56 protein-coding genes, 1 rRNA gene, 1 pseudogene and 1 riboswitch (1 of these 59 running past the window's edge) are annotated in these 57671 nt (G+C 36.9%); of the genes and pseudogenes, 18 read left to right on the plus strand and 40 right to left on the minus strand.

Features of this window, described 5'->3' with window-relative positions:
• Window positions 1-79, minus strand: a 16S ribosomal RNA gene (locus tag N7Z68_RS21335); the annotation flags it as partial.
• Between the two features lie 747 nt (window positions 80-826).
• On the opposite strand from N7Z68_RS21335, the gene gnd reads away from it, so the two are divergent.
• Window positions 827-2239 (plus strand): NADP-dependent phosphogluconate dehydrogenase, encoded by a 1413-nt coding sequence (gene gnd / locus N7Z68_RS21340; RefSeq protein ID WP_275120496.1) that lies wholly within the window; start codon window positions 827-829, stop codon window positions 2237-2239.
• 115 nt (window positions 2240-2354) lie between these two features.
• Here the strand turns inward: gnd and N7Z68_RS21345 are convergent, their stop codons facing one another.
• From N7Z68_RS21345 to N7Z68_RS21355, 3 genes are all read right to left on the minus strand, one after another.
• A complete protein-coding gene (locus tag N7Z68_RS21345) occupies window positions 2355-2975 on the minus strand; it encodes a cyclase family protein (RefSeq protein WP_275120497.1) in 621 nt (206 codons plus the stop codon).
• A 16-nt stretch (window positions 2976-2991) separates the two neighbouring features.
• Window positions 2992-4479, minus strand: a complete 1488-nt coding sequence (zwf, locus tag N7Z68_RS21350; protein ID WP_275120546.1) for a glucose-6-phosphate dehydrogenase — start codon at window positions 4477-4479, stop codon at window positions 2992-2994.
• 103 nt (window positions 4480-4582) lie between these two features.
• A complete protein-coding gene (locus N7Z68_RS21355; RefSeq protein WP_275120498.1) occupies window positions 4583-4714 on the minus strand; it encodes a hypothetical protein in 132 nt (43 codons plus the stop codon).
• 254 nt (window positions 4715-4968) lie between these two features.
• Between N7Z68_RS21355 and N7Z68_RS21360 the strand changes: the two genes are divergently transcribed.
• Window positions 4969-6585, plus strand: a complete 1617-nt coding sequence (locus N7Z68_RS21360) for an acyl-CoA dehydrogenase family protein (RefSeq protein WP_275120499.1) — start codon at window positions 4969-4971, stop codon at window positions 6583-6585.
• Window positions 6586-6633: 48 nt separating this feature from the next.
• On the opposite strand, the gene N7Z68_RS21365 is transcribed toward N7Z68_RS21360, so the two are convergent.
• Together N7Z68_RS21365 and N7Z68_RS21370 are read right to left on the minus strand one after the other, a co-directional pair.
• The gene (locus tag N7Z68_RS21365; protein ID WP_275120500.1) at window positions 6634-7236 is read right to left on the minus strand and encodes a TetR/AcrR family transcriptional regulator; all 603 of its coding nucleotides are present in this window, start codon (window positions 7234-7236) and stop codon (window positions 6634-6636) included.
• 127 nt (window positions 7237-7363) lie between these two features.
• Window positions 7364-8080, minus strand: a complete 717-nt coding sequence (locus N7Z68_RS21370; protein WP_275120501.1) for a YwiC-like family protein — start codon at window positions 8078-8080, stop codon at window positions 7364-7366.
• Between the two features lie 188 nt (window positions 8081-8268).
• Between N7Z68_RS21370 and N7Z68_RS21375 the strand changes: the two genes are divergently transcribed.
• Window positions 8269-8811, plus strand: a complete 543-nt coding sequence (locus N7Z68_RS21375) for a hypothetical protein (RefSeq protein ID WP_275120502.1) — start codon at window positions 8269-8271, stop codon at window positions 8809-8811.
• A gap of 102 nt (window positions 8812-8913) precedes the next feature.
• Here the strand turns inward: N7Z68_RS21375 and N7Z68_RS21380 are convergent, their stop codons facing one another.
• From N7Z68_RS21380 to N7Z68_RS21415, 8 genes are all read right to left on the minus strand, one after another.
• On the minus strand, window positions 8914-9627 hold the full coding sequence (locus tag N7Z68_RS21380; protein ID WP_275120503.1) for a Crp/Fnr family transcriptional regulator: 714 nt from the start codon (window positions 9625-9627) through the stop codon (window positions 8914-8916).
• 432 nt (window positions 9628-10059) lie between these two features.
• Window positions 10060-10254, minus strand: coding sequence for a hypothetical protein (locus N7Z68_RS21385; protein ID WP_216831317.1), 195 nt, complete (start codon window positions 10252-10254; stop codon window positions 10060-10062).
• On the minus strand, window positions 10247-10780 hold the full coding sequence (locus N7Z68_RS21390; protein WP_275120504.1) for a QcrA and Rieske domain-containing protein: 534 nt from the start codon (window positions 10778-10780) through the stop codon (window positions 10247-10249). Before N7Z68_RS21390 ends, N7Z68_RS21385 begins: the two co-directional genes overlap by 8 nt.
• Window positions 10781-10810: 30 nt before the next feature.
• Window positions 10811-11353 (minus strand): 4Fe-4S dicluster domain-containing protein, encoded by a 543-nt coding sequence (locus N7Z68_RS21395; protein ID WP_216831315.1) that lies wholly within the window; start codon window positions 11351-11353, stop codon window positions 10811-10813.
• 22 nt (window positions 11354-11375) lie between these two features.
• A complete protein-coding gene (locus N7Z68_RS21400; RefSeq protein ID WP_275120505.1) occupies window positions 11376-13499 on the minus strand; it encodes a molybdopterin oxidoreductase family protein in 2124 nt (707 codons plus the stop codon).
• Between the two features lies 1 nt (window position 13500).
• The gene (locus tag N7Z68_RS21405; protein ID WP_275120506.1) at window positions 13501-14643 is read right to left on the minus strand and encodes an MFS transporter; all 1143 of its coding nucleotides are present in this window, start codon (window positions 14641-14643) and stop codon (window positions 13501-13503) included.
• Window positions 14644-14948: 305 nt separating this feature from the next.
• The gene (locus N7Z68_RS21410) at window positions 14949-16076 is read right to left on the minus strand and encodes a TIGR04053 family radical SAM/SPASM domain-containing protein (RefSeq protein WP_275120507.1); all 1128 of its coding nucleotides are present in this window, start codon (window positions 16074-16076) and stop codon (window positions 14949-14951) included.
• A gap of 83 nt (window positions 16077-16159) precedes the next feature.
• Complete coding sequence (locus tag N7Z68_RS21415; protein ID WP_275120508.1) at window positions 16160-17869, minus strand: methyl-accepting chemotaxis protein; 1710 nt, start codon at window positions 17867-17869, stop codon at window positions 16160-16162.
• A gap of 144 nt (window positions 17870-18013) precedes the next feature.
• Between N7Z68_RS21415 and N7Z68_RS21420 the strand changes: the two genes are divergently transcribed.
• Window positions 18014-18775, plus strand: coding sequence for an Mrp/NBP35 family ATP-binding protein (locus N7Z68_RS21420; RefSeq protein ID WP_275120509.1), 762 nt, complete (start codon window positions 18014-18016; stop codon window positions 18773-18775).
• A 233-nt stretch (window positions 18776-19008) separates the two neighbouring features.
• On the opposite strand, the gene moaA (N7Z68_RS21425) is transcribed toward N7Z68_RS21420, so the two are convergent.
• Window positions 19009-19995 carry a GTP 3',8-cyclase MoaA gene (gene moaA / locus N7Z68_RS21425; RefSeq protein WP_275120510.1) on the minus strand — a complete coding sequence of 329 codons (987 nt, stop codon included), beginning with the start codon at window positions 19993-19995 and terminating at the stop codon, window positions 19009-19011.
• 239 nt (window positions 19996-20234) lie between these two features.
• On the opposite strand from moaA (N7Z68_RS21425), the gene dctP reads away from it, so the two are divergent.
• Window positions 20235-21257, plus strand: coding sequence for a TRAP transporter substrate-binding protein DctP (gene dctP, locus N7Z68_RS21430; RefSeq protein ID WP_275120511.1), 1023 nt, complete (start codon window positions 20235-20237; stop codon window positions 21255-21257).
• A 47-nt stretch (window positions 21258-21304) separates the two neighbouring features.
• Here the strand turns inward: dctP and pflA are convergent, their stop codons facing one another.
• The 4 genes from pflA to nirB form a co-directional block, all read right to left on the minus strand.
• A complete protein-coding gene (gene pflA, locus N7Z68_RS21435) occupies window positions 21305-22033 on the minus strand; it encodes a pyruvate formate-lyase-activating protein (RefSeq protein WP_275120547.1) in 729 nt (242 codons plus the stop codon).
• Window positions 22034-22210: 177 nt separating this feature from the next.
• Window positions 22211-24463, minus strand: coding sequence for a formate C-acetyltransferase (gene pflB / locus N7Z68_RS21440; RefSeq protein WP_275120512.1), 2253 nt, complete (start codon window positions 24461-24463; stop codon window positions 22211-22213).
• A 245-nt stretch (window positions 24464-24708) separates the two neighbouring features.
• Window positions 24709-25035 (minus strand): nitrite reductase small subunit NirD, encoded by a 327-nt coding sequence (nirD, locus tag N7Z68_RS21445; RefSeq protein WP_275120513.1) that lies wholly within the window; start codon window positions 25033-25035, stop codon window positions 24709-24711.
• A 14-nt stretch (window positions 25036-25049) separates the two neighbouring features.
• Window positions 25050-27470 (minus strand): nitrite reductase large subunit NirB, encoded by a 2421-nt coding sequence (gene nirB / locus N7Z68_RS21450; protein ID WP_275120514.1) that lies wholly within the window; start codon window positions 27468-27470, stop codon window positions 25050-25052.
• A 422-nt stretch (window positions 27471-27892) separates the two neighbouring features.
• On the opposite strand from nirB, the gene N7Z68_RS21455 reads away from it, so the two are divergent.
• Together N7Z68_RS21455 and N7Z68_RS21460 are read left to right on the plus strand one after the other, a co-directional pair.
• Entirely contained in the window at window positions 27893-29188 is a 1296-nt protein-coding gene (locus N7Z68_RS21455; RefSeq protein WP_275120515.1) for an MFS transporter, read from the plus strand.
• A 123-nt stretch (window positions 29189-29311) separates the two neighbouring features.
• The gene (locus tag N7Z68_RS21460) at window positions 29312-29902 is read left to right on the plus strand and encodes a molybdenum cofactor guanylyltransferase (RefSeq protein ID WP_275120516.1); all 591 of its coding nucleotides are present in this window, start codon (window positions 29312-29314) and stop codon (window positions 29900-29902) included.
• Window positions 29903-29960: 58 nt separating this feature from the next.
• Here the strand turns inward: N7Z68_RS21460 and moaD are convergent, their stop codons facing one another.
• The 7 genes from moaD to N7Z68_RS21495 form a co-directional block, all read right to left on the minus strand.
• Window positions 29961-30194, minus strand: a complete 234-nt coding sequence (gene moaD, locus N7Z68_RS21465) for a molybdopterin converting factor subunit 1 (RefSeq protein WP_275120517.1) — start codon at window positions 30192-30194, stop codon at window positions 29961-29963.
• Between the two features lie 2 nt (window positions 30195-30196).
• A complete protein-coding gene (locus N7Z68_RS21470) occupies window positions 30197-30664 on the minus strand; it encodes a molybdenum cofactor biosynthesis protein MoaE (protein ID WP_275120518.1) in 468 nt (155 codons plus the stop codon).
• Window positions 30657-31175 (minus strand): molybdopterin-guanine dinucleotide biosynthesis protein B, encoded by a 519-nt coding sequence (gene mobB, locus N7Z68_RS21475; protein WP_275120519.1) that lies wholly within the window; start codon window positions 31173-31175, stop codon window positions 30657-30659. Before mobB ends, N7Z68_RS21470 begins: the two co-directional genes overlap by 8 nt.
• A complete protein-coding gene (locus N7Z68_RS21480) occupies window positions 31172-32446 on the minus strand; it encodes a molybdopterin molybdotransferase MoeA (RefSeq protein WP_275120520.1) in 1275 nt (424 codons plus the stop codon). The genes mobB and N7Z68_RS21480 overlap by 4 nt, the downstream gene beginning before the upstream one ends.
• 601 nt (window positions 32447-33047) lie before the next feature.
• The gene (locus N7Z68_RS21485) at window positions 33048-33206 is read right to left on the minus strand and encodes a hypothetical protein (RefSeq protein WP_275120521.1); all 159 of its coding nucleotides are present in this window, start codon (window positions 33204-33206) and stop codon (window positions 33048-33050) included.
• A 172-nt stretch (window positions 33207-33378) separates the two neighbouring features.
• Window positions 33379-34530 (minus strand): AimR family lysis-lysogeny pheromone receptor, encoded by a 1152-nt coding sequence (locus N7Z68_RS21490; RefSeq protein ID WP_275120522.1) that lies wholly within the window; start codon window positions 34528-34530, stop codon window positions 33379-33381.
• A 213-nt stretch (window positions 34531-34743) separates the two neighbouring features.
• A complete protein-coding gene (locus N7Z68_RS21495) occupies window positions 34744-35259 on the minus strand; it encodes a MogA/MoaB family molybdenum cofactor biosynthesis protein (protein WP_275120523.1) in 516 nt (171 codons plus the stop codon).
• Between the two features lie 140 nt (window positions 35260-35399).
• Between N7Z68_RS21495 and moaC the strand changes: the two genes are divergently transcribed.
• Window positions 35400-35900 (plus strand): cyclic pyranopterin monophosphate synthase MoaC, encoded by a 501-nt coding sequence (gene moaC, locus N7Z68_RS21500; RefSeq protein WP_275120524.1) that lies wholly within the window; start codon window positions 35400-35402, stop codon window positions 35898-35900.
• A gap of 67 nt (window positions 35901-35967) precedes the next feature.
• Here moaC and N7Z68_RS21505 read toward each other — a convergent pair whose 3' ends face one another.
• The 3 genes from N7Z68_RS21505 to N7Z68_RS21515 all read right to left on the minus strand — a co-directional run bounded on the left by N7Z68_RS21505 (window position 35968) and on the right by N7Z68_RS21515 (window position 40174).
• Window positions 35968-38325 (minus strand): FdhF/YdeP family oxidoreductase, encoded by a 2358-nt coding sequence (locus tag N7Z68_RS21505; protein ID WP_275120525.1) that lies wholly within the window; start codon window positions 38323-38325, stop codon window positions 35968-35970.
• A 157-nt stretch (window positions 38326-38482) separates the two neighbouring features.
• Entirely contained in the window at window positions 38483-38851 is a 369-nt protein-coding gene (locus tag N7Z68_RS21510) for a Na-translocating system protein MpsC family protein (RefSeq protein WP_216831293.1), read from the minus strand.
• A gap of 57 nt (window positions 38852-38908) precedes the next feature.
• Window positions 38909-40174 (minus strand): L-lactate MFS transporter, encoded by a 1266-nt coding sequence (locus N7Z68_RS21515; RefSeq protein ID WP_275120526.1) that lies wholly within the window; start codon window positions 40172-40174, stop codon window positions 38909-38911.
• Window positions 40175-40619: 445 nt separating this feature from the next.
• Between N7Z68_RS21515 and fdhD the strand changes: the two genes are divergently transcribed.
• The 3 genes from fdhD (at window position 40620) to N7Z68_RS21530 (ending at window position 42911) form a co-directional block, all read left to right on the plus strand.
• On the plus strand, window positions 40620-41411 hold the full coding sequence (gene fdhD, locus N7Z68_RS21520; protein ID WP_275120527.1) for a formate dehydrogenase accessory sulfurtransferase FdhD: 792 nt from the start codon (window positions 40620-40622) through the stop codon (window positions 41409-41411).
• A gap of 130 nt (window positions 41412-41541) precedes the next feature.
• Entirely contained in the window at window positions 41542-42564 is a 1023-nt protein-coding gene (gene moaA, locus N7Z68_RS21525) for a GTP 3',8-cyclase MoaA (RefSeq protein ID WP_275120548.1), read from the plus strand.
• Window positions 42565-42683: 119 nt separating this feature from the next.
• Window positions 42684-42911, plus strand: a complete 228-nt coding sequence (locus tag N7Z68_RS21530; protein WP_275120528.1) for a hypothetical protein — start codon at window positions 42684-42686, stop codon at window positions 42909-42911.
• Window positions 42912-43354: 443 nt separating this feature from the next.
• Here the strand turns inward: N7Z68_RS21530 and N7Z68_RS21535 are convergent, their stop codons facing one another.
• From N7Z68_RS21535 to N7Z68_RS21565, 7 genes are all read right to left on the minus strand, one after another.
• Window positions 43355-43990 (minus strand): MOSC domain-containing protein, encoded by a 636-nt coding sequence (locus N7Z68_RS21535; protein ID WP_275120529.1) that lies wholly within the window; start codon window positions 43988-43990, stop codon window positions 43355-43357.
• Between the two features lie 203 nt (window positions 43991-44193).
• The gene (locus tag N7Z68_RS21540) at window positions 44194-44505 is read right to left on the minus strand and encodes a hypothetical protein (RefSeq protein ID WP_275120530.1); all 312 of its coding nucleotides are present in this window, start codon (window positions 44503-44505) and stop codon (window positions 44194-44196) included.
• Window positions 44506-44667: 162 nt separating this feature from the next.
• Window positions 44668-45603, minus strand: coding sequence for a ketopantoate reductase family protein (locus tag N7Z68_RS21545; RefSeq protein ID WP_275120531.1), 936 nt, complete (start codon window positions 45601-45603; stop codon window positions 44668-44670).
• A gap of 33 nt (window positions 45604-45636) precedes the next feature.
• Window positions 45637-46920: a TRAP transporter large permease gene (locus tag N7Z68_RS21550; protein ID WP_275120532.1), complete on the minus strand. Its 1284-nt coding sequence runs from the start codon at window positions 46918-46920 to the stop codon at window positions 45637-45639.
• Between the two features lie 22 nt (window positions 46921-46942).
• A complete protein-coding gene (locus N7Z68_RS21555; protein WP_275120533.1) occupies window positions 46943-47452 on the minus strand; it encodes a TRAP transporter small permease in 510 nt (169 codons plus the stop codon).
• Window positions 47453-47589: 137 nt separating this feature from the next.
• Window positions 47590-48657: a TRAP transporter substrate-binding protein gene (locus tag N7Z68_RS21560; RefSeq protein WP_275120534.1), complete on the minus strand. Its 1068-nt coding sequence runs from the start codon at window positions 48655-48657 to the stop codon at window positions 47590-47592.
• Between the two features lie 244 nt (window positions 48658-48901).
• Window positions 48902-49681 (minus strand): class II aldolase/adducin family protein, encoded by a 780-nt coding sequence (locus N7Z68_RS21565; protein ID WP_275120535.1) that lies wholly within the window; start codon window positions 49679-49681, stop codon window positions 48902-48904.
• A gap of 412 nt (window positions 49682-50093) precedes the next feature.
• Window positions 50094-50193, plus strand: a riboswitch (guanidine-I (ykkC/yxkD leader).
• A gap of 56 nt (window positions 50194-50249) precedes the next feature.
• Here N7Z68_RS21565 and N7Z68_RS21570 point away from each other — a divergent pair.
• From N7Z68_RS21570 to N7Z68_RS21580, 3 genes are all read left to right on the plus strand, one after another.
• Window positions 50250-50594, plus strand: a complete 345-nt coding sequence (locus tag N7Z68_RS21570) for a DMT family transporter (protein WP_275120536.1) — start codon at window positions 50250-50252, stop codon at window positions 50592-50594.
• Window positions 50594-50914 carry a DMT family transporter gene (locus tag N7Z68_RS21575; protein ID WP_275120537.1) on the plus strand — a complete coding sequence of 107 codons (321 nt, stop codon included), beginning with the start codon at window positions 50594-50596 and terminating at the stop codon, window positions 50912-50914. The genes N7Z68_RS21570 and N7Z68_RS21575 overlap by 1 nt, the downstream gene beginning before the upstream one ends.
• 120 nt (window positions 50915-51034) lie before the next feature.
• Window positions 51035-51835: an FRG domain-containing protein gene (locus tag N7Z68_RS21580; protein ID WP_275120538.1), complete on the plus strand. Its 801-nt coding sequence runs from the start codon at window positions 51035-51037 to the stop codon at window positions 51833-51835.
• A gap of 82 nt (window positions 51836-51917) precedes the next feature.
• On the opposite strand, the gene N7Z68_RS21585 is transcribed toward N7Z68_RS21580, so the two are convergent.
• The 3 genes from N7Z68_RS21585 to N7Z68_RS21595 form a co-directional block, all read right to left on the minus strand.
• On the minus strand, window positions 51918-52508 hold the full coding sequence (locus N7Z68_RS21585; RefSeq protein ID WP_275120539.1) for a DNA-3-methyladenine glycosylase: 591 nt from the start codon (window positions 52506-52508) through the stop codon (window positions 51918-51920).
• Window positions 52509-52593: 85 nt separating this feature from the next.
• Window positions 52594-52953 carry a hypothetical protein gene (locus N7Z68_RS21590; protein ID WP_275120540.1) on the minus strand — a complete coding sequence of 120 codons (360 nt, stop codon included), beginning with the start codon at window positions 52951-52953 and terminating at the stop codon, window positions 52594-52596.
• A gap of 410 nt (window positions 52954-53363) precedes the next feature.
• The gene (locus N7Z68_RS21595) at window positions 53364-54578 is read right to left on the minus strand and encodes an MFS transporter (RefSeq protein ID WP_275120541.1); all 1215 of its coding nucleotides are present in this window, start codon (window positions 54576-54578) and stop codon (window positions 53364-53366) included.
• Window positions 54579-54924: 346 nt separating this feature from the next.
• Between N7Z68_RS21595 and N7Z68_RS21600 the strand changes: the two are divergent.
• Window positions 54925-56061, plus strand: a pseudogene (locus tag N7Z68_RS21600) (chemotaxis protein CheB); the annotation flags it as partial.
• Here N7Z68_RS21600 and N7Z68_RS24415 read toward each other — a convergent pair.
• A complete protein-coding gene (locus N7Z68_RS24415) occupies window positions 55985-56488 on the minus strand; it encodes a cobalamin B12-binding domain-containing protein (protein WP_373323212.1) in 504 nt (167 codons plus the stop codon). The pseudogene N7Z68_RS21600 and the gene N7Z68_RS24415 sit on opposite strands and share 77 nt — an antisense overlap.
• Before the next feature lie 101 nt (window positions 56489-56589).
• Here N7Z68_RS24415 and N7Z68_RS21610 point away from each other — a divergent pair, with 101 nt between their 5' ends.
• From N7Z68_RS21610 to N7Z68_RS21620, 3 genes are all read left to right on the plus strand, one after another.
• Window positions 56590-56895 carry an antibiotic biosynthesis monooxygenase family protein gene (locus N7Z68_RS21610; RefSeq protein WP_275120542.1) on the plus strand — a complete coding sequence of 102 codons (306 nt, stop codon included), beginning with the start codon at window positions 56590-56592 and terminating at the stop codon, window positions 56893-56895.
• Window positions 56892-57257: a bilin-binding protein gene (locus N7Z68_RS21615; RefSeq protein WP_275120543.1), complete on the plus strand. Its 366-nt coding sequence runs from the start codon at window positions 56892-56894 to the stop codon at window positions 57255-57257. The genes N7Z68_RS21610 and N7Z68_RS21615 overlap by 4 nt, the downstream gene beginning before the upstream one ends.
• 412 nt (window positions 57258-57669) lie before the next feature.
• Window positions 57670-57671, plus strand: partial view of a C40 family peptidase gene (locus tag N7Z68_RS21620; protein ID WP_275120544.1) — a 2-nt sliver only. The gene runs 1231 nt beyond the window's last position; only 2 of the gene's 1233 nt are visible here; the start codon is cut by the window's right edge — 2 of its three bases fall inside, at window positions 57670-57671; its stop codon lies beyond the right edge, outside the window.

The following is a 57671-nucleotide window of genomic DNA, read 5'->3' on the forward strand; positions in this document are numbered from 1 at the left end:
CTTATAAGGTCCGCTCGACTTGCATGTATTAGGCACGCCGCCAGCGTTCGTCCTGAGCCAGGATCAAACTCTCCATAAAAGTGTTTGATATAGCTCACTTCCACAGGATGTGGTGGCTTCGATGTTGCAACAGGACGTTGCGTTCTTAATCGAAGTTCATTCATCACTGTGACGTTTTTAAAACATTGACGAGATATCATGTATCTCATTTATTTCGCTTGGCTTTTTGTTCAGTTTTCAAAGAACTTTTTTGCATGTCGTTGTTAGCGACAAGAATTATATCTTATCATACTAGCAATATTTAATCAACAACTTTTTTTGGTAAGTATCAATTTGTTTTTGATATCAACTTCAGACTTAACGAAGCGACAAAATTTATGATAACAAATTATCAACTTTAATGCAATGACTTTTTTATAAAATGAAAGCAAACATCTTGTGCTTCAAATAGACGCTCAGTGGCGATAGAAAATAATATATCAAAATTTTAACTTATAAGCAACAGCCTAAAATGCACCAATTTTATCCATTTTAATATTAATATAGTATTTACCTTCTTGCTTCTATATATAACAACGGAAATTTATATTGTCTAATCTGTAATAAAAGATGTGCTAGTTAGCAAACTATAAGCAAAAGAATATAACTTGGTTTATTTCGCGATTAATGTAGCAAAACTTTAAATAAAGACAGCTAATTTAATACTGGTAAAAAAGAAAGCACTAAATAATAAATTACGTTTTACATAAAGACAATAGTTCGGTATTATTTTTAATGTTGTCATGCGAGCGTCATGATAGTGAACATAGAAAGGATGTAAAATTTAATGTCAAAACAACAAATCGGTGTTTTAGGTGTAGGCGTCATGGGAAAGAGTTTGGCTTTAAACTTTGAAAGTAAAGGACACTCAGTTTCCATTTATGACATCTCACCAGAAACTGTAAAGAATATTACTACTGAACATAGTGAAAAGAATATTGTAGGTACATATAGTATAGAAGAATTTGTACAATCACTTGAAGTCCCTCGTAAAATACTATTAATGGTTCAAGCAGGTGCTGTTACAGATAAAGCAATCGAGTCATTATTGCCCTACCTTTCTGAAAAAGATATTTTAATCGATGGTGGAAATACATATTTTGTTGATACGATGAGGCGTAATCAATATCTTGCTGAAAAGGGTATTCATTTTATTGGTGCAGGTGTTTCTGGTGGTGAAGAAGGCGCATTAAAAGGACCGGCCATTATGCCTGGAGGGCAAAAAGAAGCATATGAGTTAGTCCAATCGATGTTAGAAGGTATTTCTGCAAAAGTAGATGGTGACCCTTGTTGTACTTATATTGGTCCTGATGGTGCAGGTCATTACGTTAAGATGGTTCATAACGGAATTGAGTATGGTGACATGCAATTAATATGCGAAGCTTATTTCTTAATGAAAGAAGGCTTAAACTTATCGAATGATGAACTGCATCAAATTTTTGCTGAATGGAATAAAGGTGAACTGGATAGTTACCTCATTGAGATTACTGCAGATATTTTTACGAAAAAGGATCCTGAGACAGGCGAGTCAATCGTTGATTTAATATTAGATACTGCAGGTCAAAAAGGAACTGGAAAATGGACGAGTCAAAGCTCTTTAGATTTAGGAGTACCTCTTCCAATTATTACAGAATCTGTATTCGCTCGTTTCTTATCAGCCATGAAGGAAGAACGTGTAAAAGCAAGTACTATTTTATCAGGACCGAGCCAGCCGAAATTTAAAGGAAATAAAGAAGAGATCATTGAGTCCATCCGGCAAGCTCTTTATTTCAGTAAAATTTGTTCATACGCTCAAGGCTTTGCTCAACTAAAAGCAGCTTCAGAAGAATACAAATGGGATCTTCAATACGGTAAAATTGCGATGGTTTTCAGAAATGGTTGTATTATTCGTGCTGGGTTCCTACAAAATATAATGGAAGCATACGACCGTGACCCTAACTTATCAAATCTTCTTTTAGATCCATATTTCAAAGAGATTTCTGATCAATATCAAGGGGCTTTAAGAGATATCATCTCCCTTGCAGTACAAAGCGGCATTCCGGTTCCAGCATTATCTGGTGCACTATCTTATTTTGATAGTTATCGCAGTGAAAGACTCCCTGCTAACCTTTTACAAGCACAACGAGACTATTTTGGAGCCCATACGTATCAACGAATTGATAAAGAAGGAACTTTCCATACAAACTGGTTAGAAAAATAAAAATTCTTAAGCAGACCTCTCATCATTAAAGTTGAGAGGTCTGCTTATTTTTACAATCAAAAAAGAAGCCTTAGGGCATTCATTTCCCTAAAAGCTTCTAGTTGGACTTTTTCTTTTAGAATGTTACCCCATCCAGTAGTAATACACGAGCTGGAGATGCATCAGTTCCAATTAACTTCAACGGAGCCGCGACCATCAAATATCCTTTCGGTTCAACGTCTTTTAATTGTAAACCTTCAATGATAATAATATCTTTTCCAAACAATGTTTTATGGGTCGGGTGTCCTTCTTGGCTGCGTTCAATCCCTAAAGTATCAATCCCAACTCCACGTATTCCTATTTCCGCTAAGAGTTTTGCGCCGTCTTCAGCTAAGAAAACAAAATCAAAATTAAATTCTTCATCAAATGAGTTTTTTGTTTTAAATAAAATAAAGTCATTTTCTATAATATCTAAGCCTTCTAGATCGGCAGCTGTAATTCGGTCTTCAACGTGCGTTAAATCAAAAACTTTACAAGGTCCTACTAATTTTTCTAATTCAATCGTTTCAAACGTTTTACCATCTACAACCATATGTAATGGAGAATCAACGTGAGTACCTGAATGAACATCTAAATCCAGTCTTGATTCAGTTACATAACCATTTGTTTCTGTACGTAGCTTTGGTTGTTTCTCGGGCTTGTTTTTATATACAGGCATACCTTCATAGATCGGTACACTAATATCAATCACTTTCATCGTTAAAAACCTCTTTCTATTTATTTATATGATTAATGGACCACCAATGGTTGCCGTCTCTTTCTAGTAATTCGTCTGCTGCTTTTGGTCCCATTGAACCTGACTCATAAGTATGGATATCTATATCTCTGCTCTCCCACGCCTTTGAAATCATATCGATATATGTCCACGATAAATCGACTTCATCCCAGTGGGCAAAGTTGGTTGCATCGCCAAGCATACAATCATAAATAAGGCGCTCATAAGCTTCAGGAGTATTACCAGTATTCACACAATCATTACAATAATCAAGTTGAACTGGTACACTGCCGCCAGACATCCCCATCTTTTTACCATTTAACACTAATGAAATCCCCTCATCAGGCTGAATATGAATGATCAACAAATTAGGATGAACTTTTTCTTCTTTATTTAAATAAAGATTCATCGGTAAATCCTTAAACTGAATGACAACTTCTGTTGATTTCACACGCAGTCTCTTACCAGTACGAATATAGAAAGGTACTCCAGCCCATCTATGACTGTCAATCACTAACTTTCCAGCAACATATGTCTCTGTATAAGATTCAGGGTCTACATTACTTTCACTTCGATAGCCTGCTACTTCATTTCCATCAATTTCACCAGGACCATATTGGGCACGGACAAAATAGTCACTGACTTTTTCATTTGGAATAGGGCGAAGTGCACGAAGTACTTTAATTTTCTCACTACGTATTTCTTCAGGAGTTAATCGTAATGGCGGATCCATAGCAAGTAAGGATACCATTTGCAGCATATGGTTTTGTACCATATCACGAAGGGCACCTGACTTTTCATAATACCCGCCACGGTCTTCTACGCCTAATGTTTCACTTGATGTAATTTGAATATTTTCTATGTATCGATTACTCCACAAGTGTTCAAAAATAGCATTACCAAAACGAATTACCTCAATGTTTTGGACCATCTCTTTCCCTAAGTAATGATCAATACGGTAGATTTCATCTTCAGAAAAAGCTTCACGAATTTCACGGTTTAATTGTTGCGCGGACGGTAAGTCATGACCAAATGGTTTTTCAATAATTAATCTTGTCCACCCGTTCGTTTCAGTTAACCCTTCTGACTTTAGGTTAGTTGCAATCGTTCCAAAAAACTCAGGTGCCATCGCCATATAAAAAATTCGATTGCCTGGAATATGGTGTTTTGTATCTAATTCATTTAACAGGACGTTTAATTCGTGGTATGAATTTTTTTCTTGAACATCGAATGGCATGTAATAAAAATGCTCACAAAATCTTTCGATTAGCCCATCATCTTCATTTTGCCCTAGTGATTGCTTAACTGTATCACGGAGGGTTTCGTTTGACCAAGGTCTTCTTCCTAGCCCAACGACAGCAAACTCTTCAGATAATTTATTCCCTTTAAATAAGTTGAAAATGGATGGATAAAGCTTTCTTTTCGCCAAATCACCAGTTGCTCCAAAAATAACTAATGTAGATTTCGGTTTTATGTTCATCAATATGCCTCTCTTATCTTTCACTATTTTATTTATTTAACTTCTGTTATGTTATTGTGTTGATTTTGACTGATAACAAGGTTTTAGAAACTTCCTAGAAAATCTCATCTCAAAAAGTCCCTTGATCTTTAATATTAACCTTCACTTTAACACAGCCATTATTAAGAGATTTAATTACTAATTTTCCACTCTTATCACTAGTTTGACTGAAAACACCACATTGTATTGTTTCATCTTTCAATTAATTTCCCCTACTAAGATGAAATTATCATGTCAGATCTACAGAATAAGTTAAGACACAACATTTCAATTCTAGTCGAGCGGATTGTTAAAATCAATCAATTTGTCCGCTTTTTTCTTATATTAAATTAATTTTATAACCACTGCATATCACAGATGATGTAAACATTGTTTATTTTAAAAAACATCGTTGACACAACCTACACCTGAACCTAAAATTAGAATTATTAGATTATTTAGAAAGGTTTGATAAAAATGGATACAACAACCAAAAAATCAACCTACTCCTTTGATCGTTTTCTTGAGGCACGGAACAAACTCAATCATTTACAAAACCCCTTCCTGCACAATGTTCTTGATTATTTCACTAATGGTTCTAAAATTTATGAATCAGAAGAAATGAAAGCGTTCTCTAACAAAGTATCAAATCATTGGAGAAAAATGACTGAGGAAAATGCTCGGGTTGAGAACCAACCAAGGCTGCTACACTTTGATGCCCATAACCATCGTATAGACGACATTGTTCGTCCTCATCAATTAGAGCTAATGGAGAAGGAAGTTTTTGCTCATGGATTGTTTTCAGCAAGTACGGGCGAAAGTGATCGAACACTGAAGCGATATCTTCTTCACCATAATGGCGAAGCTGGTCTTATGTGTCCTCTCGCTTGTACGGATGGTTTAGTCGCATTACTTGAAACTTATCAAGATGAGCTTCACCCCGAATTAAAGAAAATTTTATTACATTCAAAAGAAGGAATAGAGGGCGACTTTGCGGTTGGAGCTCAATTTATGTCAGAAATTCAAGGCGGATCAAATATTCCCGCTAACCAATTAGAAGCAGTACCTGAAAAAGATTATTATCGACTATACGGCCATAAATTTTTCTGCTCTGCAACTCATGCAGACTATTCTGTAGTAACTGCTCGTGTTCAAGGTACCGATAATGTTGCCTGCTTTGTTGTACCTACGTATGAAAACGAATTAAAAGATAGGAGAAATGGCCATGTTGTCAATCGATTAAAACGAAAATTAGGAACATGTGAATTACCTTCTGGAGAAATCAATTATGAAGGGGCAAAAGCTTATCGTGTTGGGCCTATTGAACGGGGAGTGGCAATTGCAGTTAGTATTGTATTAACACGTTCACGCCTAGATATTGGTTTTGGCTCAGCTGCATTTATAATGCGTGCTGCTAGAGAAGCAGTTCTTTATGCAAATTTTCGTGACGTTTTCGGGCGTAAAATTAATGAATTTCCACTTGCCAAAGCACAACTTCAAGAGTTAGAAGATGCGGCTAAGCGGGCAACTGTGTCCGCCTTTCATATTCATAATGAATATCTCAAGTATGAAAATTTGCCTAAATCAAATCTAACATCTGAAGATAAACTTAATCAATTTGTCATCCGTGAATTAATTTTACTCCAAAAAGTCTTTGTCACAAAGGAAACTATTGATCATCTTCGAACAGCTATTTCTATCTTTGGTGGGCATGGAGCTATAGAAGATTTTTCTGCAATTCCACGATTATTTAGAGATGCGATGGTCAACGAGTTATGGGAAGGTCCAAGAAATGTTCTACTTGCACAAACCTATCGTGATTTTAAAAAAGCGATGAGCTGGTGTACACCTCATCTTTTCATAGGAGCTGTATTACCTAACCGCTCACCAGAAACAATTAACGAACTTGCGAATGAACTCAAATTATTGTTAAAAGAAGATTTATATGCCTATCCAAATGAAAGTAACATTAGAGCAGCAAAAAAATGGACGCAATTTCTAGAAGAGTTGTACATGATGTTCCAAGAGGATATTTTAGTTAAAATCAATGACGACGATATCCTCCCAAAGGAAATACTCAATTCCGTATATTAAAAAACTTCACTCCACTAAAGGTGCCTGGCACCTATAGTGGAGTGAAGTTTATGTTTGGAATTGTTTGCCGATTATTTTAGCTAGTTGTATCATATGTTCTCTCACTTGGTTTTCCGTTCTTCCTGGGTATTGACGGTACGTAATTAACACGCCATTTAAAGCAGCGAAAAAGGCATGAGAATGAAGTCGAATGTCTGACTCTGTTTTCTTGTCCTTAAAAACTTCATCAAACACCCCTAGTAATCTTCGAATATTTTCATTAAAATTGTGTAGTGATTTCTCGTTGATGTTCGTATCTAGCATAAAATATGTCATCATTCTAAAAAACAAGTCATTGTCTAATAAATAACTGACAAATTCCACTCCTACCTCTTCAGCATTCATGTGTCCGTTTTCATCCATCATTCTTTCAAAGCCTTTGATTATGTCCTCACTTTTTTTTACGAAGGCTTCTACGAATAGAGCATCCCGATCTTGAAAGTGTCGGTAAATTAACGCTGGTGAAATTTCCGCCTGCTTGGCTATATCTCTAACACTTACATCAGATATAGGTCTTTTACTAAATAATGAGATGGCTGCATCAATAATTAGTTGTCTTCGTGCTTCTTTTTCTTGTGCTTTTAATGAATGTAAAGTCTTGTTTACTTCCACGGCTTCCCCTACTCTCATCATGCTTTGCTTTTCATTATAAAATGAAACACGTTTTTCTTCACTAACTATCATATTTTTCAGACATATCATATTTGATTAAAATGAGCATTTTTAGAATTTAAATCAATTAGATAAATAAAACTAAAAGCAACACAAAAGCGACACTATTTCCTAATTCTATTAAACCTAAAGTAATCGGCTTAATATTTTTCTTGGGCATAATCCAAGTTTTTATAGAACTAACCGCTAACGCTAACGCTACAAACGGTAAACCTAGTAAAACGGGTACAATAATTAATCCTCCATGATAAAAATTAGATAGCTTATGAAAACGTTTGTTACCTCGTTCACGAATGAACGTTTTCACATGAAAGACACTGCCAATAAAGAAACTAATGTTTAAAAACATAATGAAATAAGCTTGTGATGGAATTTCACCATTACCAATATAAAAAGCAAACATTACTAAAAACGAAAAACCGATAATAGCAATCACATCATTAATAAATAATCGTTCTTTTTTCAGCTTGGCAAACCACATGTTAATGAGAAAACAAGGGCTGATCATTAAAAATAACAGGAGTAAAAAAGGATATTTAATCAACACAGGGATAATAAAGAGGCTCCCAATTAAAATATATAGTAAAAGTGCCGGCACGACGGATTTCCCTAATTTAGGTTTCCTAATATAGGATAGAACTGGTCCTGTTGCAAAGTAAAAGCTTAATATACCAATGAAGAAAATGAAATGCGTCCAAGTGGTATTGCTGAATAACGATCCTAATAGGTATGGAATAATTAACATTGCCCATGCACCATGCTCACGTGGAATATATAATTTCATGGTCATCTCGCCTTTCAACTAATGATATTTAAAAGGGTTCATACCCTTCATTACACTTAGTGTAATAGATCACAATTAAAGACGAAGTGATATCCATCACACCTATTCATCGTGTGACTTTTCGCACTGTCAACCGTTTTATATTTTGTTAAAGTAAAACTATGAAGTGAGTTAGAAAGGATGTTTTCATGTTAAACGTTACGATTTATTACAAAGAGCTTAATCCAATGAACGTTACAACTCATGGATATGTATTACGTCACTCCACTGATCAATTACAACTAAAATTTAATCATATACACGCCTTAAATATCGTGCATCACCCAGAAGAAGGTTGTTGGGATCTTTCTTTTCCTCCTGAATTAAACTTAGTCGAATTAGAAAAAGTTCATGAATTAATTGAGCAGTTACTCCTTCACTGTCGTGAGCCAGTGCTTGATGATCAAAAGGCTTTTATCGGGTATTTACCAGACGGTGGACAAGCCTTTATTTATAATCAATTCAAACAATGGCGGGAGTTTATATTAAAAGCGAAGCATCGTTCGATGGAAGGGCAAAAAGTAGAGATTTTCACTGGCGCTGAAAAATTAGCAGACGGGATTTTAGTTGACTACGTGTTAGATGATGAAAAAGCATTTCAAATCAAAAGTATTACCTTATTAACTCGTACTGGAGAAAAAGTGTTTACCGATAAAAATATGTCCATTGCTGCAACTGGAGAGTTTTTCTAAGTAAAGACTGTAAAGCAGGCCTGTAACATAAAAAGAGGCTGACTTAATTTGCTCAAGCAAACCTCATAATGAGGAGTGCAAAAGCAAAAGTCAACCTCTCTTTTAAATTGTACATATTTCTACGGGACAATCGCCACAGTGCAAATAATCCTTTAAGAATTGGATGTTTTTTATAACGATATAACCATCGTCTAATTCGATTACCTCTTCTTTTTTCAAGTCATTTAGCATACGATTTACACTTTCTCTTGATGTACCAATAAAATTAGCCAAATCTTGATTCGTTAGATTTACGTTTATTTTTACGCCCTCTTCATGATCAATCCCATAAGAGTTAGAGAAGCGAATTAATGTTGAGTAAATAGCCCCTGTTTTACCACAAAGTAAAAGATCTCGGAATTTAGCTTGTGTCGATTGGGTGTGTCTTGTGAACCACTTCATGAAAGCCATAGCAATTTCACCATTTTGGCAAAATAAGTTTTCTAATTGTTCACGTTCAAAGCGCACTAATTTAGCTTTTCCAACAACTTTAGCCGTTACACTGATTGCCATTTCGTTGAATAAACCAACTTCGCCAACTAGTTCATCTTTTTGTTTTAAATGAACAGAAAACTCTTTTCCATCAATCGTCATCTTACTTAAGCTAACTTGCCCTGAACGAACTAAGTATACGAATTCTGGATAATCGCCTTCAACAAATAAGACAGTTCCTTCATCGGCTGTTATTTCCGTACCTACATCTAAAAGAATTCGTTGGTTTTCAGGGGACAATTCACTAAAAAACCTTTTCATTTCTACCGTTCGCTTCTCCACCATTACTTCACTCCAATTTACTTTTCTAGTTGCATTTATGTGTAAACCTTACTAAAGATTTTTAATAAGTGATTTATTGTATGAAATGTCTCACTTTTAATAAAAAACCTTCACCTTCAATGTTTAACCATCATTTCGCATCGATTAGCTTTTCCTTTATAAATACTATTAATACAGTACTTATGCTAAATTACTTACTTCTGATGATACGTTAGCTGTTATGTATTATCAATCGGTGAATACCCTGAATTACTTAGGTGTATTTTTCCCTACTCCGGCCTTTTGTATAATAATCTTCACTTCGATCATCTCCCTAAATCCTTGGTAAAATTGACACAATACAGAAAGCGGGCTTTCAATAAGGTGTAAAAAAGCCAACAAAGCTGCTAAAATGTCCTTATGGTCCATTTTAGTTTGCATCTGTTGGCTTTCTCACTAATTGGTGTATTCTAATTTCCGCCACTTTAAGTACGTTAAAAATGCAATAACCGATGAAACGACTCCAACAATTGTATAAGTGTAAATTTTCTCATACTCGACACCTAAATACGCTTCAATCGTCCATTGTAGCATCACGACATTCACAGCAATTGTTATTAATATAATGGCCCAGCATATTTTTTTACCCATGGCGAATTTTCCTTCCCACCGCATACACGACCCCATTATCTAATTCGATTTCTATTAGCGGTAACTCCCGTTGCGGCGGGCCGGCCATCGGTTGCCCGCTGTGTAAGTCAAAATATCCTTTATGACACGGACAAACTAATTCTTCTTTTTCTGGTTCATAAAAAACCGGACACATTAAGTGTGGACAAGCACTGTTATACGCTAACCACTCACCAGCTTTCGTATGAATTAGAATGGCTGGATCTTTATCTGTTGGGTAGTTAAATGTAATTGAACTTCCTTTTGGTACATTCACCATTTTGGTTATTTCAGTTCGTTCAAAATCGTCTTCAGCAAAACCGAGCATGGCTCGTACTGAAAATGGTACTGTCGCAAGTCCTAACGCTACTGAGGCACCAACAGCTGTTTTTAAAAAGGCGCGACGGTTAAATTTTAAATCGTCATCACGATCAATATTATCAACAAGATTGACCATATCATCTTGACTGTCTTTTTGATTTCGACCGAGTTTCTTCTTATCTGTCATCTTTATCCCTCCTCTGGTCTTAAAAAATCATTAGTCTGAATACACCCCGAAAAACTCAGGTACGTATTGCCATTTATCTTGTTCTGAAGGTTTTTTTCCTTCGATTAAGTTCATCTGTGTACGACGTCTGCGTAAAGCTTGCATTTCGTCGAAGTCAATAAAACGGATTGCATCACTCGGACAAACTGATGCACACATCGGGGAAATCCCGTATTGAGTTCTGTCATAACACATATCACATTTGTACATTTTATTTTCTTCAAAGTCGAATTTCGGTATACCAAATGGACATCCAAACGTACAGTTACGACAGCCGATACACTTTTCTTCCATTGCCGAAAGGACGACACCTTCTTCTGTTATTTGAATTGCATTTGCCGGACATACTCGTGCACATGCTGGGTCTTTACATTGCATACATAACATAGGGAACGTTTGTCTGCTTTCCATAAAGTCGACATATTCAACGTAGTTTCTTTCTTTTGCATCGTGACCGCCACATTCACGGCATGCCGCTTGACATGAGCGGCAGCCAATACACCTTTCAAATTCTAAATACATAACTTTTTTCATTCCAATACACTCCTTATCCCATTTAGGCCTTTTTCATTTTTACCGAACATACTTTAAATTCAGGCATTCTCGAAACTGGATCTAATGCTGGATTTGTTAATACATTAACCGCAAGTTCTTTGCCCCAATGGTAAGGAACAAACACTGTATCTTCACGAATTGCTTTCGTCAATCGAACTTCTAATTCCATTTCTGAACGTCTTGTCATTAATTTCACTTTACCTCCATTTACGAGGCCATATTGACTTGCAAGTGCTGGGTGCATCTCCGCATATGGTACCGGACATTGCTGCATTAAAAATTCAGTTCGTCTCGTTTGACTTCCTGATAAGAAGTGGAAAACCACACGTCCTGTTGTTAAATATAACGGATATTCCTCATCAGGAACCTCTCCTGAGTCTCGGTAGTTAACAATTGGAAGAATTGCTTTTCCATCAGGCGTTCCGAATTTTTCTTTAAACATCGTTGGTGTTCCCGGGTGGTCTTCTGATGGACATGGCCAAAATACACCGTCTTCTTGGTCAATTCTCTCGTACGTAATCCCGTAATAATCAGCCTTTCCACCTTTTGAAGCTAAGCGGAACTCATCAAAGATTTCACGTGGATTATTGTAGTTGAATAAATGTCCTTTATCCATTCGCTCTGCGATCACCTTCATAATTTGCCAATCTGTTTTCGATTCTCCAATCGGGTCTTTTACTTTACGAATACGAATGACTCGACCTTCAAGATTGGTCGTTGTCCCTTCGTCTTCTGCCCAAGATGTTACCGGAAGAATAACATCTGCAAATTCAGCAGTTTCTGACATAAAGAAGTCACTTACAACTAGAAAGTCTAATTTATTAAATCCATTCCATATATGTTGAAGGTTAGGTGCTGATACCGCTGGATTACTACACATAACATGCATTCCGCGAATACGACCTTCCTCAATTTCATCAAACATTTCGTAGGCAGATACCCCTGCTCTCGGCATCTCAGCAGGGTCAATTCCCCATACGCTCGAAACATATTTAACTGCTTCTGGATCAGAAATTTTGCGGTAACCTGGTAGTGCATCTGCTTTTTGACCGTGCTCACGTCCACCTTGTCCGTTCGCTTGACCAGTAAATGTTGCTACACCTGATGCGAATTTACCGATTTGACCTCTTAGAAGTGCCATTGACGTGTAAAGTCTAACATTATCTACACCTTTAGATTGCTGTTCAATACCTCGTGCAAACATGACAACTGAACGAGGTGAACGGCCAAAGATGTGAGCAGCTTTCACAATTTTTTCTACAGCGATACCCGTAATTTTTGATGTAAATTCAGGTGTAAAACCTTCTACTGCTTGTTTTAATTCTTCATAGTTATTACAGCGCTCGTTAACATACGCCTCATCTACATAACCTTCTTTAATGAGAAGGTGAAGCATTCCACTTGCTAATGTGTCATCAGTTCCAGGTCTTAGATCAAGGTGTACATCTGCAATTCGGGCAGTTGGCGTTTCACGAGGATCAGCAACGATCATTTTCGCTCCTTTATCTCTTGCTTTCCATAACCACTGAATACTTGTTGGATGACATTCAGCCGTATTTGAACCAGCCATAAAGAAACAATCCGTATGCTCTAACTCCGGCCAAGGTAATGTTGATCCTCTATCTGTTCCTAATGTTTGCATAAATCCACCCGCAGCTGAACTCATACAGAAGCGACCGTTGTAATCAACATAACGTGTACCCAGTACAGCTCGAGCATATTTTCCAACAAGGTAACATTTTTCATTTGTCATCGATACACCACCGAATACACTCAGTGCATCTTTTCCGTGTTCTTTTTGCAACTTTTTAAAGTTTTTCTCAATTAGATCAAGCGCTTCTTCCCAAGTCGCTTCAACAAATTGTCCGTTCTTTTTGATAAGTGGTTTTGTAATTCGCTCATCATGATCGATCGTTTGATAAGCGGTTACTCCTTTAGGACAAAGCTTTCCAAGTGTTACTGGCCAGTCATAACGCGGCTCTACCCCTACGACTTTATTTGTTTTTTCATCTAGGCGAATGTGCATCCCGCACTGCATGCCGCAGTAACAACAGTGTGTTGAAATTAATTTTTCTCCTTCATGTTGTAAGTTTTGTACGCCTTCTTTTACAAGATAGTCAGTCATTTTATTTCTCCCCTTCTCTTGTTTCATCATAAAAGTCTTCAGAACGTTTGTGGCCAAACCCTGGAATGTGAATGCCGTTATTCGTTTGGATCGGTCCAAATGGATTACCTGCTGCATTTTCTAAGTTTAATTGACTCATTACACGCATTCTTCTTCGACATGATGGACAGTAGTCCGCTAAATAAGAACCGTCTTTTAGTTGTAAGTCAAATGCTTGCGCTCCTAAAATATCTTTAACATCATCAATTTGATCGTCACTGCTATATGTTGTTCCGCATTTTTTACATGGTCGAGTATCGACCTTCAGTTGCTCTTGGTAGTTCATCGGAACCGCCACAGCCAATGGACGAATTGGTAAGTGGAACAGCTTTCCGAACGGGAAGTATACTAAGAAAATAACAACCGTAAATTGGTGAAAAAGCGCTAAATAAGAATGAATAAAGCCATCTAGAAATTTATAAGAAACCGTTAATAATAAGCCAGATACTGTTACTGCTAGAAGCATATATAAAGGAAATAAGTCAAATTCGAACCGTTGTGTAACTTGAACACCTTTGTCTCTTTGGCGTCGGATCATCATCATGACGACTCCACCTAATACCATTAAAGCAGTAATGTTTAGACCGTTAAAAACTAATTCTGCGAATAATCCGTCTGCTGCCATCTTAATCATTGGGTACCCCATCACTACAAGTTGGTACGTCGTGGCATCAACGAGTTTAAAGTGCATCCAGCCAAACGTCAGTCCAAATGTAATTGCAAAAGAACCGATACAGCCCCAAGCTACAAGCCAGTGTTGAATGCCTCGATAAATGCCGCGCTTGAAAATAAATTTTTGGAATAAAATATTATCGACTAATGTTTGCATCACTGATTTAAAATTACGTTTTTGTCTTTTTCTCGCTTTTAAGTTTTGGATCGTTCTTTTTAATACTTGGTGAGTGGCTGGTCGCATTGACCAAGCACATATTCTAACCGTCATCCCAATCGCAAAGACAAACGATGAAATTAGATAACCAAACAACATCATGTCCACATGGCTGAACTGCTTTGTACCAATCCACATCGAGATAATTAATAGTAAAACTACAATGAAAGCATACATGCTTGTTTTTGAATAAAAGGACTTTTCAAACTGAGTCATCCTTGTCACTCCTCTACTTTAAATCACAATTTGTTTTGTTAAACTTATTGTAGAGGCAGCTCGATTTTAGGACTGTGAGTTTTTTCACACGAAGTAAGAAAATATAGTAACAAAATAAATGGCAGTGGAAATTTAGGAGCAATTTTGCGTTGATTTGACGCTGTTTGTGAGGATATAAGGATTATATTTAGACGATCTGTGAACTTTATGACACAATTAGTAGATACTTTGAGATCCCCCTCAGATCCCATAACGAAAACAAGCCCCAATCATTTGATTGAAGCTTGTTACTCTAAAAGACTCGATTATGTTAATGCCGCTGGAGTATAGTCGCAGCTCGGGTCACTTTCCAAGTAATCACCATGCACAGCAAAGGCACGGGCCCGTGAACCGCCGCAAATATCTTTATATTCACACAGGCCACACTTTCCTTTGAGCAAAGTTTTATTTCGCAAATCTTTCATAACAGGTGAATGTTGATAGATATCTAATAATGACTGTTCACGGACATTCCCACATTTAACGGGTAAAAAGCCGCTTGGATAGACATCACCAATATGACTAATAAAAACAAAACCATCTCCATCATTAACCCCTTTTGGAGCACGGCCTAGTAAGTCTGTACGTTTCTGACTTTTCTGTATCTCCATCGCACTCGTCTCTGAACGGACTCCACTCCTATTAGAAGCAGCAGACTGCTTATTTTGTAAGAACACCCTCCGGTAATGAGGAGCTTCAGTCGCCTTCACATGGTACGGCATTTTTTGCTGTACCTCGACGAGCCATTTCATGACTTCTTCATGTTGCTGCGGGGTTAACATATCTTTTTGTTGAGCTCGTCCTGTTGGAATTAAGAAAAACAAACTCCAAAGGACTGCCCCCATATCTTTAACGACTTCGCTAATACGCTCTAAGTCATCGATATTATAGTTGGAGACCGTTGTGTTAATTTGAATAGGAATGTTTAATTCTTTTAGATAAGAAATACCTTTCATTGTACGGTCAAACGATCCATTGGTCCCGCGAAAATAATCATGAATTTCTGCATTGGATCCATCTAAACTAAATGCCCACCGTGATAAGCCTACATGCTTCGCCTTTTCAACTGCCGCTTTCGTCACTTTAGGTGTGGCACTCGGTGTCATCGAGACAGCAAGATTTTTTTCATGGATTGCATAGTGTGCCAATTGAAATAAATCTGGTCTCATAAGCGGGTCCCCGCCTGTAAAGACAAAAAGCGGGTTATTCATCTCTGCAATTTGATCAATTAATTGTTTTCCCTCTTCAAATGATAACTGCCTTGGGTCCGATTTATATTGGGCCTCCGCACGACAATGAAGACACTTTAAAGCACAAGCTCGTGTGACTTCCCAAATAACAATGAAAGGAAATTCGTTATAATTCCGGTGAATTGCATTCGTATCTATGGTCATTTTCAGCCACTCTCCTTCTAAAGCAAAACTTCTACTTTGACTATAAGAGAAAAGACTAGTTTTGACTGTGAGCTCTATCACAATCACTCTTTCAATTTAAAGTGATTGATTTTCTCTTGCAGTCTTTCCGACATTCTCGTTAATTGACCCGAAGCTGCACTCACTTCTTGCATCGCTGCAGTTTGCTGCTCAGTTGAGTCGGCAACGAAGTCTGTATGGGTTGCATGCCTCTCTGATATGGCTACAATTATTTTTGTTAATTCTACGATTTTTTGGATTTCTACATTCATTTCTTTTAACGTACTACTAATATGGTAGACATCACCTGTAATCACATTAATGGATTCTGCAATTTCATGGAACGAATTACCTGCTTGATTCATCACTTCTATTCCGTCTGTTACCGTTTGGTCACCATGAGATGATGTTTTGACAGCTTCTGTTGTTTCTTGTTGTATCTGTGATATCAACTCTCGTATCTCTTTTGTTGCAGCTGAAGACTGTTCTGCCAGCTTGCGAACCTCATCCGCAACTACTGCAAATCCCTTCCCGTGTTCTCCTGCACGGGCAGCTTCAATAGCAGCATTTAATGCCAATAAATTGGTTTGATCTGCAATGGCTGTAATCATCGATATGATTTCGTTAATTTGTTCTGATTTTCGATCAAGACCATTCATCGTTTCTTTCATGGAAACTGAATTCTGTTTAATCCTCTCCATTTGCTCAATGGCACGCTTAATCACTTCGTCACCTGTATCAGCCTTTTCATTTGCTCGTTTTGAAACCTCAGAGGATTGTTTCATTCGTTGCAGCACGTTATCCATATCATTCGAAATTTCAGTAATTACTTCATTAATATGGTTGGATTTCTTTACTTGCTGTTGCGAATCTTCTTGAATACTTTTAATTCGATCTGAATTAAGCTCCGTTGTTGTCGTCACTTGTTTTGCTTGTTTGGATAATTGCTCTGATGTTGCTGCGACTTGGTAGGAGCTTTCAGAAACATCTCCAACCATTTCTTGCAACTGGTCAACCATCGAATTAAAATCATTGGCTAATTCACCAATTTCATCTTTCCGGTTAATCATTAAACGCGGCGCAGTTAAATCGCCTTGTGCGATTTTTTTGGCATACACAATAAATTCTGAAATAGGTTTCATGGTTCTGCTAACAAACCAAATGGTCACGATTGTCGTAATTAGTAGAGGAATAATCCCGAATAAAATACCGCCTTTCACCTTATCCCATGTTCTCTCGTGAACTATGCTTGCATCAAAATCTATGGCACTAATCGCAATCATTTCTTTACTTGTATCGTGATCTTTAAAGATGGGTGCATAGCCTGTAAGTCGTTTCATTCCGCCAAACTCATAAATGTCTGAATAATGGGGATGCCCCATTGACTTCATCATATGTAAAGCTTCTTTGTCTAAATAAAACATATCGCCTGCTTGAAATCCTTGTGCTTGCAAATTTACATCTGCGACTAATACCTTTCCTTCAAGTGAAAGGATGTATTGTGTTTCAAATATGTCTTTATGATCAACTGTCCAGCTAATTAATTGGCCAATTTCATCGGCTTTCGATAAGTCACCTTGTGCAAGTTGTTCAATATCAGTTGGGTTTAATAGGCCTGTTGTTATATTGGCGCATCCATACAGTTCAATAGCCGCTGCTTCTTTTACTTTTTCATAAATAATTCGATAATTTGATATGGAAATTATGACCATTGATATAAAAATGGTTGTAAAAATAATTACTCCTAATTTCATAGTAACGCTCGTTTTCTTCATATAATCACCTCTTATATTCTTCCTTCTTTTACTAGATTGTAACTATATTCATAATTTTCCGTTGTGAGAAAAGTCACATCTTAAATAAAAGAAAGGTACTAAAATAAAGTTATATTGGTTTTACTTTAATAATTAGGAGTGAAAATGATGATTACTGGAAATGTAATTGCGGTAACTAGTGGCAAAGGCGGCGTTGGCAAATCAACAGTATCTGTAAATCTAGCTCTTGCTTTATCTCGATTAAATAAAAATGTAGCTATTATAGATTTAGATATTTACGGCTTTAGTGTACCGAAGATCTTAAATATCACAGATCGTCCCAAAACGATTAATAATAAAATCATTCCTGTTGGCTCACATGGGTTAAGTGTTATGTCCACTGGATTTATGGTACGCGGAAATAACCCTATTGTTTGGCGCGGTCCAATGCTTGGACGAATGATCGAACACTTTTTTAAAGACGTGATTTGGGGTAAACTTGACTATGTAATCTTAGATATGCCACCAGGGACTGGAGATGTGGCGCTTGACCTTCATCATATGGTTCCTGAATGTAAGGAGATTATTGTTACAACGCCTCACCCAACAGCAACACATGTAGCTGAACGAGCAGGGACGATGGCGCAAAATACTAACCATGAAATATTAGGTGTCATCGAAAATATGTCTTATTTCTCTCCTCCCGATCAAGATAAGAAGTATTATCTTTTTGGAAAAGGCGGCGGCGAGACATTAGCCCAGACATTAGATACTAAACTATTAGCTTCATTACCTATGGCTCTTCCAAATGAAAATGGTGAAGTTCCTTCTATTTTTGATGAAACTACGAATTTATTTGTTCATTTTAATGAACTCGCCCAGCAAATTGATGGAGTTTTATTACATCAAAAAACAGCAATAAATTAATTTTATACTTGCAGAAAAGCCGTTTCCAATCGATATGGAAACGGCTTTTCTTATGGGTTAATTCACTCTTTCTTATGAAGCTTTTATAATATCCTAACCCGAAAAAAGAAGCCGACTCAATGGACGAGTCGGCCTAAATGTGTAGATCTGACTATGAGGAATAACGTAAAGTTCCCATAGAATAGTTAATTCAGTTTGGGTCTTTACAGATTGTCAGTGAGATCATATAAGGTTTAACCACCAATAGCCGACATCGCTCTTACAGTTGGGGTCCCTTGCTCATACATAGTATGCCCCATTTCATGACTTTTCGGCTTTAGAAATAACGCTCGCTTATAAGCATCAATAAGTGCGTGATGGTCATAGGCTAGTGCTTTTACAGGAACTTCTGCTTCCCAGAACAAACACGATTTCAGATGTCCATCCGCCGTTAGGCGAAGTCGGTTACAACCAGCACAAAACTCATTAGAGATCGGATGAATTAAACCAAAGCTCCCTTTCGCATTTTCAAAAGAAAAAGTTCGTGCTGGTCCTGCCAGTTGCTTTCTTTCGTGCTCCGTATAGATGCCAATCGTTTCAGCTATATTTTTTACAATCGACAGAGATTGATATTGTTTGGACCATTCGGATTGTTGGTTTCCAATCGGCATGTATTCAATAAAGCGAATTTGTATATTTTCTTTCATCGTCCACTTTAAAAAGGTTTCAATCTCATCCACATTGTAGTCTTTTAATAAAACAACATTTAACTTGATGGGATGTAACTGATGATCGATTGCTGCTTGAATTCCTTCTAGCACATCCTTCAGTTTTCCGTTTCTCGTAATCTTCGTATATTTTTCTTCATTTAAAGTATCAAGACTGATATTTATTCGGTTTAAACCAGCGTTCTTTAACGCTTGAGCATACTTTGCTAGGAAGATACCATTCGTCGTAAGGGCGATATCTTCTATACCATGAATTTCTTTTAATCTCCCTATTAACGCTGGAAGGCCTTTACGAACTAGTGGCTCTCCTCCTGTTATACGAATTTTCTTTATGCCTAGTTGTGCTCCAGCTTGAACAATATTCACTATTTCGTCGTCTGTAAGTAGATGTTGAAAACTTGTACAATCATGAACCCCGTTAGGAACACAATAATGACAAAGGAGATTGCATCGATCTGTCACCGAAATCCTTAAGTAATCATGTTTCCGATCAAATCGATCAACTAAATTCATATCATCACTTCCTTTAACCTTACTTTATCAAATGATGATCGTTTATTCTGTGAAAAATATCACTGACCATAAACTTTATTAAATTAAAAACATTACAAAAAAAATTAAAATCTTGATGCAATTTATTTAAGAGTGGTCTATAATAGAAAACAACTTTACACTTTAACGCTTTTGGGTGTTAAAGTGTAAAGGGATTTTCACGCTTTTGATATACTTACATAAATCTAGGGGGAACTATGATGAAAAAGAAATCGTTGGTAACTATTCTCTCTTCCATTGTTTGTCTTGTTGGACTTACAGCTTGTGGAGGAACAAACAGTGTAACAAATGAATCGAACTCAAATGCAACCGAAGTTATTACACTTAAGGTGGGACATATTGCACCACCTGGAGAGGCTTATGCACTCGGGTTTGAAGCTTATGCAGAAGCTGTGGAAGAGGCTACAAATGGACAAGTACAATTTGAAATTTTCGGTAACGGTTCCTTAGGGGGCGAAAGAGAGTTATTAGAAGGAGTTCAATTAGGAACTATAGATATGAGTGTAATTACAACGGGGGTAGTCAGTAACTTTGTTCCAGAAGTTACTGCCATTGAATTTCCATTTCTATTTAGAGATTTAGAGCATGCTTATAAGACATTAGATGGTGAAGTAGGTCAAGAAATATTAGAGATCATGTCCAACTCTGGGTTAAAAGGAATTGCCTTTTGGGAAAATGGCCAACGTCATTTAGCGAATAATGTAAAACCAATTATGACTCCAGAAGATTTAAAAGGATTAAAAATGAGAACGATTGAAAGCGAACTATTACTAGATACGTATAGTGCTTTAGGGACAAATGCTACACCGATGGCGTTCCCAGAAGTATACGGTGGTCTTCAACAAGGGGTTATTGATGGATCAGATTTTTCTTACGGAGTAATTTGGAGTACTAATGTGTACGAACAAACGAAATATCTTTCTGAAGTAGGATTTTACTATGCATCTGCGACACTATTAATCAATCATGACGTATACAACTCGTTACCCGAAGATATTCAAGAAGCAATTATAAATCTAGGAAAAGAATATGCACAAATTCAACGTAACATTTCTCAAGAGTTAGAAGCTGAGCAAAAGCAAAATTTAATTGATAATGGCGTCGAAATCATTTCTAGCGAAGATCTAGATCTAAATGCTTTCCGTGAACTCGTAGAGCCTGTATATGAAAAACATGCTGAGAAATACGGAGAGTATATTCAGCGAATTCAAGCTACGGAGTAAGGGAAATACAAAGTAAGAGCGGCTGACTATTGTCAGCCGCTCCTTTATTATATACCAAGAATTTGCTTTGCTCGCTCTACCGTTTCTGTTTCGGGTGGACTCACATGAGAAAGCGGATATTCTAACCCTAATTGCTCCCATTTATAAACGCCCATTTGATGGTATGGGAGTATTTCCACCTTCTCAACATTCGATAAGGTGTCGATAAAAGAAGCAAGTCTTTCTAAATCTTCGTCTGCATCCGTTATACCTGGAATAAGCACATGGCGAATCCAAACAGGCTGTTGTTTTTCAGCAAGAAGCTGAGCAAACTGTAAAATGTGTGTGTTTGGAACCGTTGTTAACTGCTTATGCTTTTCATTATCGGTCTGTTTTATATCTAGTAAGAATAAATCTGTATATTGGAGAAGTTCATCTAACGACTTAAGGAACGACTGACTCTTTGAAAAGCAGCCTGCAGACGTGTCGATCGTTGTATGAAGCCCTAATTCTTTACATCGTTTAAATAAGGCAATTAAAAAGTCAATTTGCAGAAGTGGTTCTCCGCCACTGACCGTAACCCCGCCGTTCGATCGTTTTAAATACGGGATATACGTTTCAATGTCCTGAATTAGATCGTCTACATCAACCGGTTCACCCTTTTTTTGTTCCCACGTATCAGGATTATGACAAAATTGACATCGTAACAAGCAGCCTTGCGTGAAAATGACATAACGAATTCCGGGCCCGTCTACCATACCTGATGTCTCTACTGAATGCACGTAACCTTTCATAATTAGAAGCCCCTTTTGAATAAATTCATGATGATATTTTTAGAATATAGTATTACCTAACTTAAATGGTACCAGGCACCTTTAGCCGACTAAAGGTGCCTGGTACCTCACTTTTTATGTGACACCTATATCTTTTTATGTGATATTCATCCTTTTATGATGGACCATTTTCACACTTATTTATACTGGTGTTACTAATTGCTTTCCTCCAATGGAGTCATGGAATGTACGGTTAATTACATCTAATTGCTGTTCTCTTGTTAGTTTAATAAAGTTCACCGCATACCCTGATACACGAATGGTTAATTGCGGGTATAATTCAGGGTGATCCATTGCATCTAATAATGTTTCGCGGTCAAAGACGTTGATGTTTAAGTGATGCCCGTTCTTCTCTGAATACCCATCTAAGATAGCAACTAAGTTTGTCGTGCGGTCTTCGGATTCTTTACCTAACGCCTTAGGAACGATCGAGAATGTGTTTGAAATTCCATCTAGTGAATGTTGGTACGGTAATTTTGCCACCGAATTTAATGAAGCGAGTGCTCCTTTTTTATCTCTTCCGTGAAGAGGGTTTGCGCCCGGTGCAAACGGCTCGCCATCTTTTCTTCCGTCTGGTGTATTTCCTGTTTTCTTCCCATAAACCACATTCGAAGTAATTGTTAAGATGGACATTGTCGTTGTAGATTGACGATACGTATCATGCTTTTTCAACTTTTTCATAAAACGTCTGACGATATCTTGAGCAATTTCATCGACACGATCATCATTGTTTCCGTATTGAGGGTATTCCCCTTCAACGATATAATCAACAACAATTCCGTTCTCATCACGGACCGTTTTTACTTTTGCGTGCTTAATGGCACTTAATGAGTCAGCAACTACAGATAGACCTGCAATTCCTGTCGCCATCGTACGTAAAACTTCATTGTCATGAAGAGCCATTTCAATGCGCTCGTAATTATATTTGTCATGCATAAAATGAATGATATTTAATGTATTAATATAGAGCTCAGCTAACCATTCCATGACATGATCAAACTTAGACATTACTTCTTCATAGTCTAAATATTCACTCGAAATTCTTTCTAACATCGGTGTCACTTGAATTTTCGCTTTTTCATCAACCCCACCGTTAATCGCATATAAAAGCGTTTTTGCTAGATTTGCTCTGGCACCAAAGAATTGCATTTGCTTCCCAATCCGCATTGCAGATACACAACAAGCAATTCCATAATCGTCACCAAATTCTACACGCATTAGATCATCATTCTCGTATTGAAGTGAACTTGTTTGGATCGACATCTTCGCACAATAGCGCTTAAAATTATCTGGCAAGTTCGTTGACCAAAGCACAGTTAAATTCGGTTCTGGTGCTGGACCTAGGTTTGATAGAGTGTGAATGAAACGGAACGACGTTTTTGTGACTAATGGTCTGCCGTCTATTCCAACACCGCCAATTGATTCAGTTACCCATGTCGGATCGCCACTAAAGAGATCGTTATAATCAGGTGTTCTCGCAAATTTGACGAGACGCAGTTTCATGACAAAATGATCGACTAATTCTTGTGCTTCTTCTTCTGTTAAACGACCTTCTTTTATATCATTTTCAATATAAATATCGAGGAACGTTGAGACTCGTCCTAAGCTCATCGCTGCTCCATTTTGCTCTTTTATTGCAGCTAAATAGCCAAAGTACAACCATTGAAAAGCTTCCTTTGCCGTGGTTGCTGGCTCTGAAATGTCAAAACCGTAAGAAACAGCAAGTGTTTTCAATTCTTGAAGCGATTTAATTTGTTCAGAAATCTCTTCTCTTAAACGAATCACTTCTTCAGACATTTTGTTACCCATTTCTTGAAGTGATTGTTTCTTTTCGTTAATTAAGAAATCCACACCGTATAAAGCAACTCGTCTGTAATCACCAATAATCCTTCCACGCCCATAAGCATCCGGCAAACCGGTAATAATCCCGACTTTTCTCGCCAGTTTCATTTCGTCTGTATATGCATCAAATACACCTTGATTATGTGTTTTTCGATGCTCCGTAAAAAAGCGATCTACTTCTTGATCCATCTTATAACCGTATGCTTCACAAGCTGTTGCTGCCATGCGAATACCACCGTATGGCTGTAATGAACGTTTGAACGGTTGATCGGTTTGGAAACCGACAATCGTTTCCTTCTCTTTGTCTAGGTATGCTGGGCCATGTGATGTAATAGTAGAAACGAGTTCAGTGTCTAAATCATATACACCGCCGTTGTCACGTTCTTTTTTCGTAAGCTCCATCACTTGTTCCCATAATTTTTTAGTGTTTTCGGTTGCTCCTACAAGAAAAGCGTCATCACCATCGTAAAGTGTATAATTCTTTTGAATGAAGTCCCTCACATCAATTTCTTGGTTCCAATTACCTTTTCTAAAACTGTTTAGATGACTCATCTTTTTTCACTCCTTGAAAATTAACAATGGGATTAAGACGCTATCAAAATGACTGACTAAATACTATCTCAATATATACGACCTAGCTTATTCAATAGCGTCTTTTCTATTTTTTTCTAATTTAACTACAAATTTAGTATAACAATTCAGTAGTATTTGAGACTGTGAAAAAAATCACAAAATCGTGTCAGCTATCGTTCTGTTCACGAAATAGTCGTAATTCAACAGCCCCTCTATCTATTCTCTTATTCTTCGCAAACCAGCTTCACATCACCATCTGAGACCTCGATATTATAGACCTTAACCTGACCTTCATCAGGAGCTTGTACTTTTCCATCAATTAGTGAGATTTTCCAGTCATGCATCGGACAAAAAACAAAGTGCCCGCTGACAAGACCTTCGGAAAGAATGCCTCCTTTAGGGTGTGGACTCTTGTTTTCAATCGCACGAACCGTACCATCTGTCAGGCGAAAGAGAGTAATCTCCTCCCCGCCGACAGAAAATACTTGACCAATCATCTCTGGCAGTTCCTGAAATGAACAAAGTTTAATAGCTTGTCTTGTTTTCATCATACTAATCTTCCTCTCTACTGAACAGACACTGGTATAGTTGTTGTTTTAAAATAGGCTTGACGGATGTTTTCATCCTCATTAATTTTTTGCCACGGCTCTTCATAACGACTCACTGTTTTTTGTAGCGTTGCGTTTAATTCAGCTCGTTTTTCTGTATCAGCGACTACTTCTTTAATGTGGTCTAAACCAAGGCGGTCCACCCAGTGAGATGTTCTTTCTAAATATTTTGCTGTTTCACGGTAATACTGTATAAAGGCACCTGTCATTTCAAATACTTCTTGTTCCGTTTTGACTTTACAGAAGAAGTCACCAGCACGTAGGTCTGTACCGCCGTTTCCACCGACATACAGTTCCCAACCGCCATCAACTCCAACAACCCCTACATCTTTAATTCCGGATTCTGCACAGTTTCTCGGACAAGCGGATACACCCATTTTGAATTTATGTGGTGTATCGAGACGTTCAAAGCGTTTCTCTAATTCAATACCGAGACTCATCGAATCTTGAGTACCAAATCGACAGAACTGTGAACCTACGCATGTTTTAACTGTACGAAGTGTCTTTCCGTAAGCATATCCAGACGGCATACCTAGCTCTTCCCAAACTTGAGGAAGTTGTTCTTTTTTCAATCCGAATAAACCAATTCGTTGTCCACCTGTTAATTTGACGAGTGGCACATTATACTTATCAGCAACATCAGCAAGCTTTCTTAAATCTTCAGCTGTCGTCACTCCACCGTACATTCTAGGAACAACTGAATACGTTCCATCTTTTTGAATGTTAGCGTGTAATTTTTCATTTACAAGACGCGAATTTCTATCATCTTTATATTCTGGATTAATCATACCGAGATAATAATTTAACGCTGGACGGCATTTTGAGCAGCCTTGTTCTTCGTTCCAGTTCAGAACCATCATGACTTCTTTTGGTGAAGTTAATCCTTTATCTTTAATTTCAGCTATAACCTCATCTCGACTAAAAGTTGTACACCCACATAATGTTTCTTTTTGAGCTGTCAATTCATAGTCAGAACCTAATGCATGTTCTAGAATTTCACCAATTAATGGTTTACACCGCCCGCAAGATCGACCTGCATTTGTACAACCACCTACTTGCTCAATTGTTGCAAGTCCTTGTTGTTGAATAGCATCGACTATCGTTCCTTTAGTCGTTCCGTTACAACCACAAATAACTTCATTATCTGGCATCGCTCCGACGTCAGTCGCCGCATCCGCTCCTGGCGCTTGTAAGAAAGAAATTGTCGCTTGATCTGAAATATCTTCTTTGTTCGTTAACATTCTAAATAATCTTGAACTATCTTTTGTATCACCATATAAAACGACACCGACAATTCGATTATCTCTGACTAAAACCTTCTTATAGACACCTTCATATTCGTTATGAACTTTAATTGATTTCGTTGATGCATCATCATAAATTTCTCCAGCTGAGAACAAATCAATTTCAGCTACTTTAAGCTGGGTTCCTAACAATGACCCTTCGTAACCTTCTTCCTTGCTTCCGCACAAACGATTGGCTAAAACTTTACCTTGTTCATATAAAGGAGCTACTAATCCATAAACCACTTCTCGGTGTTCTGCACATTCCCCTACAGCATACACGTGAGGAATATTCGTTTCTAAATAATCATTAACTACGATACCACGATTGATATAAATGTCACTGCCCTTAACAAAATCAATGTTTGGAACAATCCCCGCAGCCATTATGACTAAGTCTGCTTGCACTTCACTTCCGTCTGAAAATCGAACACCCTCGACTCGGTTGGTTCCCACAATTTCAGTTGTTGATTTTGGCATGAGGAAGTTCATCCCTTGCTCTTCTAATGCTTGTTTCAACATACTAGAAGCAACTGGATCTAGCTGTTTTTCCATTAAATGTTCCACTAAATGAACGACATCAACTTGCATTCCTAAATGAAGTAATCCTTTTGCAGCTTCGAGTCCAAGAAGTCCCCCTCCAATTACAACTGCTTTTTTATGATGCTTAGCGACTTCCATCATGGTTTCGCAATCTTCAATATCTCTAAACCCAATGACTCCTGAAAGTTCGGCACCAGGAACAGGTAAAATAAATGGCTTTGAACCAGTCGCTATGATCAGTTCATCATACGGTAGAACTTGTCCTTTATTTGAATAAACCAGCTGTTGGTGCGGATCTACTTTTGTAATCATCTCATCTGTAAACAACTGAATTTCATTATCTTGATACCAGTCCCAATGATTGATGATTGTATCTACAAAGCTCATTTCTCCTTGAAGTATATTTGAAAGTTGAATGCGGTTGTAATTGGGATGTGGTTCTTTACCAAAAATCGTTATTTCAAAAAAATCACGGTTTATTTTTAATAGGTCTTCAATGACTCTAACGCCTGCCATTCCGTTTCCTATCATGACCAGTTTCTTTTTCTCCATTTTTATAACCTCCACTTGCTCACTACTTCACAAATAGGAGCATCCATCACTGGTTGTTTTGTATTTTTATGCTCTCAGTATAACAATTAAGAGTTTGCAAAAACTGTGATAAAAATCACACCCGATGACTGAAATATTTTCTATTTTGTGAAAAAGTTTCGTTCAAAAATTTGTAATAACTATTTTTACTATTGTTGAACCGATCGTTCTCAACTTTATTTACAAAGTTATACTAGTTCTTTCTATATAATCGCCCTGTTTAATTTTCTTGCTATTCATTGTTATTTGTCGTTAGTACCTTCGATTTTTTTTATTTCCTGTGAAAAAAATCACACTCAACTTTTTCGTTTGGTTGTATCATCAGTTTTGTAAGAAACATCGATGTGAAGAAAATTAAACAATAGTATTTGGAGGAATAGATCATGGCGAAAATTACGAAATGGGAGCCAGAAAATGAAAGTTTTTGGGAAAGTGAAGGAAAGAAAGTTGCAAGAAAGAACTTATTGATATCCGTATTTTCTTTAATCTTAGCTTTCTGTGTATGGCAATTATGGTCAGTTACAGCTGTTCGATTAAATGATGTAGGCTTTAATTTCACTAGCAGTCAATTATTTACGTTAGCTGCTTTACCTGGATTAACTGGGGCAACATTACGATTATTCTATACTTTTATGCCAGGCTTGATTGGCGGTAAGAAAACGACATTACTTACAACTGTTGTTCTTCTAATTCCTGCAATCGGTATTGGGTTTGCTGTTCAAAACCCTGAAACAAGCTTTCAAACAATGGTCATCCTTGCTGCTTTATGTGGACTTGGTGGAGGTAACTTAGCGTCTTCAACAGCTACTTTAAACCCATATTATCCGAAAAAAGCAAAAGGTACAGCCAACGGAATTAACGTTGGTATTGGAAACTTAGGAGTTAGTGTAGTTCAGTTCTTAACTCCAATCGTAATCGGTTTAGGGTTTATTGGTGCTCTAACTGGTGGAGGTCAAACTTTACCAGATGGCAGCGTCGTTTATATTCAAAATGCAGCATTTATTTGGGTAATTCCAATTATCGCTTCTGTAATTGTTACGTTTTTCTTTATGGATGAACTTCCTGTAGCAAAACCAAGCATTAAGAGTCAACTTTCTGTTCTAAAAATGAAACATATGTGGATTATGACTTGGCTATATGTCATGTGCTTCGGTTCATTTATCGGGTTCGCAGCGGCATTTCCATTATTAATCCGTTCTGAGTTCCCAGAAATCGATGTTATGAAGTTTGCTTTCTTAGGTGCATTAGTTGGTGCTTCGATCCGTCCTTTCGGTGGTTGGCTTTCTGATAAAGTGAATAGTGGTGCAAAGGTAACATTCTGGACGATTGTCGCGATGATCCTTGCAACATCAAGTGTCATTTACTTCTTAAATATTAATAACTTTACTGGTTTCTTAATTTCATTCTTAGTGCTATTTGCTGGAACTGGAATTGCAAATGGATCTACTTTCCGAATGGTACCGTTCATTTTTGAAGAAAAATTTGCCGCACCTGTTCTAGGGTTAATTGCTGCATTTGCTGCATACGGTGCATTCTTTATTCCAAAAATCTTCGGTTGGTCAATTGACACAACTGGATATGCTAACTTAGCTCTATTTATCTTTATCGGTTACTACGTAATCAGCTTAGTTATCAACTGGTACTTCTACTCAAGAAAAAATGCAGAAGTTAAATGTTAATCCAAGCGCTTAAAAGAACATGGCCTTTTCACTCCTGAGTGAAAGGCCTGTTTTTTTATTCTCATAGTAAAATTTTCGTTCCTATGAAATAATGAAGTGTAAAGGAAGATAGGAGGAATACCTATGAAAACCCATCATATTGTCGGAGTTTTATTAGCTGGTGGTGCCTCACGACGCTTCGGTGAGCATAAAGCATTATACGAGCTCGATGGAAAGCCATTTATCCAATATAGTATAGATGCTTTACATGAAAACACAGAAGAAATTGTTATTGTTAGCCAACCTGATCTTATTCAACAAATTCAACAACAAACTACATATGATGTCATTTTAGATGAAGAGCAGTTTCGAGGCTACGGGCCACTAGCGGGTATCTATAGTGCTATGAAACATGTTCATTCAGAATGGTATATGACTCTTCCATGCGATACGCCCTATATCCATTCGGAAGTACTCAACCAGCTACGCTCATATACTGAGCGTTATCCTGATAAAGATGCGATTATTCCTAAAGTTTCAGGAAGAAATCAACCATTAATTGCTATGTACAACAGACGATGCTTACCCATGATTGAAAAAAATCTAAAAGAAAATTGTTTAAAGATAGGAATGTTATTTCAGGCCGTTGAGACGGTTTTTATAGAGGAATACGAGTGGAAGCATCCTGAGGCATTTCGTAATATTAATGAGAAAGATGATTTGAGATTTAGTTAGCTATATGAATAAATAAACATCCATCAAGTGATGGATGTTTATTTATATGTCACTCTTATTACCCACCACTTACAGGAGGAATTAAAGCAACAACATCGTTTTCTTTTAGTTGTGTATCATTTTTAACATATTCTTCATTGACCGCCACAATCGTACTATCTAATGACCGTAAATTTGGATACTTTTCCAGCAATACGTCTTTTAACTGTCCAACTGTCATCGGTTCACTTTTTATTTCAATTTCTCTTTCACCGACAATTTCTTCTAATTGTGCAAATAACAAAACCTTCATCGTTACACCTCTTTAATTTCCGGCTTACCTGTTTCATATTTTACTTTTTCTAATTGGTCGCCGACCCACTCTTGCCCGTCTTCCCAATGCTCTTTTTTCCAAATCGGTACAATTTCTTTTATTCTTTCAATTGCATAGCGACTAGCTTCATAAGAGTCTGCTCGGTGAGGCGTTGATACAGCTATAACAACTGCAATATCGGTAATTTCTAAATCGCCAATTCGATGAGTAATCGCCACTTTTGCTTGCGGCCACTTTTCCTGAATTTCATCACCAATTTGAGCTAGTTTTTTTACGGCCATTGTCTCATAAGCATCATAGCGAAGAAAGACGGTTTTTTTCTCACCTGTCATCTCCCTAACTGTTCCAATAAATGTATTAATCGCGCCTGCATTACGGTCGACTACTTTATTAACGATCGTTTCAATTGAGATTGGTTCTTTTATAAGTTCAAAAAGCTGTTCACTCATTTCTTTCCTCCAATACACCATTCATAAACCAACTAAAAAAAGACTCAAAATCATCTAATAAAAACGTAGGAACCTCTAATGTAGTCGGTAGTTCAATATTCTTCCACAGTAGAATGGCTTGTATGTTTTCAAGTTGTTCTAATAACTCGATATCCTCTTCTTTTTTAACAATGACAACCTTGGGAAATGGTTCCTTTTTAAATCCTTCAATGATTACAAGATCAATTTTTAGGAACTGTTGAAACTTAAGGGCATCTTTTATTGACCAATTTGCTTCCTTATTAAAGTGCATTTGCACGGTATTACCAGCAACAACCGTCGTACCCGTAGCACCACATTCACGAAACTTTGCCGAGTCTTTTCCAGTATCAAATACTGCTAAGCGATTTTCATGCCCATGATGTTTAATAACTGAAACACTCATGTCTTTCCTCTTTAGGTACGTAATTAATTTTTCAATTAACGTTGTTTTTCCTGAATTACTGTACCCTGCCACTTGAATGAGTTTCATTCTTTCTCCCATATTGAAGCACTACCTTCTCCATTTAAAAGCAGCACCTCAACCTCCATTCCTCGCTCAAACCCTCTCGTACCACCTGGCAGCATAAGAAGAGCGTTCGCATAGGCAATGGAAGAAACGACACCTGATTTATCCAAACCGACTGGTGACACCATCAGCTTTCCGTCTTCAATCGATACTCTGCTTCTTACAAAGCGAGTAAATGGATTCGGCTTCGGAAAGTCTTTATCCAGTATGGCCTTTTCCTTTTGCAAGTGCACAAAATCAGCCTCAACTAAGCTAAGGATAGCGGGACGAGCAAACAGTTCAAAACCGACAAAGCAAGCTGATGGATTCCCGGAAAGACCGAACAAAAACTTACCGTCTTTTACGGCAACTGTTGTTACACTGCCTGGGCGCATCGCGATTTTATTAAATAAAACCTCAGCTTCAAGCTTTTTATATATGGCTGGTAAATGGTCAAAGTCACCAACAGAAACACCGCCAGTAGTTACCAACACATCGACTTCGGCTAATGTTTGTTTGATCTTTTCAAAGCATGTATCAAAGTCATCCGCTAATTTCCCATAAAATTTCGGTTCTGCACCAATCTTTTGAATTTGCGCTGCGATCATATATCCATTACTATTACGGATTTTTCCTGGTTCCAACGGTTGGTTAACTTCTAATAATTCTGAACCAGTAGCAATAATTCCTACAACTGGCTTTTTATACACGGGCACTTTCGCATAACCGAATGTCGCCAATAGTGCAACTGTTCCTTCATTAATTTTTGTACCTTTATCAAGTAACACCGAATCGTTTTTGACATCTTCACCTTGTCTGGATATATTATCACCCGACGCTACTTTACGTTTAACTTGTATGTATGTCTTCCCGTTCTCGTGTACCTCTTTAACGAGTTCAAGCATGATGACAGCATCCGCACCGTTGGGAATTTGTGCCCCTGTCATTATTCGGATCGCTTGTTTTGCTTGAAGCGTTGCTTTGGCCACTGTTCCTGCACCAATCTCCTCAATCACTTCTAATGGTACTGGGTTATCTGAGCTTGCGACTTGCGTATCTTCACTTCGAATCGCAAATCCATCATATGGTGATCGATCGAAAGGTGGTACATCGTGGTCAGCTTTTAAAGGCTTCCCCAAGTAACGACCGAGGCATTCATCGATGGTTACATATTCCACCTCGCCATTTCGATGGACATGGTCCATTATTTTATTCACAGCATCTTTTACAGGTATTGGGGTTCTTCTTTCTACCAATGACGTATCCTCCCTAAAACTACAATGATAGCTTACTTTTTCACTAAAAATATGGAAAGCAACACGTTCCAATTCCATAAATTTCGACATATTTATTATACACTAAACACGAGTTCATTAATATTGCAGGGGCTTCTAAATCGTATAATTCTGGCGACTTTAACGATCGTGTGAGCGATAAATTCTCTCAATTTTGAGAATTGCAGTAGATAAAGGAAATTGGCTATCATAATAAAATGATAGGAAGATTAAAAGAGGTTCTGCTCTAGGGCTTTTAATAGTGCAGAACAGAAGGTTATTACTACTTTGATGTAATGAAGCGGTATGTAATTATGAATTTTAATCTAGTAATAGAATAAGAATACAAGGAATAATTTACAGTTTAGTATTAGGGGTTTATTATAAAATTAATTACTAAATATTTTATAAGGGAGATAGTCAATAGTATATATTTACATAGTAAATCAAACATCCATGATTACTGAAAATATCGTGACACAGTAACCTTTTTTACCCTACCTAGCAAGCAAGTAAGCATGGTAACATTGGATATTTGTATAGACTTCATTTCTTTTGTAATTAAAAGCATTTAACAATCGAATCAATTAAGTTCGTTCTGTGGAAGCACTTCTAATTCAGATTGGTCAGCTAAAACAACCTGAAAATAATCCTCCTCCTGGATCTCACAATAGCCACTTTCATAGATCCAAAAAATCGTATAAACCTTATTGTTGTATCTAACTTTTGTTCCAATCTTCATCTTGCTAACTCCCCCTATAAACCAAAATCTTTATTTGTCTACTCAAATATATGTCTAGGTTTGTCAAATATTCGTCATGTTTCCGATTTTTTAAATTTAAAAAACGGGAAACTTGTCGATAAATGACGAATGACACTTCCATTAAGAAAGTGTCATTGCTATTGCATTCTTATTAAATTTCTAAAACTTTAAGTGTCAACTCATCCTCACCGAGCTTCTTCAGCTCCAGTAAAGGAAAGTGACAATACATTTTTTGATTAGCATATTTAAATTCAATTACCGACTGAAAGAAATCTTCCCGACGTTGTGAGATCAGTCCATGATAAAAGTAATGAAATCCCTTTATAAAGTGGGGTTGAGAATTTAAATCAACCTTATTAAGTATATCTAGTGCTTTTTCATGCTCTTTTTTTTGAATAAAGTAGAAGGCAATTTCATGTTGGTCAGATACGTTTTCCGACTCAAAATCTAAAAAATCGGGTTCTTTATGCCAATAATTTTGCAGAAAACTAATAGTCTGTTTTGTTGCACCTAAGTTATCTGAATTGTATTTTAAATATACTTCGTATGCTTTTAACAAGTAGGAATGAGCTTTATCATAACTTTCACTAATAAATAATATGCCTAGACTCTGAAAGGCAACTGCTTTCGTTAACTCACTCACTGCATTTTCGATCACAATATTCCCATTCTTGATAGCTTCTTCGCGACTTCCTATATACATGTTAATAAGACCAATTCGGCATTTTAAGGACTTTCTTAAGAAAGGATATTTCTGAATGTCATTAATGCCGTCTTCTATAAGTACAGCGACTTGTTCACATCGGTCTACCATTTTCATATCGTAATAATTATATATCATAAATACTTTTGATAATACCTTCATTTCTTGTGTTTTTAGTACTAATTCATCGAATAATATATTAGCCTCATTTGGTGACATTTCACCTTTCATTGCCTGTTGATCAAGTTCATATACTTTAGCCCATTCACGGCTTTCTGCATTTTTACTTTCTTTCAGCTTATCAATCATGAATTGTTTTAAATCATTTAAGCGATTGACAGAGGCATACTCAAGACTTATCCTTGCTGTTTTACCATTCGGATTTACTTCCCTGAAGTATCGGTCCATAATCTCAAATTCCTGATCAGGAAACAGGTGATGTACTATAGCTAATAAGCCTTCTATGTTATCGAATTCACGATCTTTTTCATTGATAAATTTGTATAAAGATGACTTACTCTTGAGGCCTGAAATAGTTATTAACTTGTTAGCCAGCCCTTTTTCTATTTCTATTTGGTTTTTAAGCAATTGCTTTAACATGTTTGTGTTGAGCCCTTTCATTCAATTCATAAGTGGGTAACCTTAAAATATTGAATAGATAGTTAGTACAATTATAGCACAAAATTATTAAACTTGATATTTATTCTAGATAAAAGGAACTATTTTATTACTGTTGTAATAGGAACAATATTTTAAACTTTCTTTTAAAACCTAGCTATACTATCAAAACATTATGTAGAGGTAAAGAGTCCATTAATTTAAGTCTTTACGAATTTCTCGAATTACATGCCCTAATTCAGGAATAATAATTCGATTCATCGCTAGTTTCACCGCTCCTGATGACCCTGGCATTGAAAAGATAGCTTTCGTTCCAAATACTCCTGCAACCGCACGACTTAAGATTGCTGCTGTTCCGATATCTTCAGCATAGCTTAAGTATCTAAAAATCTCTCCAAACCCTGGCATTTCTTTATGTAATAAATCTTTCACAGCTTCATATGTAGTATCACGCAAAGCGATTCCTGTTCCGCCATTTAATAGGATTGCATCTATATCCGCTCGTGTTTCTGCTTGCTTTAACAAGGCTTGAATACCTGCGTATTCGTCTTTTACAATTTGATATTCTGTTACAACGTGGCCAGTTTCTTCGAGTAATGCTTTAATTAATCCACCACTTTTATCCGTTGCAGTTGTTCTTGTATCTGAAACCGTTATAATCATACAGTTCACTGTTTTAGGTGCTTCTTTTTTATGTTCAAATGTAGACATAGCTACCCTTCTTTCTCTAACAATAGTTTGCAAATAAAATTATACCAAAACCTTAAGTAAATTACATATTTATCTTGTTATTTAGCATTTTATGTTCTGTTCATGTTAAAATTGTAACAGCTATTTAAGGAGGAAAAAATATGAGTGAACTTACCCATTTTAATGAACAGGGACGTGCCAAAATGGTCGACATCTCAGAAAAAGTAGTAACCTCGAGAAAAGCTGTCGCTCATTCAAGTATAAAATTAAATCAAGAGATTTATACAAAGATAATTGAAGGTTCATTTAAAAAAGGCGATGTCCTTGCTGTTGCTCAAGTTGCGGGAGTAATGGCAGCTAAAAATACAGCCAATTGGATCCCAATGTGCCACCCATTACAATTAACTGGCGTGGATATTTCATTCGAGTGGAAAACAAATGAACCTGAATACTACGAGCTACATATTGAAGCTACGGTTAAAACAACAGGTAAAACTGGTGTTGAAATGGAAGCCTTAACAGCAGCTTCTGCTACCGCATTAACTGTTTATGATATGTGTAAAGCGGTTGATAAAGGCATGATCATTGGTGAGACATTTCTCATGCAAAAGTCCGGTGGAAAAAGTGGAGATTTTTCACGAAGCAAAACCTTAGATGATTAATTCCAAAGCTTGAATAAGAAAGAGGTTTAGCAGATGCTAAACCTCTTTCTTCTATTATACATTACCATTAACCAACAGTTGTTTCTAAGTCTTCAATTGGCTTTTCTAAATATTTGCGGTCTTTTCGAGCATTGAAACGGTCCGCTTTTTCGACTGAAACGACAATATTGTAATCTGGAATACGAGCGTACTTTTCATAACGTCCTCTTGGAAGCAAGAAGTTTCCTTCAGGGAAGTGTACTTCAACATTTCCACGCGCGATATCCACAAATTTTGCTCTACCTTGGAATACTCCGAATCCGTTATGAACGACAACACCTTCCCCTTCAGTAATGCGTAATTCTTTCGCATCTTCTGCATTCATTAATACATCATATCGTTCCGCATTATTGAATGAGTCTTTTGTGCTGTATACCATTGAGTTGAACTGTTTTCCGCGACGAGTCGTTAACAAGTATTGGCCTTTGTTCTTGCCTAGATCAGGGATTTCAACAGGAATTAAGTTTCCTTTTCCATCTGGAGTTGGACAAATTCCATCTTCACATAACCACGCTCCACCCCACTGGAACACATCTCCCTGTTTTTTTAGATGTTGTACGCCTTCATAGCTTGGGTTCGCCTTAGCAATTTCTGCACGAATTTCATCAGCATCTTTGAAGTCTACTAAATGTGCCATCATCGGATTTACACGTTTCGCTAAATCAATATAAATTTTCCACTCGGTACGTGCTTCTTCAATTCGATTTTTATTTCCTTCAATTTCAGGAGAGAAATAAACCATTCGCTCCGTAGAAGTTGAGGTACCGCCACCTTCTTGCTCATAGCGTGTTTTTGCTGGTAATACGATAACAGCTTCTTTTGCATCAATAAGTGTTGAAGTATTTAAGATAATATCCTGATGTACTCGGATTTCAAGTTCAGATAAAGCTTTTTCAACAAAGTTAGGGTCTGGCATCGTTTCTAGGAAGTTACCACCAGACATATAATATAACTTCACTTTTCGTTCATGTCCTTCTGGAAGAACGATATTTTCAAGTGTAATCCCTACCGTATCTCCTTGCCATTTCGGAAGCGTAAAGCCCCACAGCTTTTCAATACGTTCAATGTTGTCCCCATAAAAGTCTCCGCCAGGAAGAACGAAAGGATCGGCTCCCATTTCTCCACTACCTTGTACACTAGAGTGACCACGGAATGGCATTAAACCCGCATGTTTTCGCCCTAAGTACCCACGTAATAGTGCAAGGTTCGCTACTTGTGAAATGTTATCTGTTGCAAACGAGTGCATGGTTAAACCTAGTGCCCAAGCAAATACTGCATTCTTACTTTTTGCTAGTAACTCAGCTAGTTCAATAATTCTTTCTTTCGTAATACCAGAAGACTTAATGATGTCTTCCCAGTTTTGTCCTACAACATTTGCTTTTAAATCTTCATAACCGTTCACGTGCTTTTCAACAAACTCATGGTTAATCGCAGAACCGTGAGCTGTTTCTTCCATCTCAAACCAATGCTTCATAATACCGTGCATGAACGCAATATCCCCACCAATGTTAACTTGATAGAAATCGTCAGCAAGTTTCGTTCCAAAGAGTGCTGACTCTACATTCGAAGGAATCCAATAATTCTCCATCGCTGGCTCTCGATATGGATTAATAACAATAATCTTCGTTCCTCTTTTCTTCGCTTCCAACATATACTTAGAAGATACAGGTGAAGCGTTAGAAGCTACACTTCCCCAGAATAAAAGAACATCTGTCCCAATCCAATCTTGATAGTTTACAGTAGATGCTCCTACCCCTATCGAACGCTTTAAAGCCGTTTTACTCGGTGAGTGACAAATACGTGATGCATTATCTATATTGTTTGCTCCTAAGAAACGAGCTACTTTACCGGCTACATAATACGACTCATTAGTGATACCACGTGAAGTTAAATAGAATGCATATTGTTTCGGATTTAATTTTTTCATTTTCTCCGCAACCATATCCATAGCATCATCCCAAGTTAAGCGGGAGAACTTTCTCTCTCCTTTTCTGCGGATTAATGGATATGGAACTCTACCTAACTTACGCAGTTCTGTACTGTCATACTTCTTCAACTCATCGATATCAGCATGTAAAATCTCTTCCTTAATCGCTGGCATTGTATTTAGACGAAGAACGTTTAAACGTGTTGTACATAAGTGCGGGCCTGTTAAGGTTTGGTCGTATAATCCAGCAACTCCTAATGCACAGCCGTCACATACTCCCTTAGATATAATTCTTGAAGCATAACCCAGATTGTCTTTATTTTCCCAAGCCACTTTAATAGAATCGCGAATATGTTTTGGTTTTATTTTACCTAATCCAAAAGGAACTGGACTTACCCAAAGACTCGGGTCTGGCATTTTCGCTTTTTTCATTGGTCCTGGATGTTTTGTTTTTCCCATGATTAACACTCCTTAAATTCTTGCATAACCTATTATTTATTACTTATTTATATTCACAGTATTTTAGAAATAAAAAACCACCGAAATTCCTTTTTCTATGATGAAAAAGGTAAATCGGTGGTTGAGTCTTCGGCAGGATCGCTGCTAAGTACCAAACCTAGCTATTCGGTTTACAAAATTTCTCTTCTATATCTTCATCAAATACAAAGATGGACATGCCTAAATCTTTTTCAATATTAATATCAACAAAGAGTTCGACAAAATTACATTGTAAAAACTCTTCCATCTCAGCAGGCGGGTTTTTACGGTACATTTCTTTGACCATCTCTGTTCTCGCAGCACGAAGCATTTGTTTACCTTCGTCCGCTGTTGCGATAAATTTTTCAATCGGAGAAAGGTTCCCTTCCATCTCGCAAATCGCCCAGTTTTTACAAAACTTTGTATTGATTTTGCTAGGGCCTTTCCCCATATGTTTTTTTCGAAAAGAACGTACTAAATTACTAAACTCAGCTTCATACTTGTTCATTTAACGTCAACCCTTTTAATTATTCTACTAAAAGAGTAGTCTTCTGAACATTAAATGTCAACTTGCCAGCTTGTTTTGGGATGCATTTTGTTCTTCTCTAAGTCTCTTAATATCTAGGCGAATAATTAAAGATACAGCTAATGCTGCAACAAACATCGCTGCAAAGATATATAGTGTTCCTGCATAACTATTTGTCGTTTCACGTACATAAGAAGCAATGATCGGACCAGCTAGTCCAGCAGCAGCCCATGCTGTTAAAATGTACCCGTGGATGGCCCCAAGTTGCTTTGTTCCAAAAAGATCGCCGATATAGGCCGGGATAGAAGCAAATCCACCACCGTAACAAGTTAAAATTAAAAATAGTACGACTTGGAATAAAATTGCATGAGTAATACTCGGTAATAATAAGAATGTTACAATTTGAATAGCAAAAAATGCTGTGTAAACATTGGGTCTTCCGATATAGTCAGAAATCGATGCCCAACCAAGACGGCCAATTCCATTAAATAATCCCATTAAACCTACCATTGTTGCAGCAGCTGCCGCTGACAGACCTGCAATTTCTTGTGCCATTGGAGATGCAACAGAAAGAACTGCAATACCACATGTTACATTAATAAATAACATAACCCATAAATAGTAGAAGCGCTTTGTTTTAATAGCTTCGTTTGCTGTTAATTGAGATAAGTCGGCTGCTGGCTTTTTAGCACCTGAAGCGACTTGTTGTTTAAATCCTTCTGGCATCCAGCCCTCTGGCGGACGCTCAAGATAAAGTGCTGAACCAGTCATAATTACAAAATAAACAGCTCCTAAAATAAAGAACGTATTCGCTATACCAACTGAACCAATTAAGTTCGCCATAATCGGGCTGGCAATCATAGCGGCAAAACCAAATCCCATAATCGCAAGGCCTGTTGCAAGACCACGGCGGTCAGGGAACCATTTTACAAGTGTGGAAACTGGTGTAATATAACCAACACCTAATCCGATACCACCTAAAGCTCCGTAAGTAATATAAAACATAGTTAAACTTTCCATGTTGATCGCTAGTCCAGCACCAATTAAACCAATCCCAAAAAATGTTGCTGAAACGAGCCCTGATTTACGAGGTCCGTGCTTCTCGACAAAGTGCCCCATAAATGCTGCTGATAATCCTAAAAATAAAATAGCAATACTAAACGTTAATGATATTGCACTTAAACTCCATCCGAACTGCTCTTGAAGTGGATTTGTAAATACACTCCACGCATAAACCGACCCGATAGAAATATGGATTCCTACCGCGGCTAAAGCGATTAACCAACGATTTTTTGTCTTTCCCACTTTCATCTTCCTTTCGCTTCTCTCTCATCTATTTTGGACAATAATAAAACCGCCGCAAGTATCTTACGTTTTGATCGAAAACGTTTTCACACGTAACATTTCAATCTTAGTAAGTATACAGCGACGGTTAGTGGCAAGCAGGAGCTCTACTTTATAACCAACGTATTCGCGTTAATCTAGTAAACATTTAAACCGATGACAGGTTCGCTATCTCAGATCTTAAATGTTACAGATTTATGAACAGTTATAATATAACTCGGTTTCATTACAATTTCAACACTTATTTATTACGATTTCAGCAAATCGTGTAATAATTTTTTAAAAAATTTTTAATAATGTCGGGTGACATTTACATAGATAAATGGTAATACATTTAACTTGTCTAATAGATAAGAATGTGTTTATATTGTTTAGTAATTAAGAAAATGACTTGGGGTGGAACGGAATGGACGGACAAATGAGTACAAAATGGCCCATTGTAAAGTATGAAGACGGCCAACTCAACCATACAGATGATGAAATCGTTATTGAATTCCCGTTAACGATTCATGTAAATAATGATGAATTTGCAACGATGGTTTGCAGCCCCACTCATTTTGATGAAATGGTCATTGGATTTCTTGCTTCTGAAGGAGTTATTCGTACGAAAGATGATGTAAAAAGTATGAATATTGATGAAAGTAAAGGCTTTGCTTACGTTGATTTGCATGCAAATCAAATAACAAGCCAACAATACTATTCAAAGCGATTTATCGGTTCGTGCTGCGGGAAAAGCAGACAGTTTTATTTTCATAATGATGTTCGGACAGCGAAAACGTCCACTTCGACTACTACGATTACAGCTAAACAATGTTTAGACTTAATGAGAAAAATGCAACAAAGTAGTGTTATCTTTCAATCAACGGGCGGTGTTCATAATGCTGCAATTTGTGACTCTAATGGAATTATTGTTGATCGCTCAGATATCGGGCGCCATAATGCACTCGATAAGCTGTTTGGGCACTGTATTATAAATCGAATTCCAGTTCGAGATAAAGTGCTTGTTTTTAGCGGAAGAATTTCATCTGAAGTCCTCACGAAAGCGGCAAAAATCGGTGTTGGTATCGTCCTTTCGAAATCTGCTCCTACTGACTTAGCAATTAAACTTGCACAAGACTTAAATATAACAGCGGTTGGGTTTATCCGTGGATCTTCTTTTAACGTCTATTCTCATCCGAATCGGATTATTGAAGGTTAGAAGTAAAACCAATAGTTTACTTCTATTTTACGATAATTGAGCTTTTTACAAGCTATATGTTACGATCTTATATTAAGGATTCTGATGAACGCTCATATTTATTATTATAAGTAGAGGAGAGGAGGCTGCTATCGTGAGTAAAAGCCAAAGTGTCTATGACCAATTAAAACGGCCATTGCGAGATTTACGTATTTCAGTGACAGACAAATGTAACTTTCGCTGTTCGTATTGCATGCCTGCCGAACTGTTTGGACCCGACTATCCATTTTTAGAACGGCATGAGATTTTATCCTTTGAGGAAATTGAACGATTAACTAAATTGTTCGTCAATTCTCTTGGTGTTAAAAAGATAAGAATTACCGGTGGCGAACCGTTAATGCGGAAAGACTTGCCTCAACTTATTGAGAAGATTAATAAAATTGACGGCATCGAAGATATTGCAATGACAACAAACGGTGTGCTTTTACCTAAATATGCAAAAGCTTTAAAAGAAGCTGGCTTGATGCGAGTTTCTATCAGTTTAGACTCGCTGAACGACGAATTATTCGGTAAAATTAACGGTCGAGGAGTTTCGGTCAAAGCTGTCCTTGATGGTATTGAAGCAGCTAAAGAAGCTGGCTTAACTGTTAAAATAAATATGGTTGTTAAGCGTGGGATGAACGAAAAAGAAGTTGTTCCTATGGCTAAATTTTTCCGAAAACACGGTCATATTCTCAGGTTTATAGAATTTATGGACGTTGGAAATACAAATGAGTGGCGCCTTGATGATGTTTATTCAAAAAAGCAAATTATTAACGATATCCATGAAGTTATGCCACTCGAACCAATTGAACCAAACTATGTCGGTGAAGTTGCAACACGATACCGATACGTTGATTCAGATGACGAAATAGGAGTTATTTCTTCAGTCACCGATGCATTTTGTAAGAGCTGTAACCGTGCTAGAATATCGGCAGAAGGAAAACTTTATACGTGCCTGTTCTCTTCTAGCGGTCACGATTTACGTGAAGTTGTTCGCTCTCCCCTTTCTGATAAGGAAGTTTCAAAACATATAGAAAGTATTTGGGAAGGTCGTAAAGATCAATATTCTGTCGATCGCAGCTACCTGAAACACAAACGAAAAAAAATCGAAATGTCCCACATCGGCGGTTAACCCCCGGTGCCAGGCACCTTTATCCTAGCACAGTGTTAAAGGTGCCTGGCACCATCATTACAGTAACGTGGTAAAGGTGCCTGGTACCACATTTCAGCATTCAAAAAGGAGTGGTAGTTATGAGTTCGTGTAAATTGGATCATCCTTTAGAAGATGTGCGTAAAAAGTTAGCGGATCAACAAGCGTTTTTGCCGACTGAACTATATGAGGCTACTGAGCAATTTTTAAATGAGCCTCTTAGTCAAACTCAACTGAATGAACTGTTTCATTTACTTAAAAAATATGATTTAGCATCACAAGAAGAGCAACAAAACCGAAATCAAAAACTAAAACAGCTAATGCAATAAGAAAAGAGATGGACCTTTTACAAAAGGGCCCATCTCTTTCTCTTTATATCTAAAACTTTTGTTAAGCTTCTTGCTTTTTCTTTCCATTTAGTGAAACTAGCCCGTACAATATGAGTAACTGCTCCTTTTTAGATAACCGTCTCCATTCGCGCACCTTAAATAACACAACTTTTTCCTCCCATTCCTAATGCTATATCTTTTTCACTTATAGTTGGATCTAGGAAGTTATCGATTAAAATAGAATTTTTTAACGTTATATTACAAGTACCCGACTTTTGCAACATCTAAACTCTTTTCTAAAATAATTTGATAATAATGTTTGTGAAAACCCTGCATAAAAAAAAATTGATTACATCAATCTGTTCGAGCACTTAAAAAAACATATCAATTACAATTATTAGATCGTCAAGTACGTTTACAATTGACCATTTTCCCCACTCAATCTATAACCGCTTCTGCAACGTCTCTCTCCAACTATCTGATAGTTCGTCTAAAGCTAGAACTGCTTTGATCCCTTCAATATTATCTTTTTCCTTAAACATAATTGTATTTGCAAAGTCAACACTTACAGCATTGGGATGACGTTCAAGCAGTTCAATTGGATCATTTTCTTCAACAAACCCTTCTTCCAACACACGAAAGTAATATCCAGTATACCCTGTTTCTTGGACTCGCACGACAAGGTCATTGACATCATTTCTTTTAGCTAACTTAAAACAAGGCTGGCGCGGTTGGCTCACTTGAACAACGACGTCACCAACTTTATATGTATCGCCTATGTAAACTTCTTTTTCAACCATTCCTTTGACCGTTAAATTCTCACCAAATGCACCATTTGTCATTTCTTTATTAAGATCTTGTTTCCAATAAGCATAATGCTCGTACGGATAGACACATACAGCCTTATCTTTTCCACCATGGTTTTTCAAATCAGCTTGTCCATCGCCCTCAACATTCAGTTTTCCAATGAAAACTGACCCTTCAACTCTTGCTTTATATATACCTGTTGTTAATTCTTTTCCGTTATGATCAATTGTCATTGGTTTTCCGATTTGTATTGACATACAAGTCATCGCCATCCAGGGTCACTCCCATCTTGTTCTCATTTTGCTAATTTTACCATATTGAGAACATCATATCTATTCCGGTCTTAATGTGATTAATGTAGCTCATAATAGAATGAAAAAAGTGCTTGATAAGACTACCTTACTCTTAAATAAAAAAGATCAATCCATCACAATCAAAAAAAAAAGCTACTCATACATCTCGGTATCCAAGCACCTTACTTTTCCTTTTCTTTAATCTTCTCATAGATGCTTTCTAATTCTTTCAAAGACAGTTCTCCTAATGAATTTTTGATATCGTCTTCAATGATTTTACGATTACTTTCACGGTATTCATCCCACCATTCTCGTAATCCTTCAGTGTGATTAAAAAGGTATTCTATATCTATCTCTTCAACATCATCATCAGAAAGATAATTAAGGACGGCTGCTAACAAACGGGTAAGCCTCCCAACTTCATCACCGTTCTCGTCCAAATTTTCTATTACTTCTTCTGTGCCTTCTTCTGCTGGTTTTGGTTTACGTGGCATGATTTTCCCTCCTCAGTGACTTTGAATTAGTTGTTTTAGTATTACCTATCATGCAAATGAGCTATACAACTTAACAAATTAACAAACACTCTTTATTCATAAACAACCTTAACTAAATAAAATAAATACCCAAATCGTCTGACATGGGTATTTACTCATCAATTATTGTTTTGTCGTTGATACTTTATTTCCCACTTGCTCATTAATCGAGGAGAGGATTGCATAAAGAGTGCGTATAGTCGGTGTTGGAACACCTAAATCGCTTCCTTTACGAACAAAATATCCACAAAGGGATTCAACCTCCATCTTCTTTCCACTTTCCCGATCTTGCAGCATTGAGGTTTTATGGGCTCTTGCTACTTCAGATAACGGAAAAATTTGGTCCACCCATTCTTGTTCAAAAGTAATACCTAAAGCTCTCCCTACACTAAGGGCTTCTTCTAAAATAGTTTCAGCCGTCGTACGTAGATGCTTTTCATCAAGGATATCCCCTACAGAAGCTAATGCTGCTGCAGATAATGGGTTAAACGTAGCATTCCAAAGTAATTTGGCCCACTTTTTTTCTACTATGGAGTCAGCAATTTCAACATCTACGTTTGCTTGATGAAGTAGATCCCTCCATGTCGCAGCACTACTGTTCGTTTCCGATAAAGCACCCATCACAATGGTTTGTATTTCATGAAAGCGCTGAATTACACCTGGTTCAACCACTTTTGTCGATACGTATGTAACTCCAGCAACGATTCGATTTTCTCCTAACACTTCAGCCAACACTTCCTCATTATCTACCCCATTTTGAAGTGTTAATACAGATGCATCCTTTTTTAAATAAGGAGCAATCTCTTCAGCTAACGTTCTCGTTTCTGTTGATTTTACCGTAAATAATATAAGATCTGCTTTTTCAACAGCTTTAATATCATTTGTAAATGCTCCATAAACCGTATATGTCTCTTGAGGTGATCGAATTTCAAGTCCTTTTTCATTCATTTTTTCTAAATGGGCTCCTCTAGCAATGAACGTTACGTCAAGCCCTGCATTTTTTAGGGCTGCTCCATAATAACCTCCAACTGCACCTGCACCTACAACACATATTTTCATAATTTCCCCTCCGGTTTTAAGATGTTTCATTTTCTAAATAAAGAAAAGACTAATTTGCGGGATAAACGCGATTGCCAATAACGAAATAATAAAGGCAACAATAAAAGGCACAGCTTTCCTGCCAATAACAGTAATTGGAATTTTCGTCATTGCACTAGCTATATAAAGATTAACGCCTACTGGTGGTGTTACATAACCAATCGCTAAAGCAATAATCATGATTACTCCAAAATGAATAGGATCGATTCCTACTTGCATAACAACAGGTAAGAAGATCGGTGTAAGAATTAAAATAGATGCTAGTGTTTCCATAATCATCCCGACGATCAATAAGAAAAGGATAATTAAAAGAAGAATTAATATTTTATTCTCTGTCAAAGATGTCATCATTGATGCCACCGATTGAGGGATTTTCAATAGAGTTAGAACTCTACCAAAAACACTCGCCACTGCTACTATTAAAATGGCAGGTACGGTTACCTTAATGGACTCCTGGAGAATTAATAAGTAATTTTTAAAATTGACAGTACGATACACAAATGCACTTATACCGAGCGCATAGACAACCGCGATCACCGCCGCTTCTGTCGGTGTAACAATCCCGCCATAAATTCCGCCTAAAATAATAACTGGAGCTAATAGGGCAAAAAAACCATCTTTAAACGTCTTAAAGAACCCATTTTTCTTCATATCATTATAGACAGCCATAATCTGTTCTTTATTTTCACCTTTATTTTTACAGTATATATAGGCATAAATCATTAAAGCTAGTCCAATGATAATTCCTGGCATTATCCCAGCAATAAATAGATCCCCAACCGATTGATTGGCTGACATTCCATAAATAATAAACGGAATACTTGGTGGGATTATAACACCTAACCCGCCAGACGTAGCAATCATCGCTGTACTAAACCCTCGATCATAGCCAAGTTTCGTTAAAATCGGAATAGCCATTGCTCCAACCGCTGCTACAGTAGCCGGACTTGAACCCGATATTGCTCCGTAAAAGAGACATGTAGTAATTGCTGCAATCGGAATTCCGGCTGTACGATTTCCGAACATGTAAATAAACACATTAAATAACCGTTCTGACATACCACCTTTAGCCATAATTGTACCCGATAAAATGAATAACGGTACCGCTAGCAACGGATAACTGTCTAAGGATGAGACCATATTACGTACGATGTAAGAAAGGTTGACACTAATGTCTAAGACAGACCCTGATAAAATGGTAATAAAACCAAGGGATATTCCTATGGGAATTGTCAATGCCAATAAAATTACTAAGAGAAGAAATAATAATATAATCATAGAATCTCCCTTTCTTTTCCTCTTATAGTTCTACAGATTGCTTATTTTCCGGAGCCAGTTTACTTTTCTGTGTGACTTTTAGAATGTACTTTTGTATGATACGTAAAGCCGTTAATCCAAAACCAACCGGCAAGGCTAAGTAGACATATTTAAAAGGGATTCCTAACGCTGCACTCGTTTGCATCGTGCCAGAAAGATTGTTATAGACGTCAATCCCACCAATTACCATAATTACACTAAATAAAAAAATAGCAATATCTCGCAAAACCGCAAACATGGATTGAATTTTAGGACTTACATATTCTAACAGGATATCTATTTTTAAATGAAGATCTCCTTTTGTCGCATAACTAATGCCGATAAAAGCGATCCAAATAAATAAATATCTACTAATCTCCTCCGGCCAAGAAAGGGAAGCATTCATCACATACCGCATAAAAACTTGAGAGGACATAATAACAACTAAGCTGCACATGGTGATAGAAATAAGCATCATTTCAAAATGTTTATCCAGCCACTTGATGTATTTCATTAGGATCACATCCAAACTCGATAGTTTTAATACGAGACTGACCGTGAATAGTGAGCCCCAAATTTATAAAGAATCCCCCTAATAAACTTGTGCTTGCTATTAAACAATCAGCCCCACATTATTTACGATTAACAATATTAATAGCTTTCTGCCTCTGAAATCATTAGATCAACTAACTCATCTCCAACTTGTCCACGAATCGTTTCAATTACAGGGCTTGTCTTTTCTCTGAATTTCTCTAGCTCGTCATCAGTAATTTCATTAACCGTTAATCCAGTATCTTTTAACACTTGGATGTACTCTTCATCTTTTTCATCTAAGAAATTTGTTCCAAATTCGACAGCTGATGCAAACCCTTCATCAACAAGTGCTCGAAGATCTTCTGGAAGACTATCATAAAAATCTTTGTTAATGACAGCTTGAAGAGATTGGAAAATACTCTTGATGTTCGTTACGTGTTCTTGTGCTTCATGGAATTTCATTAATACTGTTAGCTCATACGGGTTTTCTTGTGCATCTACGGTTCCTTGTTGTAATGAAGTATACACTTCATTAAAAGGAATCGGTGTTGGATTCGCACCTAACGCTCTCCAAGCTTCAATATGATTTGAATTTTCTAGCGTTCTAATTCTCAATCCTTTAACATCTTCTACTGACGTAACCTGGACCCCATTTGTAGATAAGATACGGAACCCTTGGTCAGTAAAACTCATCAGCTTAAAACCCTTCTCTTCATAGTATGGTGCTATCTTTTCAAACAAAGGACCATCTGTTCTAAATACGTGTCTGGCATGTTCTTTTGATGTGAATAAGTATGGGATATCAAAAACTGCTACTTCAGGAACAAAGTTTGCTCCTACTCCAGTCGAAGTTATTGTTGCAGTAATATCCCCGTTTTGGACGCCTTCTAGAATTTCCCGCTCGCCACCTAATTGAGCATTAGGATAAACTTCAACTTTAAGGCGTCCCTCACTTTGTTCTTCCACTTCTTCTTTAAATTTGAGAAATGCTTGATGTAAACCGATCGCCTCGGAAGCTACGTGTGCCATTGTGATTGTGTAGGTTTCTCCATTACTAGAATTACCATTGCTATTACCTTCTCCAGTATCATTATTTCCGGAACTTTCATTAGATGAACAAGCTGCCATAATGAGAAGGATTATTGTTATGAACATTACTAATTTAACTTTATTAAATCGCTTCATTTTATTTTCCTCCCTTACTAGGTATGATGCGCTACTGAGTAGTTTACTCTAATAGTGTTCGGAATTCGTCACTATATAACATCAGAAGATTACGGAAGCGCTTACATATTAGTGATAAATTTATCGACTTATTAATCACCATGGTTAAATACAATAATTTATCCGCTTCATACTGCAAAGCTAACTATGCTCCACCAAGTGACGAATTCCTTTAAGTATAAACGGTAACTAATCTTAATAATTATTAATCGACTAAATCAGGCTGTTCTTTAATGATACGATCCCAAAGCGGCTGGAAACTAAACCATCCGGCTAAGTCTGAACCTACTTGTTTACTCGTTATTTTTGCATAATCCTTATCAATTAAAACTGGAGTTCCTGCTGCTTCAGCCATTAATTGTGCTTGAGCAGAACGTTCCATCGTAATAAACCACCATGCTGCTTCATCAACTGTCTTTCCTACTGTTAACAAGCCATGGTTTCGCAAAATTGCAGCCTTATGCTGACCTAATGCCTTTGCAATTCTATCGCCTTCTTCCGTATCTAAGACAACTCCTGTATAATCATCGAATAAAACATGGTCGTCGTAAAAAGCACAAGCATCTTGGGTAATAGGATCTAGTAATCTCCCCAAAGAAGACCACGTTTTACCATACGTCGAATGAGCATGAGCTGCTGCAACAACGTCAGGACGAGCTGCATGAATTTGAGAGTGAATGGCAAAGGCAGCGCGATTAACAGGACGCTTTCCTTCAACCACGTCTCCTTCATGATTAACTAGGATAAGATCAGATGCTTTAATTTGACTAAAATGCATTCCAAATGGATTTACCCAAAAATGGTCTTTTTCCCCCGGATCACGTACTGTAATATGTCCTGCTACCCCCTCATCGAAACCAAACTTAGAGAACAATCGAAACGAGGCTGCAAGGCGTTCTTTTAAATGATTACGCTCCTCTTCCACCGTTTTAAATTTTGGCAATAGATCCTCTAACGACATAAAGTTTTCATACGTTTTTCCCATTTCATTCACTCTCCTTCTAAATTTTAAAGAATTACTTAAAGGTAATACGAGTAGTTACACAACCAACAAACTAACCGGTCAGTATGGAAGGGTCAAAAAAATAAAAACAAACATGTAAGTTTTTATTTCATAATTGAGTGTTTACACTCAATCAGCACTCCACCTCTCTAGAGAGGTAAAGCTTTTTAACTTCCCCTTTTTTAACCAAAGCTTGGTATTAGTAACAACTACCAAGTAGTATACTATAAATTTCTAAAAATAGCATTAAATTTTATTAATTTTCAGAATTAATAGTATTCAAACGCTTACATTTGAGATTTCAGTAAACTAAATATATCGGATATCAGTACAATACTACTTTTTCAACATTTACAAACCCTTCGATCTTAAGGTAAAATTAAAGTAATTAAATGAAGTGGTTTTCTAGGGTTCCGCAGTTAATCTGGTCTGGTCCGAGAGAAAACGCACAGTTCTTATAACTGTGTTCACGGAGGGACAAAAGCCCGGGAGGATATTACTTTTTAATATCTTCTCGGGCTTTTTACATTGAACAAAAAGAGGTGATTAGATGTCAAAAGTATGGTTTACGGTTTTTATTGCTGCATTTTTTGAAGTCCTTTGGGTCATTGGCTTGAAGCATTCTTATAATTTATGGACTTGGGTTACAACAGCCATTGCTATTTTTGTTAGTTTTTATTTAATGATAATGGCGGCCAGCAGACTTCCTGTTGGTACGGTTTATGCTGTTTTTGTAGGGTTAGGAACGGTTGGTACAGTAGTAGCTGATATCATCTTTTTTAATGAACCCTTTCAACCTGTAACAATCATTCTTATTTTATTTTTATTAATTGGTGTCATTGGTCTCAAAGTTGTTAGTCCAAGTGAGACAACAGTGAAAGGAGACGAAGCATAATGGAGTGGGTGTATCTGACTATAGCTGGCATATCAGAAATGATCGGGGTTGTAATGATCAATAAACTTCATAGAGATCGCAATTGGCGAGCATTAGTATATTTACTTTCTGCTTTCGGCGGAAGCTTTCTATTTCTTGCCCTTGCGATGCAAAATCTACCGATGTCTACAGCATATGCGGTTTGGACTGGAATTGGAGCTGCTGGAGGAGCTATCCTAGCGATTATTTATTACGGTGAACCGAAAAATGTATTTCGTTTATTTTTCATATTTATTATTATCGGTGCGACGATTGGTTTAAAATTAGTATCACCAGTTTAATTAGTGATGGTGTTGTTTTAATTACAATTAATATTGTATGCAATCGAACTTCTAAGAACAAAATAAGATGTACTGGACTATTTATATTACCTCGCTAGATTTGTCTTGGAGGCTATCGTTATGTGGAAGGAAATAAAAATTGAGAGCTGGCATGAGTTTAATGATGTTATCTCTCATTTACATTATAATGAATGGATTTTTCGAGGTCAGAGAAATTCTGATTGGGATTTGCAATCTTCATTGTTTCGAGAAGTTCAAAAGATTTACAACCAACCGACTAATGCAGATTGTGTCACGATCGAAAACAAGATGGTGAACGAATTTTATTCGTCTGCGCACTTATATTCTTCTTTAGAATTTCAAGTGCCTAGTAAAGAAAGCGAGAAAGACTGGGTTAATTTCAGGCTGGAGCCTTTGTCTGTTATGCAGGATTATGGTACGCCCACTCGATTACTGGACTGGACACGGTCACCTTACATAGCAGCCTTTTTTGCTTTAGACGGGGCTGAGGATAACTTCAGTATTTATGCATTAAATGTTAGGGAACTTGAAAAATACGATAACGACCGTTATGGTGACGACTTCTATCAATATAAACAAGCCATATTTGATCCAGAAACGATCTCAGAACTATTCATTTTTCGTTATGATCCATACCAAAAAAATGAACGGCTCAGAATTCAACAAGGTGTGTTTCTCGTACCGAGTGTTATTAATAAGACAATGGATGAGATCCTTAAAGTATATAACATTAATGATAATAAGCTGAATGGGAAGGATGTAACGTACAAACTCATCTTTAACAAGGAAAACCTTCAAGATTATTGGTATAAGCTCGCCCAAATGAACATTACCCACGAAACAATTTACCCGGGACTTGAAGGCTTTTGTCGCTCACTCAAGCTCCATATCCTCCTATAAAAGAACAGGTGCCAGGTACCTTTAACACAATCAAGTGTTAAAGGTACCTGACACCTCCATTTATAACCCCCCTCCACTCATGCTACCGGCTTACAAAAGGGTTTTCTTTTAAGTAAAACCGCCACGGATAATGTTTTGCTTCACCACTATTATCTATTCCTATCCTTGGACCAACTGCAATTTCCTCCATTACTAATGATTTACCTTCAGCTATCCACAATGGGGGCTTAAAAAACGGACGACCATAATCTTCTTTATCAATCCCAAGTGCTTTCGTTAATTTTCCGGGACCACTCGTTAAGTCTCGGTCTTTTTTGGCCTTTCTTCGTCGCTCGTACATTAAGTCAATACCTACATACGGTTCTATGGCTCGAATTAGAACGGCCTCAGGGTGACCAACGTCACCACTCACAACATTTACCAGACAATGAGTATGCATTACATATGTATATACATAGCCGGGTGGTCCGAACATGACTTCCGTTCGTGTCGTTCGTCGATTGTTATAGCTGTGTGCAGCTCGATCATCGGGTCCAATATATGCTTCAGTTTCAACAATCCATCCAGCTGCGACACCTTGATGTGTTTCTTTTACTAGTAATTTTCCAAGCAATGCTTTCGATAACTCAAGAGTACTTTGTTGAAAAAATGAAGCTTCTACAGGTTCATGCATGTTGACCTCACCCCGATACCATTCAAAACTTAGTCCTCCATATTCTTTACTTTCATAGCCCTCCAATTCGTTAGATGATGAACGGCTATTCCTTGATAGGAGGGTTCACCTCTAAAGTGCATATTAACAATCTCTCTTGCTCGTTCATTCGGTCCGTTCCCTTTTGATAAAAAATTGTATGAACTTCTGGTAATGGGACAGTCTCAACAGCAATAAAAACACTTTTGTTTAATTGGTTTGCCCACTCTATCTCCTTACTCACAATATCTATAATCCCACCTTCATCTTCAGCTAATGTACGATATGCCATTACTGTAATTTCATCAACTTCTTTAATAACCCACTCGGCTAAAATGCCCTGTCCAAAATGATTAACGCATTCAATTTCAGCGAACCAAAATGGAATATCTATCCCTATAGTGTGACCTAGAACTTCTTTTTTCACTAAACATATACATCACAATTTGGCAATTTTTCACTTCATTTATTCTTTCTCAAGGTAAGTCTGCAAAATTAGACGATAATAGACAATCCTAGTCAAAGGGAACTTCCAATAATTATAGAAATAAAAAAGGACCTAAGAAAATGACAGAAGGGAAGACATAAAGATGAGAACAGAACGAAGAAGCAAATGGAAAACACATTGGAAAAAGTACAAACACCTCTATAAAGGAAATCGAATGGAAAGACGAAATAAATGGCGAATCAAATGGGAAGATAAATATAAAGGCGTTAGTTAAATTAAAATATCCCTGCTTTACTATATCGCCTGCTAAAGTAAGGGATTATGACTTTCTGACCATAATAACATATAACAAAACAATAGTATCCTCTTTTTTATAATCCTTTATGAACCTAGTTTACTGTTGGATTCTGTCTTTTTGCTTCAGCTTCATTTTCCTCTGCACGTTTCCAAACAATTACTAATAGAACGCCTAAAACTCCGATGGTTCCTCCAAAATAAAAGCCCGCCGAAAGGTCAAACATAGAATTTAACATTCCTGCTACAAAAGGTCCCACAAACATCCCCGCGGCATATACCGCTTGATAAAATCCCATCGCAGTTGCTCGTTTCTCATCCTCGACGGATTCGATCGACATTCCGAGAAGCAACGGAAGTACAACCCCTAACGCGAAACCATTAATAGCTTGAGTGATAAGTAATAAACTAAAAGAAGAAACAAGTGGAATTAACCCTGTCATCAAAGCACTTGCGATAAAACCAACAAATAGTGTTCCCCAATGACCTAGCCGAGGTCTTAACCACTTGCCAACAACAATTGCTGCAAAAGCATGTGGAACGACAAAAACAATAACTAAGTAGCTTAATCCTACAGTTGAAGCACCTAGCTGCAACGCGTAATTCGGAGAAAACCCAAAGATTGTAATAAAGATGATGCTGTAGGCTAAAACGGACAGCAGTGTTACTTTAATTAACTGAGGCTCTTTAACAATCATAACTAGCTCTTTTACATTGATGGGTTTTCTATTAACGCCCTCCTTTTCTTCTTTCAGCCAGATGCATAAAAATAATCCAATAACTCCTGCGATACCACCAATCCAAAATGGTACCATCCAACCAAATCTTTCAACAACAACGCCACTGAAAATCATACTCACCAACTGACCGAGTACCATTGTGATACTAATCCAACCCATCGCCTTCGTAATTTCTTTTTTTGAAAAATAACTCGCATATAAAACAGTAAACGCCACCCATGTTGAAGCACTTACTCCAGCCAGAGCTCTAAATAGCAGCGTCCACCCTAATTGGTCCGTCAGTATAAAACCAAAACAGCTTAAACTCCCAATGGCAATTCCGAGAATAATAAAAGGTCGCCGACGTTTTATGACATCAGAATAAATTCCAAGCGGCAGACGAATAAGCATTTGTAGCAAACCATAACTTCCTACTACAACACCAATGAACATATAGGTAGCTCCTAAAAAGTCTAAGTAGGCTGTTAATATAGGAACATAACTATAAATAGTAAACCAATACATGACCGTTACAAGAATAAAAATAAGATGATCTACTTTCGTGACATTTGACTGCTTTTCCTCACTCACTCCATTCACCTCATATTTATCTAGTAGAACACTATTTTAGTAGATTTTATGATTACCCCTTACCTCTCTACCCTATGCTCCTTTTAATGAAAGTATTAAAAGCTTTTCCATTGAAATGGTAACAGTAAGTTACTTCTTTACTATGTTAGATCGATTTATTAAAATTACACGGACTAATATACAAATGGTACTGACATTTATTGTCGAAACACTAAAAAAAAAACGGGTTTTACATATATAATAGAGGCACGAAATAACTAGGGCCGGTGCGCCTTTTTGTGCGTTTGAATGAATGAGCGTTCATAAATTATTCTTATATATTTGAGGTGGGGAAAAATTGACTGTAATGAATAGCCCCGTAAAGTTGGATAGTCCAAAACCTATCAATGATTTCTTTATTGTCGGTATTGGTGCATCAGCAGGCGGGCTTGAAGCAATTGAGGAATTTTTTAAAGAAATTAGTTCAACTAGCGGCATGGCATTTATTTTAATTCAACACTTATCAGATCAATACAAAAGTTTTATGCCTGAATTACTTTCTAGACATACTCACATGGAAATCATTAGAGCTGATAACGGGATGGAACTCAAACCAAACTGCATTTATTTAAATCCTCCACGGACCGAAGTTACGGTTAAAGACGGCAAACTGTTCGTAACACCTAGTAATCCAAAACAAAACTTATTTTTTCCAATTGATGCCCTCTTCTCATCTCTGGCAACAATGAAGAAAGAAAAAGCTATTAGCGTTATATTATCTGGAAAAGGAACGGACGGATCAAAAGGGATATAAGCGATCCATGAATCAGGCGGTATTATTCTTACGCAAAAGAAAGAGACAGCAAAATTTCCGGACATGCCTCGAAGTGCTGAAGAAACCGGTATTGTAAACTATATTTTATCACCTATTGAAATGGCGAAAATCATTTCTAAATATAGTACCTACAAAAAAATTGAATTAGAAGAAGATGAACTAACTAAAATTTATAAGCTTGTTAAAGATAAATGCAATATCGATTTTTCGCTTTATAAACAAAACAGTGTACTGCGTCGGATCGAAAGACGAGTCAACCTATTTCATTCAACGTGTCTAACATTAAAAGACTACCGCAAGTATTTAGAAAACAATCCAAACGAAATTATACAACTACAACATGATATGTTAATTGGTGTGACTCACTTCTTCCGTGATCCAGACGCTTTCCATTTAATAAAGAAAGAAGTTTTACCCCAAATCTTTCAACAAAAGCGAAAAGATCAAGAAAAAGACATTCGCATTTGGATCGCTGGCTGTTCAACTGGGGAAGAAGCATATTCCGTGGCTATTATGTTTAAAGAATATATGGATGATATTCAAGAAGACTTTAACATTAGAATTTTTGCAACCGACTTAGACAATAACTCTATCAAGACAGCGATGCAAGGTGTTTATCCAGACAGTATTGTCTCTTCCCTTTCAAACAAGCGATTATCGAAATACCTATTACAGAGGGTTTCCATTTTTTTGCACTATACACTACATATTCTAGAGGTAAATTCGCACCTAAAAACTGCGTATCCCATCCCTTTTCCTTAAAGAAAGAGGAAACCATCTTTAAGCCTAGTACGTGCTCCTCCCCTTCTATACAGAAGAACAGCGCGCGTTTACTTGGTTCCATCCCTTTCTTCTCCAATATATAACGGGTTAATATAATATCCGCTGTTCCCGTAGCTAAATGCTCATCAGCAACAGTTATCTCATTGTTTTTCCACAAATCACCTATATAGTACATCGCATTTCGCAAAGCTTGATCATAAATATAACAACTGTTCATACCTATTTGGTCAAGATTATGGATTATTTTCCAAGATGAATGGATATCCCCCTTTAATAGTTGGAGAGCTAATTTTTTCGCCTCTTCTGGGTACATTTTTTTACCTCCTCAAATATTATTAGTATACTATAAAGAGCTTTTTAAAATATACTCTTTTGCTATAATTGTGAAGAGATCTATAGAAAGGAGAGATGGATATGTATATCGTACATTCAATTGTTGTCGTTCCAGACAATAAGATACAAGAAGTTATTTCACTATATCAAAAACGTTCCCGTTCCGTAGATCGTGAAGAAGGTTTTAAGTCGTTTAAATTATTACAAAATGAAGTTAGAAAAGGAGAATTAACGGTACAAATGGAATGGGAATCCGAAGAACATTATTTCAAATGGATTAGAAGTGATAATTTTAAACAAATTCATGAACTGGAGAAGAAATATCCAGATTATGAATTAGCTTCAATAAAACCAATCGTACAACGCTTTAAGGTGGTTGCGACATGATCGATCTAGCGGTTAAAGAGAAGATTGTTGACGAAATTGTTAAAAAGTTTTATACAAAATATCCAAGCTTAGTAGAGCAATTTGGTGAAAATGGGAAGAAAAGAACGAGAGAAGATAATAATTACCACCTTCAGTATTTAGATACAGCATGGAAGTTACAGAATAAAAAAGTATTTATAGACTACTCTTTATGGTTGAATGAGGTTTTAACTTCTAGAAACGTAAGGACAACTCTTATCATCGAAAATTTCCAATGGCTTAAAGAGGAAATCAGCGGCTTACTTGATGAAGAAGTTGAATGCTTCTATACAGAAGCATTAAATGAAGCGATTGAAACATTGGAAGCCAAAGCTACAGAATAAATAACTCTACCGCTGTTTATTGTTAGAAGTTTTACAATAGGCAGCATTATTTTTTATATTTAGCTCCTCGCTAGTAAGAAATAAAGAGAGCTGTATTAATCGAAATCTAATAAATCTACAGAAAAATAAACAAACCAAATATTAATTTACCTCCCTGCAATATTACTAGACTTAGTAACTACCCCTATTTTGAATAAATATATCTTCAAACTGCAAAAAACAACCTTACTTTTTCCACAATAAGTAAATAGATGCTTCTAAAATACGACATAATCATTTCTTATGTAACAATTATATTACATTCTAGCAAAATTCATTGTTATTAGACATGAAACATATTAAAATTTGAGAGACTAGTAAAAGATAAACTTTCCAACATTGGGAAAGATAGATATAAAAGGAGAGTAATAGAAT

Source organism: Alkalihalobacterium chitinilyticum (assembly GCF_029028005.1).
Taxonomy (GTDB): domain Bacteria; phylum Bacillota; class Bacilli; order Bacillales; family Bacillaceae_F; genus Alkalihalobacterium; species Alkalihalobacterium chitinilyticum.

Excerpts from the sequence above, each read along its gene's own strand:
- N7Z68_RS21485 (WP_275120521.1), bottom strand. The coding sequence starts at position 33,206 with ATGAAGATTGGAACAAAAGTTAGATACAACAATAAGGTTTATACGATT.
- pflB (WP_275120512.1), bottom strand. The coding sequence starts at position 24,463 with ATGAGTCATCTAAACAGTTTTAGAAAAGGTAATTGGAACCAAGAAATT.
- N7Z68_RS21395 (WP_216831315.1), bottom strand. The coding sequence starts at position 11,353 with ATGAAAAAAGTTATGTATTTAGAATTTGAAAGGTGTATTGGCTGCCGC.
- N7Z68_RS21345 (WP_275120497.1), bottom strand. The coding sequence starts at position 2,975 with ATGAAAGTGATTGATATTAGTGTACCGATCTATGAAGGTATGCCTGTA.
- nirD (WP_275120513.1), bottom strand. The coding sequence starts at position 25,035 with ATGATGAAAACAAGACAAGCTATTAAACTTTGTTCATTTCAGGAACTG.
- N7Z68_RS21420 (WP_275120509.1), top strand. The coding sequence starts at position 18,014 with ATGATGATTACTGGAAATGTAATTGCGGTAACTAGTGGCAAAGGCGGC.
- N7Z68_RS21575 (WP_275120537.1), top strand. The coding sequence starts at position 50,594 with ATGGAGTGGGTGTATCTGACTATAGCTGGCATATCAGAAATGATCGGG.
- N7Z68_RS21545 (WP_275120531.1), bottom strand. The coding sequence starts at position 45,603 with ATGAAAATATGTGTTGTAGGTGCAGGTGCAGTTGGAGGTTATTATGGA.
- N7Z68_RS21555 (WP_275120533.1), bottom strand. The coding sequence starts at position 47,452 with ATGAAATACATCAAGTGGCTGGATAAACATTTTGAAATGATGCTTATT.
- dctP (WP_275120511.1), top strand. The coding sequence starts at position 20,235 with ATGAAAAAGAAATCGTTGGTAACTATTCTCTCTTCCATTGTTTGTCTT.
- N7Z68_RS21410 (WP_275120507.1), bottom strand. The coding sequence starts at position 16,076 with ATGACCATAGATACGAATGCAATTCACCGGAATTATAACGAATTTCCT.
- N7Z68_RS21540 (WP_275120530.1), bottom strand. The coding sequence starts at position 44,505 with ATGCCACGTAAACCAAAACCAGCAGAAGAAGGCACAGAAGAAGTAATA.
- mobB (WP_275120519.1), bottom strand. The coding sequence starts at position 31,175 with ATGAAACTCATTCAAGTGGCAGGGTACAGTAATTCAGGAAAAACAACG.
- N7Z68_RS21610 (WP_275120542.1), top strand. The coding sequence starts at position 56,590 with ATGTATATCGTACATTCAATTGTTGTCGTTCCAGACAATAAGATACAA.
- N7Z68_RS21460 (WP_275120516.1), top strand. The coding sequence starts at position 29,312 with ATGAAAACCCATCATATTGTCGGAGTTTTATTAGCTGGTGGTGCCTCA.
- N7Z68_RS21385 (WP_216831317.1), bottom strand. The coding sequence starts at position 10,254 with ATGGGTAAAAAAATATGCTGGGCCATTATATTAATAACAATTGCTGTG.
- moaC (WP_275120524.1), top strand. The coding sequence starts at position 35,400 with ATGAGTGAACTTACCCATTTTAATGAACAGGGACGTGCCAAAATGGTC.
- N7Z68_RS21510 (WP_216831293.1), bottom strand. The coding sequence starts at position 38,851 with ATGAACAAGTATGAAGCTGAGTTTAGTAATTTAGTACGTTCTTTTCGA.
- N7Z68_RS21550 (WP_275120532.1), bottom strand. The coding sequence starts at position 46,920 with ATGATTATATTATTATTTCTTCTCTTAGTAATTTTATTGGCATTGACA.
- N7Z68_RS21585 (WP_275120539.1), bottom strand. The coding sequence starts at position 52,508 with ATGCATGAACCTGTAGAAGCTTCATTTTTTCAACAAAGTACTCTTGAG.
- N7Z68_RS21415 (WP_275120508.1), bottom strand. The coding sequence starts at position 17,869 with ATGAAGAAAACGAGCGTTACTATGAAATTAGGAGTAATTATTTTTACA.
- nirB (WP_275120514.1), bottom strand. The coding sequence starts at position 27,470 with ATGGAGAAAAAGAAACTGGTCATGATAGGAAACGGAATGGCAGGCGTT.
- N7Z68_RS21530 (WP_275120528.1), top strand. The coding sequence starts at position 42,684 with ATGAGTTCGTGTAAATTGGATCATCCTTTAGAAGATGTGCGTAAAAAG.
- N7Z68_RS21400 (WP_275120505.1), bottom strand. The coding sequence starts at position 13,499 with ATGACTGACTATCTTGTAAAAGAAGGCGTACAAAACTTACAACATGAA.
- N7Z68_RS21370 (WP_275120501.1), bottom strand. The coding sequence starts at position 8,080 with ATGAAATTATATATTCCACGTGAGCATGGTGCATGGGCAATGTTAATT.
- N7Z68_RS21360 (WP_275120499.1), top strand. The coding sequence starts at position 4,969 with ATGGATACAACAACCAAAAAATCAACCTACTCCTTTGATCGTTTTCTT.
- N7Z68_RS21615 (WP_275120543.1), top strand. The coding sequence starts at position 56,892 with ATGATCGATCTAGCGGTTAAAGAGAAGATTGTTGACGAAATTGTTAAA.
- N7Z68_RS21560 (WP_275120534.1), bottom strand. The coding sequence starts at position 48,657 with ATGAAGCGATTTAATAAAGTTAAATTAGTAATGTTCATAACAATAATC.
- N7Z68_RS21495 (WP_275120523.1), bottom strand. The coding sequence starts at position 35,259 with ATGTCTACATTTGAACATAAAAAAGAAGCACCTAAAACAGTGAACTGT.
- N7Z68_RS21505 (WP_275120525.1), bottom strand. The coding sequence starts at position 38,325 with ATGGGAAAAACAAAACATCCAGGACCAATGAAAAAAGCGAAAATGCCA.
- N7Z68_RS21490 (WP_275120522.1), bottom strand. The coding sequence starts at position 34,530 with ATGTTAAAGCAATTGCTTAAAAACCAAATAGAAATAGAAAAAGGGCTG.
- N7Z68_RS21455 (WP_275120515.1), top strand. The coding sequence starts at position 27,893 with ATGGCGAAAATTACGAAATGGGAGCCAGAAAATGAAAGTTTTTGGGAA.
- N7Z68_RS21565 (WP_275120535.1), bottom strand. The coding sequence starts at position 49,681 with ATGGGAAAAACGTATGAAAACTTTATGTCGTTAGAGGATCTATTGCCA.
- moaD (WP_275120517.1), bottom strand. The coding sequence starts at position 30,194 with ATGAAGGTTTTGTTATTTGCACAATTAGAAGAAATTGTCGGTGAAAGA.
- fdhD (WP_275120527.1), top strand. The coding sequence starts at position 40,620 with ATGGACGGACAAATGAGTACAAAATGGCCCATTGTAAAGTATGAAGAC.
- N7Z68_RS21470 (WP_275120518.1), bottom strand. The coding sequence starts at position 30,664 with ATGAGTGAACAGCTTTTTGAACTTATAAAAGAACCAATCTCAATTGAA.
- N7Z68_RS21580 (WP_275120538.1), top strand. The coding sequence starts at position 51,035 with ATGTGGAAGGAAATAAAAATTGAGAGCTGGCATGAGTTTAATGATGTT.
- N7Z68_RS21405 (WP_275120506.1), bottom strand. The coding sequence starts at position 14,643 with ATGACTCAGTTTGAAAAGTCCTTTTATTCAAAAACAAGCATGTATGCT.
- N7Z68_RS21380 (WP_275120503.1), bottom strand. The coding sequence starts at position 9,627 with ATGGTGGAGAAGCGAACGGTAGAAATGAAAAGGTTTTTTAGTGAATTG.
- N7Z68_RS24415 (WP_373323212.1), bottom strand. The coding sequence starts at position 56,488 with ATGTACCCAGAAGAGGCGAAAAAATTAGCTCTCCAACTATTAAAGGGG.
- moaA (WP_275120510.1), bottom strand. The coding sequence starts at position 19,995 with ATGAATTTAGTTGATCGATTTGATCGGAAACATGATTACTTAAGGATT.
- gnd (WP_275120496.1), top strand. The coding sequence starts at position 827 with ATGTCAAAACAACAAATCGGTGTTTTAGGTGTAGGCGTCATGGGAAAG.
- N7Z68_RS21390 (WP_275120504.1), bottom strand. The coding sequence starts at position 10,780 with ATGACAGATAAGAAGAAACTCGGTCGAAATCAAAAAGACAGTCAAGAT.
- N7Z68_RS21570 (WP_275120536.1), top strand. The coding sequence starts at position 50,250 with ATGTCAAAAGTATGGTTTACGGTTTTTATTGCTGCATTTTTTGAAGTC.
- N7Z68_RS21535 (WP_275120529.1), bottom strand. The coding sequence starts at position 43,990 with ATGGCGATGACTTGTATGTCAATACAAATCGGAAAACCAATGACAATT.
- N7Z68_RS21375 (WP_275120502.1), top strand. The coding sequence starts at position 8,269 with ATGTTAAACGTTACGATTTATTACAAAGAGCTTAATCCAATGAACGTT.